We start from the raw sequence: 57,671 nt of genomic DNA, 5'->3' as shown, positions 1-57,671 counted from the left end.
GCGGCAGTACGTCCGGCTGTGGGTCAAGGCCAACGTGGTGGGCATGCTCCACCCCGTGCGGGAAGACCATCCCTACGCCTACGGCCACGGACTCTACATGAGTCAGCAGCTGTTGCCGTTCCCCGACCTCGCGCCGGGCCAGCGCCACGCCTACGACTTGAAGCTGGCCAACGACACAGACCGCCCCATGACCGTCGTCTTCGAGCGTCGACCGAACAACACTGTGCTGAAAATGCCCGCGCGGGTGACGCTCAAGCCCCGCGAGCGCACGGCGATACGAGTGAGCTACCGCTACTTCCGACGCCACACGGAGAGCCGCCACGTCGACATCGTTCCCATCGTCAACGGCAAGCCCGGCAGGCCTCTGACGGTGAGGTGGAACGTCGGGCGCAAATTCAAGCTCGACCTTTGACTTTCCAAAAGAGCCGCTTTCACCGTGCGAAAGCAGTCTTTTCGCGCGCTGAAAGCAGCCCTTTTACAAGCTGAAAGCAGCCCTTCTATAAGTAGAAAGGGAACCTTTTATCCTTCCTTTTTACCTTTTTACTTTTTTACCTTTTTACCTTTCGTCCTCCTTTTTTACCTTTTTACTTTTCCTTTTCACCGTTTCAGCACTCCACGGACGGCGAACCAAAGGTGGAAGGCCAGCGTGGGCAGCACGCCGTAGTGCCGGCACATGATGCGGAACCGCTCCACGAGCGACGCCCGATGGTTTTTCACGCTCATGCCGCCGGCCAGATAGTGGGCCACGACGGCGTTCACGTTGCGCAGAGGCAGCCGGCGGGCCTCCGCCTCCTTCATGATGCGGATGCACCAGTCGACATCCGCCGACAAGCGGTAGCGCAGATTGTAGGGCGTCAGCTTGGCCAAGTCCGTGCGGGCATAGAACGCCTGGTGGCAGACCAGCATGCCCCGACGGAACGAACGCCATGTCAGTAGGGCGGGCGGGGCCAGCCGTCGGTGGCGCAGGAAGCGTCCCGCGTCGTCCACCACATCCGTGTCGCCATACAGGACGCCCGGCAACGTCTCGCCTTCGCCCACGCTGTTGGCGATGGTTTCCAAGGTGTCGGCCGACGGGAACGTGTCGCCGGCATTCAGGAACACCAGATAGTCGCCGCCGGCGCGGGCCATGGCCTTGTTCATGGCGTCGTAGAGGCCGCCGTCGGGTTCGGAAACGAAGACCACCTCGTGGCGACAGTCGGCCTCGGCGGCCACCTCCTGTTGATAGGAGCGTATCAAGTCGACGGTGCCGTCGGTCGACGCGCCGTCCATCAGCAGGTGTTCCACCTGGGGCCACGACTGTCTGCGCACGCTCTCCAGCGTCCGGCCGACGAGCGCGGCGGCCTGATAGGTGCATGTGATGACTGTAAACGAAATCATAGATGGAAGCGTTTGAAGGCCAAAGCCTGGTTGTAGACTTCGATGTAGCGCATGGCCACGCTCTGCTGCGAGTAGTTGCGGGCCACCTTGGCCAGCGCGCGGTGGCTGATGTCTTCGTAGTCGGACTCGAAAAGCACCCAGTTCATGCCGCAGGCCAGGTCGTCCACGTCGCGGAACCGCGCCACATAGCCGTTCTTCAGATGGTCGATTTCCTCGGGAATGCCCCCCACCTTGAAGCCCACGCAGGGCACTCCGCACGCCATGGCCTCCATGATGGTGTTGGGAAGGTTGTCCGACAACGACGGCAACACGAAGGTGTCCACCGCGTTGTAGACGTCGACGATGGTCTTCTCGTCGCTCACGTAGCCCAGCGGAAAGGCCGGCAGGGGCAGCAGCCGGGCCACTTCCTCAGAGTGTCCGCCGAGGATGGCGATGGCCGTGTCTTGCTTCCGCTCGGGCTGCCGGTCGGCCCACAGCTTCACGGCGTCGATGAAATAGTCCATTCCCTTGCGTTTGTCGGTCACGCGTTGCGACACGAAGAGGATGATTTTCTTGCCCTCCGGCAGCCCCACACGGTGGCGGGCTTCGGCCTGGTCGCGGCGGCAGAAGACATGGGTGTCGATCGGATTGGGGATCGAAGTGACGTGCTGGCCCGTCAGCAGCGCACTCTGCTTGGCCTGCGATTCCAGCCAACGGCTGCAGGAGACAAAGAAGATGTTGCCGCCCTTGAGCATGTTGCGTTTCTTTCGCCATACGCTTGCCGCCAGGTCGCCGTCTCCTCCTCCGCCTGGAAGCAGGTAGCAATGCTTGCACGATGACTGGAAATAGTTGCACTGATGGGAGTAGTGGCAGATGGCCGTGGCCGGCCAGATGTCGTGCATGGTCCATACGACGGGCTTTCCACTGGCCAGTATCTTCCGAATGCCCCGCAGCGAGAGCATGCCCTGGTTGATCCAGGAGAGATGTATCACGTCGGCCTCCTTGAATTCGGGCAGCGTCGTGATGTCGGCGCCGGCGTTGGCGATGTCGATTTCAAAGAGATGTTGCTTTGAGAAGTGCAGTCTGAGATAGATGCAGAGGCGTTCCCACAGAAAATTGAAACGCAGGCGGAGCGACCGGGGCAGCCCCACGACTGTGATGTCGTCGGTCTCCTTGTCGCGCACCAACATCTTTGCTTTCACTCCGTTGTTGTTGAGTGCGTCCTTCAAGCGGTTCGCCGCCACGGCGGCCCCGCCCGTTTTCTCACTTGTGTTGACTATCAGAACTCTCATCTTGTGGGTCGAATTTAGATCATGGACAGGTGGCCGAAGGATTCGGAAGCCGTGGCGTCGGGCTTCACGTGGGCATGCTGCGCCGCACGCCTCGAACCCTGGTCGGCCGAACAGGGATTAAATGTTGCAAATATAGCCATTTTTCGGGAAATTATCGGTCGACGGCATAAAATAAAGTGACGAACGGAAGATTGCCCGAAAGCAAACAGGGACGCGGGCGGCAAGCACCCACGTCCCTGTTGAATCTTCAAATATGTGGATGGCGAAGCCGTTTCCACACGAAAGAAGGGGATTCTTATTGTAGCAGATGGACATCCAAGGACAACATGACATTGTCCAAAGACACCTCGTTCACGGCCTCCAGATTCAGTTTCAGATGGAGGAAATGACCTTTCTTGCTGGCTTCGGTCACTTTAAAGCGTGGATTTGAGAGATAGATGTCGAGGTTGGTTCCATGCCCGGAAGAGGGCTTCCATACCCTGACGATGGAACTTCCGTTGCCCTGTTTCACCTCTTGTGACGACAATTCTATGAGGTTTCCGCCGCGGCGAATGCTCTTTTGGGCTTTGTCTATCCAAGATTTTACGTCGTATTGACGTACTTGTGAAAGCTTGTCGCCGTCATTTGAATCTCTAAACTTCTGACCAAAGTAAGTGCCCAAGTCCGAACTATTGGCCAACACCAGGTCGTTCTTGAGGTCGGTGAGGGGCTTGAAGCCTTTCAAAGTTAGACTGAATCGCGCAACTTCCGTCTCCTTTTTATTGCTATCCATCAACTTCAGCGTAACATCAATGGAGTTGTCGCTGTCATTTTTCGCCTTGTGCTCCACCTGGGGAATGAACTTCTTCTCGTCGTATTGCAGCAAAGAAGCATAGAAAACGGGGAGGTTTTCATACACGCCGTGCATGTAGAGCGACTTTGCCGCTGCGGTGTTGACCGTCACTTGACGCTGATAATAGGAGTCTTTGTTGAACGACAATGACAATGACCTGTCGCTGCCACCGCTCGTATTGCCCAGAATATTGTTGTAAGAGATGGAGAATGAAATGGTTCCCTCTCCGCTGCTTGAGGGCTTGTACTCGATTTTCTTCACCTCAATCTTGTTCAAATCATCCTGCGTAAACGTATAGATACGCGCTTCGCTGGCGTCGGAAGCCGTGAAGTCAACAAACTGCGACAGGTATTTTGCCGTGAACTTCGCCGTGTTTTTCAGGCGGTAAAGTTCGTCGAAGTCAAATTCCTTCTGATAGTCCACGCCGCTTTTCCACGCCGCTTTCACATATCTGGCTATCCACTCGTCGGTGGGTTGCTGGGCAAAACCCGTGAATGCGACGGTCTTCTCGAACGCGTCGCCGGCTGCGCTGCCCGCTACCTTCACGACAAACGCCCCTGCCTTCTCGTCACGGCTCACTTCATTGACGCCGGTGACGTTGATTTCCCGGCCGCCGATGGTCTTCGCGCCGCTTGTGGACTTTGCCTTTTCCAACGCCTGTTGGACGGTCAGGCTCTTGTCCAGACCAAAATAGGTGATGATTTCCTCATCCTTCACCTCCTTGGATTGCGCTTGTGGCGGCGTGGGTTCCTCTTTTTTTGGGGGGGTGGTGGGCTTGTTCTCGTTATTTCCTGAATCGTCCTTGCCGCATGCCGATAGGATGGCACACAAAGCGACGGCTAACAATACTTTTCTCATGTGTCGATATACTTTTGTTTCATTAATAAATAAGGAGTGCTTTCCGTGCGCAGACGGACATCAAACGTTATCCTGTTTTTCATGCACTCTCCTTTTGTCGGCTGCAAAGTTAAGAAAAAAAATCCATTTAGCCTACTTCTTCTACCATATAGCTGCCTTTTTAATGGTATGCCGTTGTTCTTTCATCTTACGAAAGCAGCCCTTCCAATGGCATAAAGCAGTCCTTTTAGGGGCATGTCGTTGCCCTTTTATGGCCCGTCGCTCATCTTTCGACCGCTTTCCGATAAGCCATGAAACGACAAAAAGGCCGCTGTGTGCGCACACAAAAGGTTGACTTAAGTCAAGAATGCGGCGTTTTTTAAAGATAAAAGCACCAATTGTTTGCGGACACAGTTGAGATGTACTACCTTTGCAACATCAAAAGGTTAATAGATTGTTTAGGTTAGTAGTAATAGATTTAATAGATTTAGGTTTTTAGTTATTAGGTTTTAAGGTAATTTGATAGATTGTTTAACAGGAACAATGAGGACCGTGAGGTTATCATTCGTTTAAGAAAAAGGATTTTTAGTTAAACATAGGCTAAACGCCGGAGCTCGTGTTGGGTTCCGGCGTTTACATTTCTCGGCGAGGCGCGGCCCTTCGCCGTCCTCGAAGACGCCTTGTGGCGCGCCGTTGAAACTATCATCGCAAAACATAATACATTTGGCAAATTATATTTATCTTTGCAGGTGCCATCAACTGATTGTCAACAACCGATGAACGACACCCAGACCCCGCGACAACGTCACGCAACTATGGCGGCCATCCACGGCAAGGACACGAAGCCGGAGCGTGTCGTGCGCAAGTGGTTGTGGAGACATGGCTATCGCTATCGGCTCAATCATCCGCGACTCCCGGGAAAACCGGACATTGTGATGAGGAAATACAGGACTTGCATCTTTGTGAACGGATGTTTCTGGCACGGTCATGAAGGATGCAAATACTACACCATACCGAAGACCCATACGGAGTTTTGGACAAAAAAGATAAGCCGGAACAAGGAAAGAGACCATGAAGTGTGCCGCAAACTCGCCTCGATGGGCTGGCACAGCATTACCATTTGGGAATGTGAGTTGAAATCTTCACGAAAAGAACACACCTTGGAGTCGTTGGCGTTCACGCTCAACAGCATCTTCCTCCAAGACCACAGCATACAGAGATACGAGTTGCCGGAAGACGAAGCGATGATGGCAGCGGAAAGTTTGCCAGACAACGGTGGCGACGGGAAGGGATGGTGACGGATTCGTCGCGCCGTCAGGGTCGAGCGCATGGCCGAGATGATTGGGAAGGCCTGCGGCAGACACGGAATCGTCATTTCCGATTACAACTATCGGGCCGTCGCCTCGTTGTCGGACAGGCTGATGTTTCTGGACAAGGGCAGGAAGTGGCAAGTGGAGGACATGGAGGAACTACGAAATACGTATCATCTGTAGGGTGGAGGCAGGCCGTGTCCGCCCAGTGCACGCCGCCCCTTCAGCGTTCATAGTGGAGGATGACGTTGCCGTCGACGGCTTGTTGCGCCACGAGCCGGGCCGTGTCGGGCAGCCGGGGGGCCTTGACGCCGTCGCCGATGCAGGCGGGCGACGTCTCGACTTGAATCTCGTCCCACAGCCCACGTTCGATGAACTGCCGCAGAACGATGGAACCTCCTTCCACGAAGAGGCTTTGCCTGCGGGTCTCGTAGAGCGAACGAAGCACGTCGTCAATGCTCGATTGGCGGATGAAACCATCGGGAATGCCGTCCTGACGATGGCTCAGGACGATGCGCTCGGGTGCCGGTCCGGCCCATTCCCTGACGTTCAACTGCGGATGGTCGGTGTCGAGTGTGTTCCTGCCGATGAGGATGGCATCGTATTCGGTGCGCAGTTTGTGAACCAACATCTTGGTGAAAGGCGTGGATATGGGCAGCGGTTGTCCGTGGCGGGCGATGAAGCCGTCGGCCGTCTGCGCCCATTTCAGCATGATGTAGGGGCGTTGTCGGGTGTTGAAGGTGATGAAGCGGCGGTTGAGGGCGAGGCATTCCGCTTCGAGTATGCCCACGACGACTTCGATACCGGCGTCGCGCAGCCGCTGAATGCCGCGCCCTTGTACTTGGGCGAATGGGTCGACGCAGCCGCAGACACAGCGGCGAACGCCCTTGTGGACAATCAAGTCGGCGCAAGGGGGCGTCTTCCCGTAGTGCGAACAGGGTTCCAGGCTCACGTAGATGGTGGCTTCGCGGAGCAGACACTCGTCTTCGGGCCTGACATCGGCAAAGGCGTTGACCTCGGCATGGCCCTCGCCGCAGCGCACGTGATAGCCTTCGCCGATGATGCGGCCGTCCCGCGACACGATGACGGCCCCCACCATGGGGTTGGGTTTGGCGTTGCGCTGCCCGTTGCGGGCCAGCTGCAGACAGCGGTGCATGTATCTCTGATGGAGGAGCAGTTGCGCTTCGGCACCGCCGGCATAGATGTCGTTTTCCATAAAACAGGGATTTTGATGGGCTTGTGGATTGCAAATGTAGTCAAAATAAGTGAAACATGTGCGGATTGCAGAGGATTCTTTGCGCAGCGGAAGCACCGTTTTCGCACCGTGAAAGGGCGTCGAAAACTAAATAATCATTAAAAACTTGTTTTGTTCGGATATAATCTCTACCTTTGCAAAAGCATTAAAAGAAAGATGATAGGATACGGAATTCCGACAACTCAGGGCTGTCGGAATTCTTTATTTTATTGTCCCAAAGGAAAACATTCATTAATTTAAAGCAAAAGAAATTATGGCTTACATGTCACAAGAGGGCTACGAGAAGCTCGTGGCTCAACTCAGACAGCTCGAATCTGTGGAGCGCCCAAAGGCATCAGCCGCGATTGCTGAGGCTCGGGACAAGGGAGACTTAAGTGAAAACTCTGAATATGACGCGGCAAAGGAGGCGCAGGCTCATCTTGAAGACAAAATCAACAAGCTCAAGGTGGCCATCGCCGAGGCCAAGATTGTGGACATGTCGCGCCTCTCGACCGACGCCGTGCAGATCATGTCGACCGTGCAGATGACCAACATGGGCAACAAAGCCAGGATGACCTACACCATCGTGAGCGAGAGCGAGGCCAACCTGAAGGAAGGAAAGATAGCCATCACCACGCCGATCGCCCAGGGATTGCTGAACAAGAAGGTGGGCGACGTGGCTGAAATCAAGATACCGAGCGGCTCCATCAAGCTGCGCATCGACAAGATTACGATAGAATGATCGTTCCAAGTGAACATCTTTAATGGAGGAAAGCCAATATGAGTACGATTTTCAGTAAGATAGCTGCCGGTGAAATACCCAGCTACAAGTGTGCCGAGAGTGAGAAGTTCTACGCTTTTCTGGACATCAACCCCGTGACGAAGGGCCACACGCTGGTGATTCCCCGCAAGGAGGTGGACTACATCTTCGACATGGACGACGCCGACCTGGCCGAATTCGAGGTGTTTGCCAAGCGAGTGGCGCGTGCGTTGCGGCAAGTGGTGCCCTGTACGAAGGTGGCTCAGGTGGTGTTGGGCCTTGAAGTGCCCCACGCCCACATCCATCTGCTGCCGATGAACAGCGAGGCCGATGTCGATTTCAGGCGCCACGTGGAGGTCGGCAGCGAAGAACAGCAGGAGCTGGCCGCACGGATATTGGCGGCTTTCGAGGCAATCGGCTGACCCCGCGGCTTGGCGTTCCGCAAGTTGCGCCGCCTTTCCCTCGATTTATGTACTTGCGGATGTTCGGTTGCAGACGAAAAACAGACGCACGAGGCTGTTCCGAAAGAGCACTTGTCAAGATTCGCTCACGGAAAACGGCCTCGTCTTTTTGTCTTCGTGCGTGAGGTTCGGCCGAAAAAGGCGTCTGCAACATTGAACCCAAATTGCCCATTGGGATTTAAAATCCGAACCTTTATCCCAAATCGTTCAATGACCATTGTCCATTGATTGCTTTTGGGATAAAAGACCAAGGCCTTCGGCCTAGCTTCTTGTCGGCACGTGTCAGGCAGGGTAGCTCGCTTCGTTCGCAACACTGCCCTCTAAAAAGACCAACCGCCAAGGCGGTAGTTGGTGTTGTGCCCACAGCCATCTTACATTATGCGTCAAGGGTGATGAAGCCTACCATATAAATAAGACCAACCGCCATGCGGTTGCAGGCGCAGAACAGGCGGTAGCAGGCACAATGCACCATGATTGTGTCCCTATGAACCAATTGGGTATCAAGAAATTCCTGTCGCAGGCCGTGTAGGAAGTGAAGCCGGAGGCTTCATCGCTCAGTAACCCCTGGTCATCTCTGCAAAGCGGAGTGACCAGGGGATAAAAAATCAGGCGGAAATCGACCCTGGAAGGGTCGCCCAAAGACAGCCGTGATGATGGTGGTCGACCCCTCCAGGGTCGACAGACGGGTGGCGGACACACCTCCCCCGGTCATCCTTCGGCATGACCGGGGGTTACGGAGAGGTGAAGCCGCCGGCTTCAACACCCACAGGAAAGCCTTGGGTACCGTCATGTGAGCCTGCGCTCCCGCTATCAAGGGGCAGCCGCCCGCAACCACCGCTATTCTTTTGCCTGCTTAAAGCACCGCCGTTGCCTGCTTAAAGCACTGTTGTTGCACGCTGAAAGTACTGTCGTTGTCTGCTGAATGTACCGCCGTTGTCCGTTGAAAAGGCTGCTTTGACTTTCCAAAAGCAGCCCTATCAGCGGCTGAAAGCAGCCTTTTTGCATGGTCAAAGCACAGCTTTTGCGCGCTCAAAGGATAGCTTTTGAAAACCCGAAGGGCAGTCGTTGAAAAATGAAAGGGAAACGCTTCGGACTTGCCGGCTCGAAAGGAGCCGTGTCCGAAGCGTTTCATGTTACTTCTTTTCGTAGGGAATGACAAGTTTGAAGCCTTGTCCGCGCAGTACGGCGTCATGTTCCCGAACCTCTTCCACGAATAGTTTGTATTGACCTTCTTTCAGTCCGCTGTTAGAAAACTCATCGGGATAGGTCATGGAGAGCGTCACGTTTACATGGCTTCCGACTACGGGATTGACGATGGCGGGAGTAATCTTCAGCACTCTTTTGGCGGTGTAGGGGCGTGCGCCGCTGCAGAACCATACGCCTATGCCGGGTCTTCGCACGGCCATGATGGTGTTCATGTGGGTATAGATACTGCGCGAAGTGGTGCTGTAGACGCCTACGCGGTCGGCCGTTCCTTCGCAGCGGACGACAACCTTCAGAGTCTTCTCCTTCTTGTCCTGCGCGATGACGCGTATTTTTGCCTCTCCCTCGTAGTGAGCCTGTATTTCGAGAATGCCTGTTTTGGCGTTCCACTTGGCATTCATGATTTTATCCGGGTCTTCTATTTGCAGCTCTGCGAAGTCTCCGCCACCATTCAGACTGACGAACTTGCTTTCGTCGCGCGGGAAAAGACGTATCTCGGACTGGCTGATACTCAGTTCGGGCACAACGACGTTGATGTCGACGCGGCGCTTGAAGTCTCCCGAAATGATGGTGGCATAGGTTTGTCCCTCCAGTATTCCGCTGATACGCAGCGTGTCTTTACTGATGGCTACGCCGGCAATTTTCGAGTCGGCCACGTTGGCGGTATATTTTCCTGTGCCTCCCCGCAGGATGATCGTGCGGGTGGAAAGTTTGTTCAGAGCCACTTCCTTCAAGTCGTCGGCACCCACTTGGATATCTTTGGCTTCGGAATTGTCGTCGCTACAGGCCACAAACGCGGTGCCGCAACAGAGCAGCAATAGGTAAAAAAGTATTCTTTTCATCGTTAGTCTACATTCAATTTATATTCTATCTCCCATTTACGGTCGGGCGTTTCCTCGATTTCTATTTGCAAAAAGTGCATTCCTTTGTCCGGGAAAACGATGTTGCCGTCGGTGGGTGTGACGGGCTTACCGTCTATCCGGTAAGTGATTTTGGCGTTGGGGTCGGCCAAGTCGTGATAATACAGGCGCAGCGTTCTTGGGCAAGTTCCAACCTCGCGGATGGTGTAGAGGTAGGGAATGCGCCCTTCTTCATCGACGCCCATGTTCATCCGTTGCGTCTGTTGGGTAATCGGTTTGGAAGGTTTCGATGCGTCGGCACCCTTGACAGACTGCACGCTGAACGTGTAGGACGTGCCCGGCTGAAGATGTTCCGCAACGTATGAAGTCGCTTTTGTGACAGCCAGCTCTTTACCGTTCATAATGATTCGGTAGCCGGCATCCTTTTCGGTGATGGCATTCCACGATAATTCCATTTCGCGTTGCTGCGGTCTGACCACGACATTGGATGGCGCTTCGAGCGTTACCGTCGGTTTTCCCTCTTTGGTTTGTACGAACGAGATGTCGTCGATGAGGATGTAGCCGTCTGATTCCGCCGACTTGTAATCATATTCGAGGTAGAAACCAATGCCCGCTCTGTCAACTCCGGAGGGCGCTTTAAACGTGATGGTCTTCTGTTGCCATGTGTTGGAGAACCCCGAAGCCTTGTCGTTATCGCGTGTTTCTTTCCTTATCGTCTTGTAACCTTTATACCAGTCTACCGTTACAACGATGTTAGGGTTCTTGGCTTGCCCCTTATACCAATAGGTGAGCCGGTATTCTCCGTCCGCGTTGATCAGGATATGATTCGTGTTGAAGTCATTGTCGCGCGAATAGAATGAGCCGCCGTTGGGGTATAGCTTCAGGGCGAATACACCGCCGTGGGCATCTTTCACTCTCGAAAAGCCTAATGACGAGTTGATATACCAATAAAGCGGTTTCTGATAGGGGTCAAAGGCTTCGGGATTTTCTTCCTCCTCCTCGCCCTCTTCTTCATCGTCGTTCGACGGAGGAGCGGCGGGTTTGGCGTATTCCTCAAATCCACCGTTAGGCAACAGCTCTTGATTCAGTTGCGCTTTGCCCAGGAAGGGCAGCAGCAACAATAATATCGTGAAATAGATTCTATGTGTCATACTGTGTGATGTTTATTGATTGGAACGTTTAATGTCGTCGAGCGTCAGCCCATAGCGTTTGCCGATAGCTGCCGCCACGTTTCTGAGAGAGCCTGTGGCCGACTCCGGAGCGAGTAACCGTTGCTTATCCCAAAGTCCGTTGCCTGTGGTCAGCTGGTCGATGTACGACTTTACTTCGTCGTAGGACAGGTGTGGCTTGCCCGAAGCCTGCAAGGTGAATTGCAAACCATAGAGCGCGCCGCATCCTTGCGACAGAAACACCAGCGCGTTTTGTTGTTCTTCATCGAGATTGCTCAACGTGATGTCGCTCACCAGCAGGTTCATGGCTCTTGCGGCCGCCACTTTCGACAGTTCGGCTCTAATCAGTTGCAGTTGTGTTACAACCTCTTCATAACGAAACTCCGTAAGGGCCAGCCGTCCTCGTGCGAAAGCGTTGTAGATGTCGATACGACTTTTGCGCAAAACAGACAAGCCGCCGGCCTGAACGAACGGAAGCCAATACTGGTAATAGCCGTAAGCCAGATCCCAATGGTGCTCAAGTTCGGTGTAATTGCGGCCGGGTAGCAGTGCCGTACGCTCGTGTTCGCGGCGCAATCGGCTGTCGTTGTAGAGGCTGTCGTTGAGGTGTACGTTGAGAATCTTGTCTAAATAGATACCTCCCCACACGATGCCGTTGAACAGTTCGGCCACCACCAGTCCTTTCTCATCGGCGAAGGCAATGTTGACATCACCGATATTCAGGCCCACATAGCCGCCTTCTCCGGGCTTAGCCCTATGGTTGCGGTGGGTTCCGGGACTCGGTTTCGACAATCCGCTCAACACGCCCGTCGTCGTGAAGATATCCTCTACATCCTTCAGAACGCGTGTCCTGTCGGCCTTGTGCAAGGATGAGGCGGCCAGTTCTTCCCGTGGTTTCAGGCCGAACTCGCCGTTGTTGAAATAATCCTGCACCTTGGTCATGTTGGCCGGATACATGATCGAAGCGATTTTGAGATAGCTATTGTAGATATAGTCGAGCGGATCGCGCAGCAGACTGCATTCCAAATAGTCTACGCTGTTGCTGCCGTTGCGCTTGAACCGATAGCTGGGATCGGGAATCTGCGGCTCTATGTAGGCAGACTCCACGGTCTCTCCTTCCCACTGGCTGCATGAAGTGAGGCCCGTGGGAAGCAAGATCAGTGCTATATAAATTAAAGTTTTCGTTCTCATTTTATATCTGTTAAGGGAGAATAATATAAGCGCAGAAGGGTGCTTTGATCTTGTCAAGCCCTTCCTCGTTCTGAAATTCATTCGCGCTCAGGGGCTTCACGATGGTGAATCCGTCTTCGGAAACGGCCGAGATGGTGGCCTTTACCGATGAGTTCTGCGGTCCTACACCATTGACACAAAGGTACATGGGGTAGCCCGACTTGGCCGTGAAGGTGAGCGTATAATCCTTTGCGTTGTTGAGAAAGGCGTGAGCCGTTTCGTCGTTCTTGTTGCTGGTAATCGTGCGCAGCTGCTTTTCAGTGTCGATATAGCGGATGACGTAGCGCGACTCTATATCCTTTGCCGGCACGAGGCTGCCCTCGATGTTCACTTCCTTGAACGAACAGGTGAGTGTTACCTTATAAGTTCTCACGTTCTCGGTAATCTCTACGCCCGGATAAACATAGTCTGAAACGGGCGCGTCGGGGTCTCCCAGCTGCACGACTTGGTCTTCATACGAGATTTTCGGCTTCTCGATACCGGGAAACGGGAATAGTTTTTCGTAGTCTTCGTCGATATAGTCCTCGCTGCTGCGGGAGCAACCCACGGCCAGCAGGGCCACGAAGAGAACGGCATATTTGCTTAGTTTCATATTCATTGTCTTTTATTTCTTTATTCTAAACGATTCGTTGTGTCCTGTGTGGTGTCATTCCACGGGCGCGTCGTAAATCTCTGCCTTCAGTCCCGTGGGCTCGCCTTTGGGATGCAGGTGTTTGCTGACGAGGCGGGTGTGGCGCAGCAGCGGGTCGTAGACCGACACCAGTTCGGCCACAAAGCGATTGCCTTCACGCAGGAAGTCGAAGAATATCATGTTGCTGTCGTAGCGCAGGCCGGCTCTAAAGGTGATTCCGTGTTCCGTTCCGCTGTAACCCGAACCCAAACCGGTCATTTCCTTCGCGGGGTAATCGGGTATAGGATTCTTTTTTTGCGTAAAAAGGAAGAGATAATATCGCTTCTCCTTGATTTCTTTTAGTAAGGCCTGATTGGTTTCCACATTGCGTTTGACGTAGATGTCGCTGCGGAAATAGGTGCGTCCTCCACGGTGAATGAGCAGTTGCGGATTGATCATCTGTTCAAAGAAATCCCGGTTTTCGTAGGCTTTCCGTACGGTAGCGGTAGTTTCTTCGGCACTTTTCAGTTTAGTGAACACGATGTATTCGCGGGCCGGTTGCAGATAGGCGGCGGTGCGAAACACCAGATCTCCGTCTTCATTTTTGCCCATATAGAGGAAGTCTGAAGCACCGGCAAAGCGGTCGTTTACGAGCCTGTGCAGATAATTATAGGTGATAAAACTCAACTGTGTGTAGCTGTTGCGGCTGACAAGGTACTCGCTTTTCTGCGCTTCCGTCGTCGTTTGGTCGGTAAAGTCGGCCCGCATCTCCACGGTATTATCGGCATTGAACTTCATGGTGAAGCAGTCGCCGCCGTAGCCGTAGCGTCCTCTGAATCCGTTTTGGGATATGAGTTCCGACGGATTGGAGAACAACAGTGAGTCGGTTTGGGGGAAATAGAGGACGCGCCAGCCGTGAGAAGCACTTACGAGTTCGTTTTTCAGGGCAGCAATACTTTCGCTGCTGCGCTGTGAAGGAGACTTGTCGAACGCGTCGTCGTCGGACGAGCAGGCCGTCAATAGTGCGACGGCGAGCACGAAGCCGTATCGGAATAGATTTCTATAGTTCATTTTCAATGCTGTTTTACGTAAGAATAGATTCTGCGAACACTGACCACCTGCATCTGTTTGAGGTTGATGTGCCAGCTTTTCTGTACATATTCGTCGACGAAAGTTTGCTTTTCCGTAAACTCCTTATAGGCTTGTTCTGCTTCCTTGGCATAACGTTGATTTACCTCGGGGTCGATGTCCGTGTCGGGTGTTTGGGCCGTAACAGAGGCATCGTACAGCTCTTTGGGCGTGGCAGTAAGCGTTGCGCTGATGATTTCGGCAAAGTCGTCTTCGGCCGAAAGGAACGAGAGCATCGTGTAAAAGCCTCGTTTGTTGGCGTAGGCATCCAGTCCGAACTTCTCTTTTCCTGTGCGGGCGTAGCCCAACGGTGCGGCAATCTGCTCGGTGGAACCCGTGTAGCGGTGGCCGCTGATGGTGAGAAACTTGTCGCGGTCGTAGGGAATGAGTTCCATAAGACGCTTGGCCAGCTGGTGATGGACGCTGCGCATGAGCACGAACAGTTTGTCGGCGTCGCTCGGTTTGAAGTCGTTCACATTGTAGAGACACATTTCTGCCGCCGTCAGTCGGGGATTGTAGAGACGCTCTACGCCGTTTTCATCGGGGTTGCCGCCACCATAGAGATAGAGTTTAATGGGCAGGCGACCGAGCAGAAAGTCATTGCCTCCGACTTCTTTCAGCCGATAGGTTTCCAGTCCCAGCTCTTTAACGGCTTCGAGTACGGCACGTACGTTCTCTAATTTGGGCGGATAGATGAACGTGCCTGTCGAACCGGCGTTCTTTTCCCAGCGATAGATTACTTCGATACCGTAGGGTTTTGTGATGTTGTCGAGTATCCACTTATCCAGCTCAGTGGTCTCTATCTGCTTTTTGCCATCGTCGATCACGCTCCTGTCGCTTAGCTTTTCTTCGCTGCATCCCATGAGGATGAGGGGCATGAGGAAGGCAAGGTATATCTTTTTCAGTTTCATTTGATTACTTCATTTTGTCTGTTTGAGGATTCATGAGAATTTATCTGATGGGCTCGTTTCGCTCCCGTGGGTTGGCAGCAAGGCCTCTCTGTATGGCCTCGGCCGGTATCTGGAGCACCTTGCGGGGATCTTCTTTCTCCAGCGGGAAGTAATAGGAGCTCTTCGACGAGCGCTTAACACCCAGATGGAAACGTCGGATGTCGAACCATCGGAGACCTTCCTGATAGAATTCTTTCTGTCGGAAATCAAGGAATAGCTTCACTAAGGCCAGTTGTTTCAGCGTCAGTCCGTAAAAAGGTGTGTAGATATTGTAGTTCGCGCTGTTTGTAGAGGTGTACACAAATCTTTCCACCGAGGGGATGAAACCGAACTTTCCTTGCATGTATTGTAGGAAATCATCGATAGCTCGGTTGTAGTTTCTCAACATGGCATGTGCTTCCATTCGGTTCAGGAGCACCTCGTCTACCGTGAAAAGTACGTTTGTCACGTAGAGACCGCGGGGTTTGGAGCCCGTACTCTCCGCGTTGGAAAGCTCGTCGAACTTGGCCAGATAGCGGCCTGTAGTGACGGGAGCGGCTGAAGATGTGAAGATATAGGTGCCGATGAAGTTCATTTTTTCATAGTTGCGTCCGCCCTCTATGCCTTTTTGAGCAAAGATTTTGTCTACCGTTCCGAATGTGGAACCGTACTTTTCGATGGGCGTTGTGCGAGCCAGACGCGACTCTGTGGTCGTCAGAAGCAGGTTGGCGGGTTCGGTCGCGGTGGCATATCGGCGATAAAGACTCTTATGATTAAACTCCAACTCGTCAGCGTATCGTTTCCACGAACGGAGCTGTGTCTTCGGATCACCGCCTAAAACGTAGTCCGCATAGGCTATGACCGATTTCCAATCGCCTTTCATCAGATAGAAGCGAGAGGCGAAAGCATAGGCCGCTTTCTTGTTGAAATGGAACTTGGGATGTTTGTAATACGTGTCCGAAACTAAGGAAATACCTAACTTCAAGTCCTTTTCAATCTTATCGTAGACTTCCTGTACCGTGCCCCGCTGGTAGTCAACCAAGGCATGTTTCTCAGGTTTTGTGATGTAGGGGATACCCGGATCGGTCGCTTTTCCGCCGTAAGGTTCCGACCAAATATTGACCAACATGAAATGCAGGTAGGCCCTTAGCAGGAACGCCTCTCCGTACAAGGCTTTCACCCGTTCGTTCTTGGGATAACGACTTAGCAGTTCCAACGCCTTGTTGGCCTGCGCGATGCCTTTGTAACAGGCGTTCCAGTAGTTCAACGGCGTGTCAAGATCTTCCTGATCGTAGTCTTCCCAAAAGAACATGGCTTCGTTTAGCCGTGAGTGTATGCCGTTGACACGTTCCTCAACGTTGTCAGTGCGAGGTTCCAGAAACGGGATATAGCTTGCCTCGGGATAGGCTCCTGTAAGCAGTTCGGCTATCTTTTCCTCGGAATCGATATCGACATCCAGTTCCGAATCAGGGCTCTTGTCAAGGTAATCGTTACAGCCGACGAATAGAAAAGCGGCGACCGCAAACAATAATAAGGATATATTTACTTTCATATTTATTCTTGTTAGAAACCAATGTTCAACGTTACTGTATACTGTTTTGGGGTAGGCAGCGACACTCCTCCTGACTTATAATACTCCGGATCTTGCCCTTTGAGCTTCTTGTCCGAATAAATCAGGAAAGGATTGGTGACGTTCAGACGCAGATTCATGGAGTGTATTCTTACTTTCTTCAGGAAGTTGTCGGGCACGTCGTAGCCTAACGAGATGTTCTTCATGCGTACAAAACTTCCGTCCGCTACCATCTGTTGCGAGTAGTTGTAGGTGTTGTAGGCACGTTCGATGTTCTCTTTGCCTACTTTTTCTATCAGTTCCTGCGAAGGAAGCACCGGTACGTCGGTCTTGTATTCATCGCCCGGATTGAGCCAACGGTTGTAATAGGATTTGGAGAAGACGTTCAGGTCGCCGAACTCCGGATCGAACGTGGGGTTCAATCGTATCTTATTGCCCGCCTGCATGGTCAGGAAGAACGAGAGTTCCCAGCCCTTGTATTTCAGAGTATTCGACAAACCACCGATGACGCGCGGTTCGATGGGGCCATGATACAGCAGATATGATTTGGCATATTGTGTATCGAGGAAGTCGGCGCCGGCTATGTTTGACAGTTCACCTTGGCTGCCCGGATAGCGTCCGAAGTTAAACGTGGGCAGGCCGTTGTTATTTAATCCTTGGAAATTGAATGAGAAGAGCGAGCCTCGCGGATAGCCTACGATATTGCCACGTCCTCTTCCCGCCACCATGTCAAAGGCGTTGGGCGTGTTCAGCAGACGTGTAATCTCCTGATCCATGGCACTCAGCGTGAGACTTGTCGTCCAGTTAAAACGATCCGTTACGATGTTTTTAGTGTGCACACCCAGCTCGATGCCGCGTGTCCGCATGTCGCCGAAGTTGGCATATTTATAGTATTGACCGCCCACACCCGAGGTGCGCACGAGGTCTATCAAGTCGAACGTGTTACGTTGGTATACGTCAAGCGTCGTACTGATGCGATTGTTGAACAATCCCAGTTCCAAACCGATGTTCAGCTCATACATCTTTTCCCACGTCAGGTCTCTGTTTTCCAAGTGCAGGATATCGAGTTTGTTCTCACGGTCGTTGAAGTAATGACGGTTCACAATGCCACTTTTATAAATAGAGTTGGCATTGATGGCCTCTTCATTCATCTTGGCCGTGAGGCCGTAACTGGCACGCAGGGCCAGTCGGGAGACGGTTGGATAGTTCTTCATGAAGGCCTCTCGGTCGATATTCCACTTAGCTCCCACGTTCCATGTAGGCAGCCACAACGCGCGTGCTCCTTTGCCCGAAGTGTTGGAGCCTTCGCAGTTGAATACCGCGTTGAATACGTATCTGCCCGCATAGCCATAGGTTCCGTTCACCGAGAAGGTGACGCCTCGGTCGTTGCGCTTATGGTAATTGAAGTAATTGGTGCCTTCGTTCGCGAGCTTTTCGAATATCAGGGGATTGGTATATACCTGATTTCCCCGATCATATTGAATGCCATAGCCTTGGAAAGGATTGACCGTGCGCTCGGCCGAACGTACTTCCGTGAAAGCGAAAGCCTTCAAATCGTGTTGTCCCATGCGCTTGTCGAAATCGAAAGCGATGCGAGCCAAGAGACTTTTCAATGATGCTTCGGTCTTGTTCAAGAGGCCTCCATGCGTCAGTCCCACTTTGGGTTGAAGCAGCGGATTATCCTTGTCGTGTACAAGATAGATATTCTGTTGGGCGACAAAAGGATTCTCGTTGGCGCGGAAAGCCTGCACGACATTGGAGCCTTCTCTCACTTCGTGGGTCGTACTCGTGTAGGCCTGACGTGTGGAGAGTAAGGCTTTGAGCGCGATGTCTTCATTCAGTCTGTACGTAGCTTCACCTTGTATCTTGAAATCCAGCACATCGATGTTCATCTTGTTGTTGGCATATTCGTTGAAGATATTGAATGGCGCCCAGTTGTTACGGTAGTATTCAAGGCTTCCGTCTTCGTTATAGGGGCGCAGGGTACGGCTTGTACCGAGCGCGTAGGAGAAAGGATTGATGTCGAAATCACGTTCGAATACGCCTAAGGTGTTGTTTTTGCGCTGCGGCATGGTGCCCGGTGCTTTCTGCGAACGGATGTTCCCTTGTGCCGAAAGTGTTGTGGTGAACTTGTCATTTATATAAAAGGTGTTCTTTACATTGGCCGTGAGTCGGCTTACTTTATCGGCAATGGTCCAACCGCCGTCGTGATAAAAGCCGATTGAAGCGTAAGTGGCCGTATGCTTGCCACCACCCGATAGCGTGATCATGTGGTTGGTGATGGGCTTCATCGTGAAAAGAAGATTGAACCAATTGGTGTTGGCGTATTCGCGCTTGCGTAAGAAATCGGCTCTTGCCTCCGGCGTATTGGGCAGGTAGTAGGTGCCCGTGGCGGGATTGATTGTGCTTACACCTTTATATAATTGGTAATAGATTCCGCTGCGTCTTCCATACAGTGAGTTGCCGATACCGAAGTAACCTTTGTCGTTCATCTCCTGATAGAGCGACATGGTTTCCTGAGAATTGAGCAAGTCAAAGTCGCCGTAGCGCGGTTTCAGACGCACGGTGTTCTCGGTAGAGTAGGTTACGCGCAGAGGAGATTCGCGTCGGCCTGACTTCGTGGTGATAACAATGACGCCGTTCAAGGCCCGCGCGCCGTATACAGAAGTGGCCGAAGCGTCTTTCAACACCTGTATGTCCTGAATGTCGGCAGGGTTGAGGCCCGACACGGCCGAACTGATAAGGGTTACCGCGTCGCCCGATGCCAGTTGGTCAAGACTGAGGTGTACGAGGTCTTCATATACGGCTCCGTCAATTACCCACAGCGGTTGTACGTTGCCGATGATAGAAGCTCCGCCTCGGATATTGATGCGGGGAGCCGAGCCGAACGTGCCTGATACGTTCTGAATCGACAGTCCCGGTACGCGTCCTTCGAGCATTCGCGATACGTCGGCAATACCTTCGAGCTTGATGTCGTCCATCTTGACCGACGTAGCCGCACCAGTATACACCCTGTTGCGGATGTTCTGATAACCTGTCACCACGACTTCGTCTACTTGTCGGCTGTCGTCTTTCAGTACGATGTTCAAAGGGCGGTTGCCTATTTTCACCCGCTGGGTGAGCATGCCGATGTAACTTGCCTGCAAGGTTTGGCCTGCCGTGGCCTTGATGGTGAAATGTCCGTCCACGTCGGTCACGGCTTTCACCTTGGTTTCCACCACCTGCACGTATGCGCCGATGAGCGCTTCGCCCTGTTCGTTGCGTATCGTTCCAGTTACGGTTCCGGCAGTTTGTGCCGCCACCGTGAGCGTCATGAACAGCAACAGGAGGGCGGATAGCGTCTTCTTGATATTTATCTGTCTGTACATTCTTTATCTATAATGAGGATTTTACTTATTTTTCAAGTGCGTGTTGCCATCTTTAGAGGTGCAGCTGCACACCTCCGTAAATGCCGAAGGGGTGACCGGCCCTCAGTCCTGCGGGATGACGAGACACCAAATACTTTTTGTTGGCCAGGTTGATGGCGTTCACCGTCAGCGTGATATGCCTGTTGACGTGCGCCTTCAGCGAAGCGTCCAGAATGAGATGGGCCGGTATCTTCTCGCGCTCGGCTATCTTTCCTTGTCCCGGCAGCGTGCGCATGTCGCCGTTGTAGCGTGCTCCGAAGTTGGCTTCCACCCACTTGTGCTCTATGCCGAGCTGCGCGTTGAAGGCGTGCTTGTAGATGTATGGAATCTCGTCGCCGTAGAAAACGTGGCCCCAGGCCGCGCTTTCAAAGTCGTTCTTCATCTTCGTATGGGTGTAGGTGTACGAGAGTTGAACGGGCAGTTGCACGCCCAGCCTTTTGGGAAGGGGCAGCCAGTGGAGCATCAGTTCCATACCGTTGACGGCAGCCTTGCCCACATTGAACTGCTCAAGTGTGCCTTGTCCTCCCTGTGCGGCCAAATCGCTTCCCAGCATATTGGCGTAGTCGTTGTTGAAAACGATGGCTTCGCATTTCAGCGTCTGTGTCGTCAGACGCAGTCCGGCCTCCACGTTGACGCTGCTTTCGGCCTTCTGGTTGAGCGAGGCGCTGGGCGGTGCGAAGCCCTTGTGCAGTCCGCCGAAGGCCGAGAGCACGGGCAGCACCTTCACGTTGAAGCCCACTCCGGGCAGCAACGCCCGTGCGTGGTTGGGCGTTTCGATGCGAACCATGCCCGTCCGGCGCGGGTCGGCCTTGGTGTAGTCGCGCTTCAGCAGGTCAACGTCTTCATAGCGCATGCCCGCCGTGAGCGTCAGGATTCCCTTCGACCACTTTCCGAGCCAGTAACCCGACCACGCGTGGGCCGTCGTGACGCGGTTGGCGTTGCTTCCGGGCAGCCCCGCGAGAAACAGGTGCATGCGTCCGTCCTGCATCGAATAGCCGTCGTCCTGCTGAAAGCGGTCCTCGCTGTCGGCGTGGTAGCGCAGCCCCAGTTCGGCCGTCAGGTAGCCGCCGCCCACCATGGCACGGTATTCGGCCTTCGACTGCACGCCCCGCGAGCGGTAGACGCGGTGGTTGGCGCGCAGCATGAGGGCCTCGCCCACGTAGTCACGCTTGCCCGTCACGATGTCGAAATAGGCCTGGTTGGTCTCCGGGTCGGCCAGCACGGCTTCGATGGAGCGGCGTTCGGCCTTGGTGAAACCGGCCCTCACCTCGTTCAACTTGTACCAGTTGCGGAAGAAATAGTTGTAGTAGAGGTTCGTGGTCACCTTCAGTCTGTCGGTCTTGAGCAGATAGGTGCCCACCCATTGGGTGTGGCGGGTCGTGAGATTGTCCTTCTGCGCGCCCGCGTAGCGGAAGTAGGGGCGTGCGGCGAAGTCGCTTTCCGACAGTCCCAGATAGGTTTCGTCGGACTTCTCGTCGGCATATCCGAACTTCAACTCGAAGACGTGGTTCATCCCCTCTTCTCGGTTGGTCTGTGCTGATAGCTTGGCAATCAGGTCGTTGCGTTTGAATCCCGTGCGCTCGTTAGGCTCGTCCTTGCGAAAACCATCCGACTGATAGCGCAGATACTCCACGAGGAAGCCCAGGTGTTTGAAGCTGTTGCCCACGCTGGCATACGACTTGAAGGTGTTGTAGCTGCCGTAGGAGGTGTTCAGCTTAGCACTGAACTTCGAAGGGATGGGCGTCGACACCATGTTGATGGCACCTCCGGTGGTGAACGGGCCGTATTGCACCTGGCTACTGCCCTTCAACACCTCGATGGCATACATGCGCGCGGCGTTCGGGAAGTAGTAGGCTGCCGGGGCGGCATAGGGCGCCGGGGCAGCCGGCACGCCGTCCTCCATCAGCGATATGCGTTCGCTGCGCTCGGCTTTGGTGCCGCGCAAGCTGATGTTGGGCCGCAGTCCGAAGCCATCCTCTTCGTAGACGTTCACGCCCGGGACGCTCTTGAGCATGCGGTTGATGTCGGTGTAGCCGAACTTCCCTATCTCTTCGGGCGAGATGTAGTAAGCCGATCCTGTACGGTTGCGGGCCTCGAACTTGCTGCCCAGCATTTGGTTGGAGCGCACGACGACCTCCGTTATCCTGTGAACCGAGTCGGTCATGGCGCTTGTTGTTTTGCTTTGCGTGCCTGGCTGCGTCTGGGCATACGTCCCTAATGGTGTCAGTGACAGAAGCAGAGGCATCATTTTTAGATTATAATGCATATAAATTAAGTTTCAAACTTATGTCGCTTCTTTCATCATCGGGGCTTTTCGGTCGTCTCGATTGTCATAAACCAAAAGCGTTTATCATAAAGCGAATAAGTCGTTCCATAAAATTCGCCTGCAAAGGTCGTGGTTTTGGCGTGGCCACGCAATAACCATTTTTAGGTATTTTTACACATTTTATCGTCTGAAAGAGGCCTTTTCTCGCCTCGAACGGCCGCTTTTCGCTCCTTCGTCGGGCTTCGGGCATGCCGCAACGGGCGCGCAGGGTGACGGCGAAAGGGCGACACCCGTTTTTCATCGCTGTGCTTTCACGTTGCAAAAGCTGCCCTTTCATCGGCCGAAAGCAGTCCTTTCACACGCTGAAAAGGCAGCTTTTGCAATGCGGAAGCAGTGCTTTTGAAAAACATCCGCCGAACGCTACCCCGTCGAAACCGCGCCGTCGTTTCGTTTCGCCCATGCGACGCCCCTGCGCCATGGGCTTCCGCAAGCACTGAAAACAATCTTTGCATTTTTTTCAAGACATATTTGGTCAATTCCAAGGAATCTTTTACTTTTGTAAAAGTATGGATGGCAGCCCGTCAAAGATGACGAGCGACTTCGACTTCTTGACGCGGAGGCAACCTTGCCTAATGCCAACGAACAACGAAAAATGACGAAAGACCGTTGTCTTCATTGCCCGTTCAGGTACGGAAGGCAAACGTAATTAACTTAATGACAACCTTTTCTTATGAGTGCAAACAAACGGTTTTGGCAAACTGCGGTGATGCTGGCGCCCATGTTATGGGCCGCGAGTGTCTTACCGACAGGACATGCTCAGAATGCAGTAACCGTATCGGGAACCGGCCAACAAAAGATGAAGAGCGACCGGCGAACGGTGAGGGGACAAGTGAAAAACGAACAAGGTGAGCCTTTGATTGGTGTGACGGTCTATGACGGAAGCGGCAAGGCAAGCGGAGTGACTAACTTGGACGGAATGTATGAGATAAGCATTCCCAACACGCGTGTCACGATCCGCTTTTCTTATGTCGGTATGGAAACGGCCGATGTAACGGTCGAATCGGGAACGGCCGACGTGACACGCAATTTGTCGATGCGGTCGAACACAACGATTAAGGACGTGGTCGTAACAGGTATCTTCCGGAAAAACAAGAATGCCTTTACGGGGGCGGTTTCTACCATCACCAATAAGGAGCTGAAGGAGTTTGGTAACAAAAACCTGCTCACTTCTATTGCCAACATCGACCCTTCGTTCAATATGTTGGTGAACAATCAGTTCGGTTCTGATCCTAACCACCTGCCCGACGTGCAGATCCGAGGCACCGCCAACCTGCCCACTATCACCAACTTGCAGGACAATACGCGCACCGACCTCAATACGCCGCTGATCATTATGGACGGCTTTGAGATTAGTCTTACCCGTATGATGGACCTGAACGAGGATGAGGTTGAATCGATTACGTTGCTGAAAGACGGTTCGGCCACCGCTATCTACGGTTCGCGCGGAGCCAATGGCGTGATAGTCATTCAGCGCAAGAGTCCCAAGGCTGGTCATCTGCGGTTTACATACACCGGAAGTCTTAACATCGAAGCTCCCGATCTGACCGACTATCATCTGCTCAACGCGGCCGATAAGTTGGAACTGGAACGTCGTTCGGGCTATTACGATAGTACCGATCCTACGCGCGACTTCAGATTGAAGCGTAGATATTCCAAACTGTTGCGTGAGGTGGCACGTGGCGTTGATACCGACTGGCTGTCGAAACCATTGCGCACGGGCGTGGGACAGCGCCATAATATTCGATTAGAAGGTGGCGATGAGAGTTTCCGCTATGCGGCTTCTCTACAATATAATAAGGTGGCGGGTGTCATGAAAGGCTCGGGACGCAATAGTTTCAATGGCGGCATCACTCTGTCTTATCGTCATTCGGGGTTGCTTTTTACCAACGACCTCAATATCGGACACACGCATTCGGACAATTCGCCATACGGTTCGTTCTCTGATTACACCAAGCTCAATCCCTATTGGAAGCCATACGATGATAACGGAAACCTGATAAAGATGTTCGATACAAACGTAGACTTCTACGGCAGTTCGAGCAATCTCCCGTCTAATCCGCTCTACAACGCGCTGCTTAATCAGAAGGATAGTCAGCAATATACCGACATCACGGACAACTTCTCTATTGAGTGGCGACCGTTTGATGGCTTTATTACCCGTGGACGAGTGGGCTTTACATGGACAAATCGTGAGAGCGATTATTTCAGACCGGCCAAACATACGATGTTTGAAGCCGACGAATACCAGACCGATGAGGGCAGTTTGCGCAAAGGTCGCTACCAGTATGGCACGGGAAAGGTTACCAATTACGAGATCGCGCTTACCGCGAGCTACTCCAAACTCTTAGCGGAGAAGCATCTGGTGTATGCCGCTGCCAACTGGAATGTTACGTCGAACTTCTCGCGTAACTATAATTTCGTCGTGGAAGGATTTACCGATGAGAAGCTCGATTTCCCATCAAACGCCCTGCAATATCAGAAAGGTGGTAAGCCTTCGGGCGGTGAAGCGCGCACCAGAGCCGTGGGATTGGTGATGAACGCCAACTACTCTTACGACAACCGCTACTATACGGACGTGGCCTATCGTGTCGATGGCTCTTCGCAGTTCGGTAAGAACCGCCGCTTTGCGCCATTCTATTCGGCGGGTATCGGTTGGAACGTGCATAATGAGACGTTTATGAAGGATGTGCATTTCATCAATCGTCTGAAACTACGGGCCTCTTACGGTCAGACCGGTTCGCAGAAGTTTAGTGCCTATCAGGCTGTGGCCACCTATAACTATTATCTCAACGACCGCTATAACCGATGGACGGGCGCCTATCAGAAGGCTTTGGAGAACCCCGAACTCGAATGGCAGAAGACCAATAAGTGGAATGCGGGCATGGAATTGAACCTCTTCGGCAATCGTCTGAACTTCGTTGCGGATGTTTATCTCGACCGAACTTCCAACCTGTTGTCATCTCTCAATCTGCCTTTGTCTAACGGATTCACGTCGTATATTGAGAATATCGGTAAGGTAGAGAATAAAGGTTTTGAAATCAAAGCTACCGCTTTCTTGCTGCGCGATGAGCAAAAGCGCCTCTCTTGGTCGCTTACCGGTTCTATCGCTCATAACGAAGACAAGGTTGTGAAACTGTCGCAGGCTATGAAAGACGAGTATGCCAAGCGATTGCTCACGGGCGGCATTGCCCCCAACAGCGTGATACGTGAGGGCGAATCGCAGTATACCATCTATGCCGTTCCCTCATTGGGAATCGATCCGAGTACCGGTTACGAGCTTTATCGGAAGAAAAACGGCGAGATAACTTATGCCTGGGACGCGGCCGATCGCGTTGCCTGCGGCGTGAACCAGCCTAAATATCGTGGCGTATTGAGCAGTATGGTGCGTTGGAAGGACTTTACAGCCAACGTCTCCTTCGGCTATCGCTTCGGTGGACAGATCTATAATTCGACGCTGGTTTCGCGCATTGAGAATGCCGATAAGCATTACAATGTGGACGAAAGGGTGTTTAAGGATCGCTGGCAGAAGCCTGACGATCACACTTTCTTCAAAGGATTGACCAACCAGACGCCCACCTACGCCACCTCGCGCTTTGTGCAGAACGAGCGTACGCTGAGCTGCCAGAACATTCATCTTAGTTACCTGTTCAGTAACAATCCATGGCTCAGGCGGTATTTTGGTGTTCAGGCCCTCACGTTGAGCGGCGACCTGAGCGACCTTTTCTATCTTTCCAGTGTGAAACAGGAACGCGGACTTTCTTATCCTTATTCACGTCGGTTCTCGTTCACTTTATCAGTTAATTTCTAACGATTAAACTCCGAAACAATGAAATACGGCAAGAATATCATCGCTGGCCTGCTCCTTATGGGCATGACAGCGTCCTGCAACGACTTTCTAAACGTGCTTCCATCTACCGAAAAGGAAAGCAATGAGATGTTTAGTACCGTCGAAGGTTGCAGGAGTGTATTGATAGGAAGTTACATCCGCATGAAACAAAACAGCCTTTATGGGCAGGAACTCACATGCGGAAGCATTGAAAATCTGGCACAACACTGGACTTATACGTCGGGTTCGATAGGCGAATATCTGCAAAAATACGACTATAAGGCCGACGTAGTGGAAACTGTGATGGAGAATAATTACAACAATCTCTATAAGGTTGTGGCCGATGTAGACGGTTTGCTGGCCGGTATAGAGGCACACCGCAGCATCCTCGACGACCGCAACTACAACCTGTTGCGCGGCGAAGCGTTAGGTCTGCGAGCCTTCTGTCACTTCGATGTGCTACGCCTTTTCGGTCCAATGCCAGGCAATGTGCCCGCAACGAAGATTCTACCTTACGTGAAAGAGGTGAAGAACAAGCCCAACGCATTTGTCAACTACGCGGACTATACGGCTCAGTTGATGCAGGACTTGAACGACGCTGAGGCTGCTTTGGCCAAGGTAGATCCCATCCGTGAGCAATCAATCGAGGCCTTGAACCAAGCTTCGAGCAGCGAGGACGACTTCTGGGGAGCACGCCAAATGCGCATGAATTACTATGCGGTTTGCGCCCTGAAGGCCCGTGTTTATCTGTGGATGGGTAACAAGGAACAGGCCTTGAAATACGCCAAAATGGTGATGGAAGCGAAGTCGACGGATGGAAAAGTCATGTTCCGGCTGGGCACACGAGACGATTGTGCCCGTGGAGATCGCACATTCTCAAGTGAGCACATCTTCAATCTGAAGGCCAATAACCTTTCTGAATCCATCGGTTCAGGCCGCACTTATCAGAAGCCGAAGAAAGAACTCAACGCCCAACTCTACGAAAACGGAACGTCAGATATCCGCTTTGTCAACATGTGGGAGGAGGTTAATATCAGCTATTACAATCGTCCGTTCTACTTCTTGAAGTACGTTCAGACCGATAAAATGCCTTCGTTGGCGAAGAATGTAATACCACTCATCCGTCTTTCCGAGATGTATCTCATCGCCATGGAATGCAGTCCGTTGGCCGAAGCCGAAACTTACTATAAGGCATTGTGTGCCGCACGTGACGTGACTCCGGCTGCAATGACCGGCGAAAGCGAGCGTGTTAAACTGCTGACGCAGGAATATCACAAGGAATTTTACGGCGAAGGCCAGACTTTCTATGCCTGCAAACGAATGGCGATAACCGATAATCTGTGGACGTCCGTGCCCGGTTCGGTTGAGACTTATGTAGTTCCTCTTCCGAAGAAAGAGGCTGTTTATGTAAACTAAAAAGTGGAGATTATGAAGAAAACAATCTATATGGCATTGTTGTTCGCCCTTGCGCTGACAAGCTGTAAGGAAGATGAACGCCTGATTTTCAATGATAAGGCGCGGGTGGAATTGGTCAGTGAGGACAAGAATGCGCCGGCCGACTACTCTTACTCGTTCGTGTGGGGAAGTGATACACGGGTGCGTGACACCGTGTTTATTCCCGTGAGAGTCATTGGCGGAACGGCCAATAAGGATCGGCAGGTGATGTTTGAACAGGTGACCGAGTATAAAATCACCTACACCTACGACAAGTTGGGCAAGGTGCAAGACTCTACCGTGACCGAACTACCTAACAAAGCGGTTGCCGGCGTGCATTATGTAGCTTTCACCGATGCCGACATCCAGCCGCTGATGGTGGTCAAGGCCGGACGTATCAGAGACAATATCGGCATTGTAGTGCTGCGTGACGCCTCGTTGAAAGCCGACAAAGTGAGGTTGCGTCTGCGCCTGAAGGAGAATGCCGACTTCGGTTTCGGAGAGCGTCGTCTGCTGGAACGCACCGTTATTATCTCGGATAAGATAGAGCAACCGTCCACTTGGAACTACACCACAAAATACTACTTGGGCAATTATAGCATATCCAAGCACAAGCTCATGGTACAGGTCGTAGGAGACAAAGTGGACGACGCGTGGGTCAAGAAGATCAACGGGGAGAAGTCGGTTGCCATTTACTGGCGCGGTAAATTCATCGAAGCGTTGGAGGCATTTAATAACGATGCGGCCAATCAGGCTTCGGGAGCGGCACCATTGCGCGAAGATCCGACAGACAAGAACAGTCCGCTGGTGACCTTCCCCACAGGTATATAATTTCTTTTCTACAATCATCTTGAATGATGGGCACTGCCCATCGCCAATCTATAAACAAGAAATCTATGAAACGTATAAATATTTTTCTCGGCGGACTTGCTGCACTTTTACTGAGCAGTTGCTTCTCGGATAAAAGCAATTATGATTATCTGCAGCCCGTCGACATCCGTGTAGAAGGGGTGGACGAAGCCTATACGGTGAGTCCTACGGGTGACAGATTACAAATCAACCCGAAGATTTATCCCGATAACCGACAATATGATTGCTTCTGGACAGTGGTTCCCGCATCGGCATCTTGGGGCGATAAGCCCGACACGATCTCACGTAATCGCAATCTGGATTATGCTGTCAACATGAACGTAGGTAGCTACAAGATGCGCTTTTGCGCAAAAGATCAAGAGACAGGAGTATTCGCTTACGAGGAATACAACCTCTATGTAACCACCGATATGGCAACGGGCTGGTGGGTGTTGAAGAGCGAAGGCGACAGCGCCGACGTCGATTTCTTTGCCGAAAAGAAAACAAAACTCGACGTGATACAGGCTGCCAATGGCCGCCACTTGCAGGGAACGGCCGTAGATCTGTACTTCAACTTCTCCTATTGGCGCTTTGACGAAGTGAACAAGAGGGACAAACGAGGCAATGCCGTGTTTGTAGCGAGTAGCAAGGACCTGATGGCCGTAGATTATTTTACGGGCAAAACCATCCTTGATTACGACGGACTGTTCATAGACAAGCCCGCTAAACGCGAGATACACGCTATGTTTGCGGGTCCCTCCGACGTACATGTCTATGTAGACAACACGGTCTACACGCTGTTCTTTTCACGTTACGACATTTACAAGCAGTTTATTCTGAAGTCGCTGGGTGACTATAAACTATCGCCTGTTCGGCACGCAGGCAATTCGCTGCCCCTGCTCTTCAACGAGAAGAGCCGTTCGTTCTGCAGCGTCAGCCGTCAGTCTCCGCGTCTGGATTACTTCGCCGATGGTGTGCCTTCTTCTAAGAATATGGGAATGGATTTATTATTCATGGGCGGCCTCACCACATCCGCCTATACGCCCGGTGGCGTAGCGATGGCGCTCATGAAGAAGACAGACGAGGAAAAGTATTACCTGCTGACGCTGAACGGACAACCCAGTACCATGGATTTGAACCCCATCAGCAAGATGGAGGAAATCGACGCTTCGCTCAACGTTCTCAAAGCAAAATACCGCACGCTGAACCAAAACAATAAGATTCTCTATTATGTAAAAGACAACAAACTCTGCACCTGCAACCTCGAGAATATGGCCGAGGCCGAACAAAATGTCAGCTGGCCGGCAGACGAGAGAGTAACTTACATGGAGTATCTGAAGTATTCGCCCTACGGACAAGACAGTTCGTGGTTCGATTATCTGGCCGTAGGCACCACTCGAAACGGCAGCTATAAGCTCTATCTTTACCCCGTCAGCGCGGGTGCGGTGAGCCCTGCCGTCAAGGTGATGGAAGGAAAGGGTGAGGTGAAACGCGCCAGCTTTATGAGTCAGACATCGAGCGGCACTTATACTTCTACCTTATTCTAAAAGCCAAGAACGATGAAAAGAATATTCTTAGCTATCCTTGGCGCGTGTCTTTGCCTATCGGCTACGGCCGAAGTCGTGATTCGTGGCACCATCAATCCCGAGAATGGAGAGCGGATAAGCCTTTATGCCGCCACGCCGTTTGCCGACAGCCTGTGCGCAACCGTGCAGGCCGACGCCGCAGGTAGGTTTGTCTTGAAGGCCGCTTTGCCGCACAACGGGCTTTATATGCTTTCCGGAAAGGATAACGTGACGCATCCTATCTATCTGAAAGACGGCGAACAGGTAGTCGTGAAGTACTCGCATGAGCGGCTGAACGTACTCAGTGGATTAAGTCCCGAAGGCCAACGCTTCGCCGCTTGGGCTAATAAGAGCACGGCCGTTCAGCTGCATGCGTATCTGTTCAACTACATTCCCGGTGGCCAAACGGTGGCCCCTGCTGTGTTCGTTCGTGAATTTAGGGCGTTGAAACAGGCTGCCGTCGCCATGAAGCAGCAGCTCAAAGGCAACTCTGCGGCCGTCACTTTGCTGCGGCAGAAGATAGATACCGATTTGGCGTTCTATGCTTTATCCTATCGCAAAAATCATATTGCTGACATAGAAAAGGGCTTTATCACCGCTGCCGACCTCGACGCCTACAAGCGATTGTTTAGCCGTGCCGACCTGTTGCGTCTGCCTTACGCCGCCGATATGCTCGTGGCGTATGTCGATTATCTGGCAGAACAGCAGAACATTGCGCCCACCGATTATGCTGCCCGCCAGTCTTTGCTGGCCTCTCAGCCCCTCCGCGAGACTTATCTTTATCAGGTCGCAAGTCGGCTGCAATACTATGAGAAGTACGAAGCGCTGCGCCGTTCGGTGGAGAAAAGCCCGTTGTCCGATGCTCTCGTGCAGGCGTTCCGCCCCATCGAAGCGCAGTTGGCATGGTCGAAACCGGGCAGTATGGCGATCGATTTTGAAGGAAAGCGCCCCGATGGCACTCCGCTCAAGTTGAGCCAGCTGCGTGGCAAGGTGGTTGTAGTTGACGTATGGGCCACTTGGTGTGCGCCGTGCATCCGGATGATTCCCTATTTCAAGCAACTCGAAAAGGAACTCGACACTCCCGAAGTCACCTTTCTCAGCGTCTGTGTAGGCACGTGGGTAGAGAACGACCGCTGGAAACAACTCATCCAAAAGCATGAACTTACGGGCAATCTCATCTTTATTGATAGTTGGACGAAAGGTTTTGCGATTGATTATCATGTCACGGGCGTACCGCGGTTTATGATTGTCGACAGCGAAGGCCGTATGGTATCGTTCGCTGCCCCTGCGCCTAAGTATCCCGAACTAAAGGCCATGATTCTAAAAACGCTGGGTCGCTCCGCTGCCTCTTGATAATGAAACATCATTCCGGTCGCCCCTGTCTGCTATTCCAAGCGGGCAGGGGCGACTGTTTTATTCAAACTATTGCAGTATCGGATGTATCTTCCGGAGATATTCAAAGACATCGTCGGCTCTTTTGAACTTGCCTTTCGACCGCTTTTCCACTATTTTTAGAAATGCGTCGTCATAGATGTTATGCAACGTCTGTCCAGAGAAATTGGAAACTGGACCAACAAAGACAATGCCGTCAATCCAGTCTTTCATTAGATTGTCCGGCCTGTAGGGCGAGCCTGCTTGCCTGTGGCATAAAAATAAAAGGAACGCGATTCTTTTCACCTGACGGTTCTTTTGACGTGGGTTCGGTCAGAAGTTGATACCCATGGTCAGGTTGAAGCAGCCGTTGCGGGTCTCGTCGAAGTTGTCCTTGCCCACGTTTGCCAGTCCAATGTCGTAGCTGGCTTCCAAATACAACAGCTGGAACGAGGCGCCCACGCCCAGTTTCAAGCCTCCGTCGAAGCGGTTGAAGGTGTCGTCGTAGTCGCTGTCGAAACTGTTGTAGGCCGCCCGATGGTTGTAGTCCTTGATCTTGCCGCCCACGCCGCAGGCCACATAGCCGCCCGCAAACGGCTCAATCGTGATGTCGCGGTCGGCGCGGTACTTGTATTTCAGCACCAGCGGCAGTTCAAGATAGTTGAGCGAATAGGTGAACTTCTCGTTGTTGTACACGCTCTTGCCGCCTTTCTCCGTGTAGTATAGCCCCGACTCCAGGAAGAGCGGCGCACGGTTGGAGACCTGCGTGCCGACGGCGAGCCCGACGGCGAGCCCCGTCGATGACTTGTTGGAGTCGAACAGGGGCGCGTCGGAGTTGACGGTGGAGACGCCGAAGCCCACCCTGAAGCCGCCGTAGGTGTTGCCGTCGTGGCGGTAGGCCTGGTGGCCGTATCGGTGGTGGCCTGTCCGCTTGCCCGGAGGGATGGGGCGTCCGTTGGGATAAAACTGCGCCGCGGCCGGCAGAACGGACAGCGTGCATGCGATGATTGCCAAGATTACTCGATTCTTCATAATGCTCTGTTTTTGAATTTAACCATGGGCAAAGTTATGAAAAGCAAGGATTGGGGCAAAGGGCAATCGCCTACGGAACGATGGGGAAATCCCTAATTCGAATGATTTAACCATCCTACGGTCGGGGAATACACGCGGAAATCGTAACTTTGCACCATGGACAACTTTGCAGCCATCGACTTTGAAACCGCCAACAGCGAGCGTACCAGCGTATGCAGCGTGGGCGTCGTCGTCGTAAGAGACGGCGAGATAGCGGACACTTTCTACTCGCTCATCCAGCCGGAGCCCAACTATTACACGTACTGGTGCACCCGCGTACACGGACTGACGGGCGCAGACACCGACCGCGCGCCCGTCTTTCCCGACGTGTGGGGCCGGATAGCGCCGCTCATCGAGGGGCTTCCACTGGTGGCACACAACAAGGCTTTCGACGAAAGCTGCCTGAAAGCGGTGTTCCACTGCTACCGGATGGACTATCCCGACTACCTTTTCTTCGACACGCTCCGGGCCGCGCGCCACAAGCTTCCCCACCTTGCCAACCACCAACTCGACACCGTGGCGCGGGCCTGCGGCTACGACATGACGCATCATCACCATGCCTTGGCCGACGCCGAGGCCTGCGCGCGCATCGCCATGCAGCTGTTGTAGGCGATGGGGCAGCAGGCGGACTTCGGCAGGCCACGCCGGCAGGGCATGCCTTGCCGATGGGAATCCCACCACGCCACTTTGGCTTTGCAAAAGCAGTGCTTTGACCATGCAAAAAGGCTGCTTTCAGCTCATGAAAGCAGCCCTTTTGAAAAGCGGCCGTTCGGCGGTTGGAAAAGAAAAGCGCCGCTTGTGCGGATAAAAAACGGCGCAAAGTCTTGTCCAATCCCCCTTTTTTACTAATTTTGCCACCACCTAAAACATGCTCATGAAGAAGCTCTTGTCACTGCTCGCCTGTGTCTTGACGGTCGCAACGGCCCTGAAGGCGCAGCAACCGGCCTATAACAGCCGTTTCGTCTACGACAGTCGTGTCCACGACTTCGGCACAATCGAGGAGAAGGCGGGCAGGGTGAGCCACACGTTCACTTTCACCAACAAGGGGCGGAAGCCCGTGGCCATCACCGATGTACAGGCCTGGTGCGGCTGCACGTCGGCCGATTTCACCAGACAGGCGGTCATGCCGGGCGGTCAGGGTAGGGTGACGGTGACCTACAATCCCTACAACCGCCCCGGCAAATTCAGCAAAGAAGTGGTCGTCATGTTGAACGACGGGCGCGAATATACCCGCGTTTGGGTGAAAGGTGACGTGCGGGGATATCTCCATCCCGTCGCCGAAGACCACCCGTATGCCTACGGCGAGGGGCTCTACATGAACTTTGCCGTGCTGCCTTTCCCCAACTTGCCGGTAGGTCGGCCCCACGCGTTCCATCTGCGGTTGGCCAACGACACCGACAGACCGATGAAGATAGACTTGACCAGACAGCCCGACAACACCGTGTTGAAGCTCCCCCGGCGGCTGACGCTCAAGTCCCGCGAGCGGACGACGGTCCGCGTGAGCTACACCGCCTGTCGAACCTACCGCCACCGACGCCATGTCACCATCCGACCCGTGGTGAACGGCAAGCCCGTGAGGCCCCTGCGGGTGACATGGTTGCCCAGCGCCGAATGACCGGGGGCGTGTTCCGAAACCGAAATCACCTATTTTATATACAAACCTATATGACTAAGAAAGAAGTTCTCTTTGGCTTGTGCATGGCGGCGGCCGTTGTCGCGAATGCCCAGAAAGCCGCTCCGGCCCCCATCCTGCCCGTGCCCGAGGCGCGCCAGGTGGCCTGGCAGCAGTTGGAAACCTACGCCTTCGTGCATTTCGGGCCCAACACGTTCAACGACCGGGAGTGGGGTTACGGCGACGCCGACCCGCAACTGTTCAATCCCACGTCGCTCGACTGCGAGCAGTGGGCCCGCACGGTCAAGGCCGCGGGGATGAAGGGAATCATCCTGACGGCCAAACACCACGACGGTTTCTGCCTGTGGCCCACGAAATACACCGACTACAGCCTGCGCAATTCACCTTACAAAGACGGCAAGGGCGACGTGGTGGGCGAGTTGGCGGCGGCCTGCAGGAAGCACGGATTGAAGCTCGGACTCTATCTTTCGCCCTGGGATCGCCATCAGGCGTTCTACGGCACCGACCTCTATCGTGAGTATTTCTACGCGCAGCTCACCGAACTGCTCACCCAGTATGGGCCCCTCTTCGAGGTGTGGTTCGACGGAGCCAACGGCGGCGACGGCTGGTATGGCGGCGCCAGGGAGACGAGGACGATAGACAAGCGCACCTATTACGACTTCCCGAGGGCGTGGAAGATGGTCGACAAGCTGCAACCCGAGGCCGTCATCTTCGGCAACGGAGGGCCAGGTTGCCGCTGGGTGGGCAACGAGCGGGGCTATGCCTTCGCCACCAACTGGTCGTTCATACGCAGCAACGACGTCCATGCCGGCTACACCAAGCACTGGGAATTGCAGCACGGGCATGCCGACGGCGACAAATGGGTGGCCGCGGAGTGCGACGTCTCCATCCGTCCGGGTTGGTTCTACCGCGCTTCCGAGGACGACAAGGTGAAGAGTGTGGACCATCTGGTGGACCTCTACTATCGCAGTGTGGGGCACAACAGCACGCTCCTCGTCAATCTTCCGGTCGACCGCCGCGGCCTCGTCCATCCCACAGACTCCACCCGTCTCGTCGAATTTCACAAGCAGATAGCCGCCGAGTTGCGCACCAACCTCATCCGGAAAGCCAACATGCTGTCGGCCACGAACACGCGCGACGGCTTTGCCGTGGGCAATATGGTGGACGGAAACTACGACACCTACTGGGCGACGGAGGACGGATGCACGACGGCCGACATCACGATACGGTTCGGAAAGGCCGAAAAGGTGAACCGCCTGCGGCTCCAGGAGTACATCCCGCTGGGCCAGCGCGTGCGCAAGTTCCAGGTGGAATACCTGACGAAAGCCGGCTGGCTGCCCGTGGACGCGGGCGAGGAGACCACCACCGTCGGCTACAAGCGGCTGCTCCGCTTCAAGACCGTCCTGACAAAGGCCATCCGCATCCGCGTCACCGACGCCCGCGGCCCGCTCTGCATCAACGAACTGGGTGCCTACTACGCCCCCGGCGCCAAGGATTCCTTCGTGGAGAAGGAGGAGGAATTGAAGGGGTTGGACTGCCGGGAGGTGGCCCGCACCGACAACAGCGTCACCCTGGACTTGGGCAAGACGCAGCAGGTGAAGTCGTTCTTCTATGTTCCCGGCCGTGACAAGGACGCCCGGGGCCTCGTGTCGAACTACGAAATCCTGATCGGGCAGTCCCTGGACGCGATGCAGGTGGTGGCTTCCGGCGAGTTCTCCAACATCCGCAACAACCCCGTCATGCAGTCGGTTTACTTCACGCCGGCCGACGCCCGCTTCGTCACGCTGCGCGCCACCCGCATGGTCGTGACCGGCGAGAAGCTCGGATTCGACAAGATAGCCGTCCGGTAGCCGCCGGCAGCTGTTGTTTTGAAAGGAAATGCAATTGGATTTCCTTGATGCGTGCGCTCACTGCCTGAGCGCACGCATTGCGTTTAATACCGCCAGCACCATCACGCCTACGTCGGCGAAGACGGCGAGGCCCATCGAGGCGAGGCCGCCCGTGGCCAGAACGAGCACGGCTACCTTGACGCCGATGGCGAACCAGGCGTTCTGTCGGGCGATGGCGATGGTGCGCCGGGCGATGCGGATGGCCTTGGCCACCTTCGACGGCTTGTCGTCCATCAGCACCACGTCGGCCGCTTCGATGGCCGCGTCGGAGCCCAGGCTGCCCATGGCAATGCCGATGTCGGCGCGAGCGAGCACCGGCGCGTCGTTGATACCGTCGCCAACGAAGGCCAACCGGCCTTCTGCGGTGGTCTCGTCGAGCAGCTTTTCCACGGCCTTCACCTTGTCGGCAGGCAGCAGTTGGGCGTGGTATTCGTCCAGATGGAGCTGCGCGGCCACGTGTTCGGCCACCTCCCGGCGGTCACCCGTCAGCATGACGGTGCGCGCCACGCCCAAGGCTTTCAGCCGACTGACGGCTTCCTTGGCGTCGGGTTTCACCCTGTCGGCGATGACGACGTGGCCCGCGTATTCGCCGTCGACGGCCACATGCACCACCGTACCGATGTTTTGTTGACATTTAGGACACGCGTGCAGCTTTGCGCCGATGGTCTCCATCAGCTTCTCGTTGCCCACGCAGACGGTCTTCCCGTTCACCTGTGCCCGGATTCCCTGGCCGGCAATCTCCTCGACGTCGTCCACCGAGCAGCCGTCGTGCTCCTGGGGATAGGCCGTTCGCAGGCTGGCGGCGATGGGGTGGGTGGAGTAGCGTTCCACGTGGGCGGCCAGATGGAGCAGCTCCGTGGGGTCGAGGTGGTCGGGATGCACCGCGTCTACGGCAAACTCGCCCCGCGTCAGCGTTCCCGTCTTGTCGAAAACGACGGTGCGGGTCTTGGCCAGCGCGTCCATGAAGTTGCCTCCCTTGATGAGAATGCCATGGCGCGAGGCTCCGCCAATGCCCGCAAAGAAGGTCAGCGGGATGGAGATGACCAGCGCGCAGGGGCACGACACCACGAGGAACGTGAGCGCACGATATAGCCAGATGGGGAAGGCGGTGGCGTAATGGTCGGCGAAGAGCGGCGGCACGAGGGCCAGGACGACGGCCAGCAGCACCACGGCGGGCGTGTAGACATGGGCGAACCGACGGATGAACGTCTCGCTGCGCGACTTGTTTTCGCCTGCGTTTTCCACCAGGTTGATGATTTTCATGGCTGTCGACTCGCCGAAAGTCTTCTCCGTCTTCACCTTGATGAGGCCCGAAATGTTGACACATCCCGAGATGACTTCATCCCCCCGGCCCACGTCGCGCGGCATGCTCTCGCCCGTCAGGGCCACGGTGTTGAGGGCCGAGCTGCCCTCCATGACCGTTCCGTCCAGCGGAATCTTCTCTCCGGGCTTGACGATGATGACCTCACCCACCCGCACTTCGTCGGGACTCACCGTCACCACGTGGCCTTCACGCTCCACGTTGGCCGTGTCGGGACGCAGGTCCATCATCTTCGCGATGGATTCGCGGCTGCGGTCTTCGGCATAGTCTTCGAAGAGTTCGCCCAGCTGGAAGAAGAGCATGACGAAGACAGCTTCGGGCATTTGGTGCTCGGCACCGGGCAGAAAGCCGATGAGCAACGCGCCGACGGTGGCGATACTCATGAGGAAATCCTCGTCGAACGGGTCGCCCTCGGTGATTCCTTCCCAGGCTTCGGCCAGCACGTCGTAGCCGATCAGCACGTAGGGCACGAGATAGACGAGCAGCAGTTGCCACATCTGTAGATGCAAATTACGCTCGGCCAGATAAGCTGCGCCCAGCAGCACGGCCGTCAGAATGATTCTCAAAAGTTTCTTATTCATATTGTCTGAATGTGGGTTTGCGAACGGGCGGCGAAGGTTTGTCTTCCCCTTGCGCCGTCGCAAAGATACATTGTCTTTCGTGCAACCCGGTTGCAAACTTGCATTCAGGTGGCGCCAATGCTGAACGACGTTTAAAAAAACGTGCCACTTCTGTCAGCATAAGTGAATTATTTTAAACTATACTGACAGCCTTGGCACGGCATGGCGCGTCGGGTGGCGCGGCATGCTTGTTGCATGATGTCCAGTGAAGCTGATGAGAGCCGCAAGAAGCTTGAAAATCAGCTCGTTGGAGAGTTTAATTTAAAATATAATCGGAGGTATTTATTATGTTGTTTCCAGTATTGAGATCGAATGATTGGTTTGACAATGCTTTCAATGAGTTCATTGACAACAGGGCATTGAATAGGATGAATGCTACGGCTCCGGCCGTCAATGTGAAGGAAGACGCCCAGCACTACACGATGGAGATAGCCGTTCCGGGTATCAAAAAGGAGTTTTGCAGGGTTGCGATCAACGATGACGGCGACTTGGAGTTGGCCATTGAGAACAAGATGGAGCACAAAGAGGAAAGCAAGGGCGAGAAGAAAGAGCACTATCTGCGCCGCGAGTTCTCCTACTCCAACTATCAACAAATCTACACGCTGCCCGAGGATGTGGACAAGGAGCACATCTCGGCCAAGGTCGACAATGGCGTGCTGACCATCAACATGCCGAAGTTGGCGAAGGAGGAGAAGAAGATTCAGCGCAGCATTACCGTCGGATAGAATTGTAAGCATGGGCCTGTGGCGGTGCCGCAGGCCCTTGTATGAATGAGAAAAGCTTTTGAAAAGAGGACATCGAGCCTCTTTTCAAAAGCTTTTTTTGTTGGGATTGGCGCGAGGTTAGAGCTTCTGCGCCACCTTCAGGATTTGCTCGCCGAGGCCGATGGTGTAGCCTTGGCTCACAAAGACCACGCGGTTGAACGTGTCGGCGATGACGAACATCGGCAGTTGCGTTTCGTTTTTCAGTTTCATCTGCGTAGCGATCTGGTGCTTGATCTTGCCGTCTTGGTCGATACCGAAGATGGTGTTCTTGGGCAACTGGCCAAATTCGGCCTTGTTGAACTTCCGCGCCGCCGCCTCATTCTCAAAGAGAAGCACGAAAGGCCGGCCCCATTGGTCGAGCTTGTCGCGCAGCTTGGCGATGTCGTGCAGGGCGTGGTTGGTGGGTTCCTGGCCCACACCGAGCACGCCGACGACGAAGTAGCCGCGGCCCGTCTGCGAGAGAATGCTCACTTCCTTGCCGTCTTTCATCAGCTTGGACTCGCTGTCGAAGTTGCCGATTACCTTGACCCCGTCGGTCGTTTCGCGTATCTTCAGGTCGACGTGGGTGGTCTTTCCCGCTTCAATATGGAAGATGGAGTTGCGTGTCAGCGCGCTGCCGTCGGCCAGCCGCTGTCCCGTGACGAGCAGGTAGGTGCCTTCGTCCAACTGGGTGCCGTCCTTGAAGACGCCGGCCCATGAGGTGCCGCCGCCCATGTCGACCTGTCCTTCGTCGAAGTTGAGCAGTTGCGTGCGGCCGTCGACAATCTTGCTGATGGTGAAATAACTGTAATACTTGGGGTTGTCCAGCAGCGGCGTGGGCTGATAGTCGAGCACGAGCGTGCCGGTGCGGGCTACCGACGGTGTGGTCTGGTTGAAGTTGACGTCCATCCATTGTCCGTTGTGGCGGTACTGCACCTTTTGGGTGACCACATCCTTCTGCGCTTCGATGTCGAGACTGCGGGCCATGTCGACAAAGAAGATGTCGCGCGAGCGCGCGTCGGTCAGCCGTGATTTCCAGACGCCCATCGGTGTCTGCGGAATGCGCATGGCGCGCGTGTCGGGATTCAGCTTGACATGCGTGCGAATCCAGTCCACCAGCAACGCCGGGTCTTGTTGGAAACGCTGCCGTTCGGCCGCGCTGAAGGCGTCGTAGAGCGCTTGCTTGAAGGGTGTGATGATGAGTTCGTTCTCCACGCGCGGGCCGAGTTGGTTGCTCTTGGCATTCATGTTGTCGTCGAGAATGTCGCGTTGCATGTCGCGCAGGTCCTTGTTGCTCAGCGTGGAGAGAAGTTTCAACGCCCTTTCCTGCCGATTGGTGTTCTGCTCTACGAAGTCTTTGATGACCCGCCAGTTGCCCCGTGCCTTTATAATATAAGGTGTAGCGTCGGGATGGGCATAACCTTTCATGCTCTCCTCGCTGGGGAAGGTGGCGATGTAGGCGTTGCGGATGGAGTCTTCGAAGGCGAAGCGGCGGTCGTTTTCCTGGCGTTGTGCCGGCGTGACCGTGGGCAGGTTGGCCTTTTCAGACGGCGGGACGATGTCGATTTCCTGGCCTGTCAGGCGTGTGGACTGGTCGTAATCGAGTTTGATGATGATGCGTTTGTCCTTGCCGAACGAAGCCTTGGCATAGCCGAAGCGGCCGTTCTTCGACGCCCAGACGAGCATGTCGCCCTCGCCCGCCGTGAGAAAGGTCTCTCCCTTGGCGTCGGTGTATTTGGAAGCGGCCGTGTAGAACTCGGCGTAATTGTAGATTTTGAAGTCCACGCGCGCGTCGTTCACGGGCTTGCCGTTGCGGTCCACCACCTTGAAGTCGGTCCGTGCCGAACTGCCGTAGTTGTCGATCAGGTTGATTTCGGTGAAGTTGCCCGTCCGGAGCATGACCTCCTCCGGCCCGCGATAGTCGCCGAAGGCGCGGGTGTGCATCAGCATGGCCCTCGAAGCAGGCGCGTTGAACCAGCCAAGGTTCAGCACAGGCTCGGGTTCGCAGGCTCCCAGGAAGTACCACTTGCCGTCGGCCCACGCTTCCACCCATGCGTGGTTGTCGTCGGTGTGGGCCCATCGTGGCGTATAGACCTGTCGGGCGGGAATGCCGATGGAGCGGAGGGCGGCCACGGTGAACGTGCTCTCTTCGCCGCAGCGGCCCCGGCCCGTGCGAATGCTTTGCAGCGGCGACGACGTGCGGGCGTCTGACGGCTCGTAGGTGACGCGTTCGTGGCACCAGTGGTTCACTTCAAGAATGGCGTCTTTCATCGACAGTCCCTTCACGCGCTGCTTCAGTTCCTTGAAAAACAAGGCACGCGAGTCGTCGAGCGGTTCGTTGTTGACCCGCATGGGCACGACGAAGTGGCGGAAGAGCAGTTCGGGCACGGTCGTTCCCCATGCCATCTCGCGTCGGGTCTGCAAGGCGGTGCGCACATTGTTGAGGTGATAGGCCGTAGGATAGTCGGTGGCGTCGGCCACGGGCATGTAGGCATAGAGAAAGCGCAGTGCCTCCTGCTCCTCGGGGGTGGCCTTGAGCCCGTTGACGTTGTAGAACTGCGAGCCGATGAGCTTCATCTTTTGTTGGAAAGCGGTCTCGGTTTTCTGTCGGTAGGCCGCGTCGGTGATGAAATGCTGCGCCTGTGACGCGATTGTCACAGCGAAAAGCAGCAGAGAAAGAAATGTTTTTTTCATAACAATTGGTTAATAGTGTTTTTTACGCGTTGGCGGGTGGTGAGCATGACGTTGGCCTCTTCGGCCCCCTTCGTGCCCATGTAAACGGATGGATTGAAGTATTTCATGAGGCTGGGTTGCGGTTCGCGGGCCGAGAAATGGAAGTTGCTGACGCCCGTCTCGCGGCGGATGATGGCGATGTTCCGCTCGTTGACGCCGCAACCGGCCATGATTTTCAGGCGTTGGCCGGCCCTTTCGTTCAGTTGGCGCAGCAACGCGACACCTTGGTCGGCCGTGGGTTGCTGTCCCGAAGTGAGGATGCGGTCGAAGCCCAGGGCCGCGATTTCTTCCAAGGCCTCCAGCGGTTGGCGGCAACGGTCGAACGCCCGGTGGAACGTGGCGTGCATCCGGCCGACATGTTGCATCAGCATGGCGTTGGCTTCGCGGTCGATGAGTCCGTCCGGCGTCAGGCAGCCGAAGACCACTCCGTCCACGCCAAGCTCCCGGCACAGGTCGATGTCCATGGCCATGCGCTCCAGTTCGAGCGGCGAATACAGGAAGTCGCCCCCCCGGTTGCGGATGATGACGTGCAGGCGGGTGGCTTTGAGCAGCCGTCGCGCCATCTTGATTTCGCCGTAGGAGGGCGTCGTGCCGCCTTCGGGTATGCCGGCACACAGCTCCACGCGGTCGGCGCCGCCCAGTTGAGCCTCGACGCAGCTCTCGACACTGTTGGCGCAGACCTCGATTTCAAATTCGTTGCGGTTCATAAGGAAAGATTTTGAGTTTAAGACCATTGATATTGCAAAGCTACTAAATTTATTCCAATACGGAATGATTTGGCCGTAAAACTCTTCAAGGATTGAAAGAGTTGGCAGACGAGATGGTTTTGTCGGCCTGTCTGTACGTGAAACGCCACGATATCTCCGCTCCATGGGTTGGCGTTGCCCATGGGGGTCCGCAGAATCCACGTCTTTTGCAAGTTCTGAAATAACTTTACAAAAGGCTCAAAATGCAGGCGTTGTTTCAAAACAATTACGCTTCGGCCGTGAAAAAACGATTCTACGACGGTTTCCCTATTTGTTTTATAATCAGATGATTACATGCGGACGTTCCGCTTCTTGCCCCCTTTCGTCTCGTCAAAGCACAGCTTTTACGCGCTCATTGCAGCCCTTTTGGCAACTCAAAGAACGGCGATGACGGGCTGAAAACGTGGCAATGGCAAGGTGAAGGCGCAGCGACGAGCAGCCAAAGCATGAGATTCACGCCCGCATGGGGCTGCTTGCGTCGTTGGAATGATGCGAAAGAAGGGGGAAAACGCGCTGTTTCGACCGTTTTCCCGAACGCTTTTTTAGTAAAGTTTTTATACAGAATGTGGATAAATCTTATAGAGTTCGGTCGGAAAGAAAAGCGATTTGGGCGGCAGCTTCACAAGGTTTATGAAGCGATTCGCAAAGAGATGACGGAAGTTTGGCCTCCCTTCACCATGGAATCGAAAAGAAATTCGTACTTTTGCAGCGGATTATCAACCCGTTGTCGAATGAAAGCAGTCAAGCCAAAGAAGCATTTGGGTCAGCATTTCCTGACCGACTTGGACATCGCCCGTCGCATCGCCGACACGGTGGATGCCTGTCCCGACATCCCCGTCTTGGAAATCGGACCCGGCATGGGGGTGCTCACGCAGTATCTGGTGACGAAAGGCCGCCCCGTGAAAGCTGTGGAGATAGACGCCGAAAGCGTGGCTTATCTGCACGAAGCGTTCCCCAAGTTGCGTGAGAATATCATCGGAGAAGACTTTCTCCGCATGGATTTGAATCGGATATTCGACGGCCAACCCTTTGTCCTGACGGGCAATTACCCGTATGACATCTCCAGTCAGATATTCTTCAAAATGCTCGATTACAAGGATTTGATACCTTGTTGCACGGGTATGATTCAGCGTGAGGTGGCCCAGCGCATAGCCGGCGTGCCGGGCAACAAGGCCTACGGCATTCTGTCGGTGCTCATCCAGGCGTGGTATGACGTGGAATATCTCTTCACGGTGGACGAAAACGTGTTCAATCCGCCGCCCAAGGTGAAGAGCGCCGTCATCCGGATGACCCGCAATGGCGTGACGGATTTGGGGTGCAACGAGCGGCTTTTCAAGCGATTGGTCAAGACCGTGTTCAACCAAAGGCGCAAAATGCTGCGCGTGTCGGTCAAGCAAATGTTCGCGGCCGACAAGCCCGGAGCCGACTTCTTCGCCCTGGAGGTCATGACGAAGCGGCCCGAACAGCTCACGGTGGCCCAGTTCGTGGAGCTGACCAACATCGTGGAGGAGGCGCTCGACAGGCTGAACAAATAAACACTTGTTTTATTTTGCGGTTCCCCGGAAAAGCATTAATTTTGCACCCGTCATGCGCCTGTGGCGGAATTGGTAGACGCGCCAGACTTAGGATCTGGTGGTTCACGCTGTGCAGGTTCGAGTCCTGTCAGGCGCACGCATGCAAAATCCAAACGAATTGGCGTACCAATTGTTTGGATTTTTGCGTTCATGAAACTGCCAATATCTTGCCGACATGATTCGTTGTCAGTCACATTGTCATCTTTTAAACACGGAAAACATGAATTGACACAATATACAATTATCACTGTTCGTTATCCCGATGAAAAGTTGTTGACTTTGTGCTTCCAAACTATTTGACAACATAAACGACATGGAGGACAACAAGTCTAAGTGATGTCTGACGAGTAAAAACTTAGATGTTGACGAAAAGCCTTGTTACGGTTTGAAGAATTTAAAGAAGAAATGAAAAGAGAAGAGATACAGTCATTGTTTTTACAGTTTGAACAAGCCTCATGTGTACTTAATGATGTGGAATGTTGGAGTGCGAGAGATTTGTGCTCGTTGTTGGGGTATAAACTTTGGCAAAACTTCATTAAAGTAGTGACAAAGGCCAAAGAAGCATGTTCCAATGTAGGGCAGAACATAGAAGACCATTTTATCGACGTCAATAAAATGGTTGTTATAGGTTCTGGTGCCGAACGTCAAATAGATGATATCATGCTTACACGTTATGCTTGCTATCTTGTTGCCCAGAATGGCGACCCACGTAAGCCGCAGATAGCATTTGCCCAGACCTATTTTGCAGTACAAACACGTCGCGCAGAACTTATAGAGCAACGACTTATTGACATGGAGCGAGTGAAGGCACGTGCAAAGCTACAAGAAACGGAACGTAAACTTTCAGGAGTATTATATGAGCGTGGAATCAACGATAGAAGCTTTGCTGTGATACGTTCTAAGGGCGACCAAGCGCTATTCCGATTGAATACCGCTATGTTGAAGCGGCGTATGGGAATACCAGAAAAGCGTCCTTTGGCAGACTTTCTTCCTACTATCAGTATAAAAGCAAAGGATTTTGCAGCTGAAATGACAAGTGTGAATGTTCAGACCAAAGATTTGCATGGAGAAACAAGCATCGCAAAAGAGCATGTTGATAATAATGCGGCTGTCCGTCAAATGCTTATGGAACGGGGTATAGTGCCTGAGAACCTTCCCCCAGCTGAGGATGTCAAGGTGGTGGAACGCAGATTGGCAAGCGAACAAAGGAAAGCATTGAAGAATAAGAAAAAGAAAGAATAAATAAATAGGAATGTGATAGAGAGATTTGTTTCTGAATAGTCTAACCATCCTGCAAGGAACGATGAGATTGCGACTGCTGTGCGTTTTGCTTTTCATGGTGGGTGCCGACCGATGTCGGTGTCAGGATTCCGTGTCTTTACATAAGGTTGATTCCGTTTCTTATGACGTTGATTCCATGCGGACTCGACATGCCGCACACGACACCCTCGGCCTTCAGAACGACACGGCGTGGGCGGACGGGCATGACGAGACCGCAAAGCGGCTGTCGCCGATCGACATCGCGCTCCGGCAGGAGGCCTCCTGGGCCGGCATTCCGTGGGTGGCGGCGGGCTTGGCCATCCAGAGAGACCGGAAAAGCGTGCGTAGCCTGCGCAACAAATTCCAGTACAACTTCCACAATACCACGGACAATTATTCACAATACGCGCCCTTCGGCCTGACCACGGCACTCAAGTTGGCCGGCGTCAAGGGACGCAGCGGGATGGGACGCTATGCCGTCAGTTCGGCACTGTCGTTTGCCGTGATGGCGACGCTGGTCAACAGCATGAAATATTCAGCCAGGGAACTGCGCCCCGACGGCACGACGCGCAACTCCTTTCCGTCCGGCCACACGGCGACAGCCTTTGCGGCGGCCACCATCCTGCACAAGGAATACGGACTCACACGCAGTCCGTGGTACAGTCTGATAGGCTATACGCTGGCCACGGCTACGGGTTGCATGCGCGTTCTCAACAATCGGCATTGGGTGAGCGACACCTTTGCCGGGGCGGGACTGGGCATTTTGTCCACGGAACTGGGCTATACGATGGCCGACCTGTTGTTCAAGAACCGAGGGCTTCAGCTGCCTTATCGACTCAATTCCACAGATTTGATACGCCACCCGTCGTTCTTCAACGTGCAGATGGGCCTGGGGGTGGGGAGCCAGTCGCTTGACTTGACCAAGGACAATCCCGACCTTCAGGAGTATTACGAAGATGTGAACGTGAGGAAACTGCGGCTTTCCAAGGCTACGGTCGTGGGCGTGGAAGGAGCTTGGTTCTTCAACCCTTATGTTGGAATCGGCGGCCGGATGCGCGGCGCCTGTCGAAAGGTGAGGAACTGGAATGACTTCACCCAAAGTCCCTTTACCGACTTGGCGCTCTTCGCTCCGCAGCTGAAAGGCTTCATGGACAGCTACACCTTGCACGTGATGTCCGACCAATTGTCGGAGTTCAGCGTCAGCGGCGGAGCCTATTTCAGCTATCCCTTCAGCGCGAGCATGGCTCTCGGAACCAAGTTGTTGATAGGAAGAAACTACCTGCGGGGCCTTGACATCAATGCGGAAGTGAAGGGACGACAGCGCGACATCGACGTTTCGGTCGAGGCAGATGGCCACCGGCGCATCCTGGCTTACGAGGTGCTGGGCGACGTTTCGGCCAACGGGAAGCCCTATTCGGCCACCTGGAACTTTCTGAGCGTGGAGGGAAATCGCACCTTCTGCTTCGGCACGGGCCTGTCGCTGACCTTCGCCCATCGGTCGATGATGGCCTGGAAGATGTTTGTGGACTACGATTTCACGCGCCGAAGCTACACGGTCAGGCATACGCCGGCCGCTTTCATCCGCGAGGCGGCACGCAAACTCACCTTCGAGGGCGAGCCTGTGGCGCATCCCGACAAGTATATCCAGACCAACATCTATAAACAAAGAAAGAGCATTTCGAGCCTCGTGGTCGGCGGCGCCTTTGTGATTACTTTGTAAGCTCGGGCTTCGTGGCCATCTCGATAGCCTTGGTGCACTGCACACTACCGCCTTGGCGGTTGGCCTTTTTAGAGGCCAGGCTGCCTTCGTTTTTTTGCCGTCCCGCCGTTTGTTTTGGCGTTTCCCGAGCCTCGGAAAGTCTGCCGCCGTTTGTTTTGGCGTTTCCCGAGCCTCGGAAAGTCCGCCGCCGTTTGTTTTGGCGTTTCCCGGGCCGCGGAAAGTCCGCCGCCGTTTGTTTTGACGTTTCCCGGGCCGCGGAAAGTCCGCCGCCATTTGTTTTGACGTTTCCCGGGCCGCGGAAAGTCCGCCGCCGTTTGTTTTGACGTTTCCCGGGCCGCGGAATTTTACAAATATTTTGTTTTGACGTTTTCCCAGCCTCGGAATTTTACAAAAGTTTTGTTTTGGTGTTTTCCGAGCTTCGGAATTTTACAAAAGTTTTGTTTTGACGTTTTCCGAGCTTCGGGGGGGTTACAAAAGTTTTGTTTTGACGTTTTCCGAACCTTGGAATTTAACACACGTTATGTTTTGACGTTTTCCGAACCTCGGAATTTTACAAATGTTTTGTTTTGGCGTTTCCCGAGCCACGATTTTCCGTCTCTGCGAATGGCGTGAGCCGTAGTGGCGTGAGGAATCACGCTACCGCCTTGGCGGTAGTGCGCACTGCGCCGAGGCTATGCCCTATGAACCGACCTGACACAGTTTACTTTACACGCTCTCTTCCACCCACTGCTCGTTGTAGACAAGCGTTTGTGGGTTGCCGCTCCGAGCTTGCAGATAGGCGTAATCGCCCTGCGTGGCAAAGACGTGGGTCGGGGCAAAGCCCGATTTCTCGAACTGCGCGTCGACATTGGTGGTTAACACGAAGTGGTCTTTTTCCGCCACAAGTTGTCGCAATTTATGGTATAGTTTTGTGCCTTGCCCAATATGCCCACCGCTCTTCTTCGGTAGGGAAAGGGTGGAATGAGGACGAATAGAGGTCGGTAATGCCGTAACATCCTAGTGCTCGGCAATCTTTCACGTTCTCATTTTCTGATTGAAATGTTTTCTTTTCCATTGTTATTCGTTTTTTATCAGTTGTTGCTGTTTCTGTTTGACAATGCAAAGGTAGCGTATAAGAACTGCCGCCACAAGAAGGCACGCAAAGCTTTGATAGTTACCCAAAAGTAGGAAATGCGCGAAAAGACCTTGGTCGCAACTTTTATTTAACAAACATTAAAGCAATGCCTTTGTAAATAAAAAAGCGTATCTTTGCAGAAATTGCATAATTACTACGATTCTTTTTCTTATGGACGACGAGATAATTGACAACGAGCTGGAAAGCAAAGAGGAAGAAACCGCTGCCGAAACCCACAGCGACTACAAACCAGCCAACAGGTTTGACGCTTCGGCCGTACACCACCTGAGCGGCATGTACCAGAACTGGTTTCTGGACTATGCCTCCTACGTGATATTGGAACGCGCCGTGCCCCATATCGAGGATGGACTGAAACCCGTGCAGCGGCGCATTCTTCACTCGATGAAGCGCATGGACGACGGCCGATACAATAAGGTGGCCAACATCGTGGGGCACACGATGCAGTTTCATCCCCACGGCGACGCCTCCATCGGCGACGCGCTCGTGCAGATGGGACAGAAAGACCTGCTCATCGACTGCCAAGGCAACTGGGGCAACATCCTCACGGGCGACCGGGCAGCCGCTCCCCGCTACATCGAGGCCCGGCTGTCGAAGTTCGCGCTCGACGTGGTTTTCAATCCCAAGACCACCGACTGGCAGCTGTCCTACGACGGGCGCAACAAGGAACCCATCACGTTGCCGGCCAAATTCCCACTGCTTTTGGCCCAAGGAGCGGAAGGTATCGCCGTGGGACTGAGCAGCAAGATATTGCCCAACAACCTCAACGAGATTTGTGAAGCCGCCATCCATTACCTGCGGGGCGAGGACTTCCAACTCTACCCCGACTTCCCCACGGGCGGAAGTATCGACGCCAGCAAGTATAACGACGGACAGCGGGGCGGCGTGTTGAAGGTGAGGGCCAAGATAGAGAAACTCGACAACAAGACGCTCGTCATCAAGGAGATACCATTCAGCAAGACCACGGCCACGCTGATCGACTCGATTACCAAGGCGGTGGAGAAAGGAAAAATCAAAGCCAAGAAGATAGAAGACAACACCGCGGCCGAAGTGGAGATTCTGGTACACCTGGCTCCGGGCGTTTCGTCGGACAAGACGATAGACGCGCTCTACGCGTTCAGCGACTGCGAAATCAACATTTCGCCCAACTGCTGCGTCATAGAGGACAACAAACCCTGCTTCCTGGCGGTGGGCGACGTGTTGCGTCACAGCGTGGATTGCACGATGGGCCTGCTACGCAAGGAATTGCAGATAAGAAAAGACGAACTGCTGGAGCAACTTTTCTTCGCTTCGCTCGAACGTATCTTCATCGAAGAACGCATTTATAAGGATAAGAAATTCGAGGAGGCCAAGGACATGGACACCGTCGTGAAGCATATCGACAGTAGGCTGGAACCTTACAAGCCCGACTTCATCCGGGAGGTGACGCGCGACGACATTCTGCGGCTCATGGAAATCAAGATGCAACGCATCCTGAAATTCAGCAAGGACAAGGCCGACGAGCTGATAGCCCGCATGAATGCGGAAATCAAGGAGATAGACAACGACCTGGCGCACATGACGGATGTCACCATCCACTGGTTTGAATTCATTCAGAACAAGTATGGCAAGGACCATCCGCGTCGGACGGAAATCAGGTCGTTCGACACGATTGAGGCCACCAAGGTGGTGGAGGCCAACGAGAAACTCTACATCAACCGCCAGGAAGGATTCATCGGCACGGGATTGAAAAAGGACGAGTTTGTCTGCAACTGCTCCGACATCGACGACGTGATCATCTTCTACCGCAATGGTGTTTTCAAGGTCATCAAGGTGGCCGACAAGATATTCGTGGGCAAGAACATCATCCATCTGCAGGTGTTCAAGCGCAACGACCGCCGGACGATTTACAATGTGGTGTATCGCGACGGCAAGCAGGGCTTCTACTACATCAAGCGTTTCAACGTGTCGGCCATCACCCGCGACCGCGAATACGACTTGACGAAGGGAACGCCTGGCTCCAAGGTTGTCTACTTCACGGCCAATCCGAACGGCGAAGCCGAAGTCATCAAGGTGACTTTGGAGAACGATCCGCAGAAGAAACGGCAAAGTATCTTCATGGATCGCGACTTCAGCACCGTCAATATCAAGGGACGCAGCGCCCAAGGCGTGATTCTGACGAAGCGTCCCATCCACCGCATCGGTCTGAAGAGCCATGGACACAGCACGCTGGGAGGCCGCAAGGTGTGGTTCGACCCCGACGTGAACCGCATCAATTACGACGAACACGGCCGTTTCCTCGGCGAGTTCTACGACGAAGACCAGATTCTCGTCATTCTGCCGGGTGGCGATTTCTACGTGACCAACTTCGATGCGAACAATCATTATGAGGACAACATGATGCGCATAGAGAAGTGGGATGAGCACAAGGTGTGGACGGCCGTCCTCTACGACGCCGACAACAACGGACTGCCCTACATCAAACGATTCACGCTGGACGCTACGAAGCGCCACCAAAACTTCATCGGCGAGAACCCCAATTCGGTACTGTTGCTGCTGACCGACACACCCTATCCACGCATCAGGGTAATCTATGGAGGAGTCGACGCGGTGAGACCTGCGGAGGAAATCGACGCCGAGCAGTTCATCGGGCAAAAGAGTTTCAAGGCCAAAGGCAAGCGGTTGACGAATTGGGAACTGGCCAAGGTGGAGGAATTGGAGCCGCTGCGCTTCCCCGAACCGGAACAGGACGACGACACTCAGCCTGAAGAGAGCGAGCCGGAGAACCTCGACCCCGACAAGGGCAAGAGCGAACAGCAGGTGATTGACGAAATGACGGGGCAGCTGAACCTGTTCTCCGAAGAAGATCTTAAATAACACTTTTCAAGCCATGTGTATCCGAAACATCATCGGTGTCCTGTTGTTGGCAGCCTGCGCGGTGGAAGCCTGGGGACAAACCGTCGTCCACGACACCATCTACATCGTGGAGCCGAACCCCAAGCAGTCCGTCACGGCCCGCATGTTGGGCTTCGGACGCAGCAATATCCTGGACACTTATCTCTCGCCCGAGATATATACCGGGCCCGAAATAAGCTATCTGTCACACACCACTTATCGAAAGGAAGGCCGGCACTGGTCGACACAGGTCGTCAATCGCGGCAGCCTCACCTATGCCGACAACCGCTCGGGGGATGGCCGGGAGATGGCCGGGGCCTACAACTTCGGCTATGGGCGTCACTACAACTGGGACTTGCAGCGCGGTGACGTCAACGTCAAGGCCGGTCTGATGGCCGAAATGACATTGGGATTCATCTACAACACCCGCAACAGCAACAATCCGGCACAGGCCAGGGCGGCCATACATCTGTCGCCCAATGCCTCGGTTCAATACAAGCTGCGCCTTGGCAGCCGCCGCTATCTGTTAAGGTATGAGCTGAATGTGCCGCTCGTCGGACTGATGTTCTCACCCAACTATGGCCAGTCGTATTATGAAATTTTCTCAAAGGGCGACTATGACCACAATATCGTGGGCATTTGGCCCGGCAATATGCCCTCTTTGAGCCACTTGTTGACCATCGATTTCAGCCTTGGAAGCCATCTTTTCCGCGTCGGTTACTTGGGCGATTTTCAGCAGGCGCGGGTCAACCATCTGAAACAGCACGTCTATTCCAGGGCCATCGTGCTGGGAGTGGTGCTTTAAAAAAAGGAGTTTCCATGAGAAGAATTAGGAAGACGCTTGGCATTGCCCTCTGCATGTTGCTGCCGTTGCTCGGCAGTTGTGTGGACGTGGAGCAGTATGCCGACAATCCGAGAGGCAACTTCGAGGCCTTGTGGCGCATCATCGACGAGCGTTACAGCTTTTTCGACTACAAGGCGGAGCAATATGGACTCGACTGGGATGATGTCTACAAACGCTACAGCCCGCAAATCAGCGATGACATGACGCAGGCCCAGCTGTTTGAAGTGCTGGGCAACATGCTGAAGGAATTGCGCGACGGTCATGTAAACCTATATTCAAGTTTCGACATAGCCCGCAACTGGAGTTTCCACGAGAACTATCCGAGCAACATTTCCGACACTTTGATAAGAAAATACCTGGGAACGGACTACAAGATAGCAGGGGGCATGAAGTATCGGGTGTTGGACGACAATGTGGGCTACCTGCGTTGTACTACGTTTCAGCGCGAGTTCGGCAACAGCAGCATCACGAACATCCTGAACGAGTTTCTGGCTTGCAACGCGCTGATTGTCGACATCCGCGACAACAGCGGCGGCATGCTGACCAGTGCGGAAGAACTGGCGGCGCACTTCACCAACGAGAAGAAGCTGGTGGGGTATATGCAGCATAAGACGGGCAAGGGACATCATGACTTCTCGCCCATGAAGGCCCAATGGTTGAAGCCCGCCAAGGGGCTGCGGTGGCAGAAGAAGGTTGTCGTGTTGACCAACCGGCAGGTCTACAGTGCTGCCAATGAATTTGTAAAATACATGAAGTGCTGCGGAGCCACCATCGTGGGCGACCATACGGGCGGCGGCGCAGGCATGCCTTTCTCCAGTGAACTGCCCAACGGGTGGGGCGTCCGTTTCTCCGCCTGCCCCATGTATGACAAAGACAAGCAGTCCACTGAATTTGGAATCGCGCCCGACTATAAGGTCGACATGACGCCCGAGGACTTCTACCGAGGCTTTGACACCATTATAGAAAAGGGCAGGAAGGTTGCTGTAGGCAAATAGGCCTTCCCGTCCGCGCCCGTCGCGAATCCTATGGGACGCCCGTGTCAGGCCTTGCGGCCTATCTGTAGGAAAGAGGTGATGAGAAAGATGAGCGTGCTGACCAGAAACGCGATGATGAAAAACGCGCGATAGCCTACAAGTTCTTCCAGAAAACCGGTGAAAAGGCTTGGAATCATCAGCGCAAGTGGCAGTATGGAACGGCTGATGGTGTAGCGTGAAGGACAGGACTCGTTGTGTTCTTTCGTGAAATACAGCTCGCCGTCCCAAGTGTGTATCAGTTGGATGATGAAATAAAAAGTGCCGAATCCCAGGCAGAATTGCGCAAAGGCGATGCACAGGCTGGTGACAATCAGACTGTCGGGCAGTGTGTAGCTGAGGAAAATGTAGGTTGCCGACGGGACGATCGTCGTCGCATTGAGTTCCCACAGCCCTGGTGAGTTTTGATGACGCTTGAGATAAATGCAACAAACCATGCCGCCGGTCGCCAATGCAAGGACGCCCAACGTGCCTTGCGCAAAGCCATATTCCTGTGGCGAAAGACCCAAGCCGCCGTTGTGGGCGGCGTCAATGAGAAACAACATCCCCACTTTTGATAGAAAACCGTCGGCCATGCGATAGAGAACGAGCAGGCCGAGGAGGTAGCCCGACGGGCCGCGAAGAAACGATTTCACGGTGGCGAGCGTTTGGTTCCACAGGATGGCGGGTGCCGTCGCATGGAACCGCGATTCGCCTTGTCGGCTGTTGGGAAGGATGAAGTGGTTCCATAGCCACAACGCCAGCATGACACCAGCCAGACTGTAGAAAGTGATGCTCCATGAATAGCTGATACTGTTGCGGTAGATGACCTGCAGATTGCCCGCCAGCATGATGAGCAGTCCTTGGCCGAGCATGCTTGCCAGCTGGCGGAGTATGGCCCGACAGCCCAGAAACAAGTCTGTTCGACGGCAAGGAATGGCGTCGGAATAGAGGCCGTCGGTCATATTCTCATGAGTGGCGGCGGCAAAGGCCGTGGCCCAGAAGAAGAAAAGCGAGCCTTGCAGCCAGAGGGGAGAAGGAATCGTGAAGGCCACCCCGCCCAGTCCGGCCCCCATGAGCAGTTGCATGGCCGACACCCACCAGCGTTTGGAATAAGCCAGTTGCAGGAAAGGGGCCCACAGCGGCCTGAGGATCCATGGCAGATAAAGCCATGCCGTGTAGAACGTGATTGCGGCATTGCCAAGCCCCATCTGCTTGTAGAAGACCAGCGCGACGAGGGTGATGGCCATGTAGGGCAGTCCTTCTGCAAAATAAAGAGAAGGAATCCAATACTTGTGTCGGAGCTTGGCGAGCATGTGCTGGAAAGAAAGAGCGTTTGATGGTTTGTGACAGGTGCCCTTAGGCATAGGTCTTGTTGATGGTGGCGCCTGGATAATAGTGCAGCAGGATTTCGTCGTAGTGATATCCTTTTTCACCCATCACGGCGGCGCCGATTTGGCAGAGCCCCACACCGTGTCCCCAGCCCGCTCCGGTCAGCCGGAAATGTTGCGGAATGCCGTCGATGACGCCCGACTTGTCGATGACGAAGGCGCTGCTGTACAGGTGTGTTTGGCTCAGGGCACGCCTGATTTCCAGTTCCTTTCCGATGACGAGCGTTTTCTTGGTTCCGACGACCTTCAGCCGGCAGAGCCTGCCGCTTGTTCCGCGTTCGACGGGAATGAGGTCGACAACCTGGCCGAAGTCAATGCCCAGCCTGGAACGAAGCAGCTGTGTGATTTCCTGTTGGCTGTAGTCGACCGTCCAACGATAGAAATCGCTCGTTTCCTGGTCGTAGTCGTTGAGCACCTGACTCAATATCTTTCGGTCGGTCGTGTTGCAGAAAGCTTCGGGCGAAGTGCGGATCCATTGTTCGGCATTGGCTTCGACGGTCAGGTCGGGGAGCGGTTGCCCGTCTGGAATGTTGTCGCGCAGTTTTGTCAGGTAAGGCTTTCGAATGTTTTCCCAGCAGTATTGAAATTCTTCCACCATGCCCCCGCAGCTCTTGGAGAAGCGGGCGTCGCAGATTTCGCTGCCAAAGGTCAGGATCTGGCCCCTCGTTGCGGCGATGGCCTGTGCCACTTGCGGCGAAGTCTCTTTGGTCGTGCCCTGGTATCGTTGGCAGTGGTCGTCGGCGCAGACGTCGAAAAGAGTGTGGTCTTCGCGGTCGTACCAACGAATCAGGCTGTCGGCTGTCTGCGTGAAGGACGGTGGAAGCGTCTCGCCGCCGCTTGCGGACGACCGCTTGACCATTTGGGCCAGCAGCCAACTGCGGGAGATCACCGCGTGGGCCTTGAGCAGTTCAAGGCTGGAGGTGGCGCTCATTTCGCTGGAAATGACGCTCTCCAGGTAGTCTTCGACTGGAAGTTCGTTGACGGCGATGATTTTTCCCTGGCCGACGATGAGGCGAAGGCAGCCCTTGAAAGTCTGTGTCTCCTGGCGCTGCCAGTGGAAGTTGACGCCGATGGTTACGCCATAGAGCGAGAAGGAAGAGTCGGGAGTCTGTGGTTGAAAGACAAGTTCGTGATAGGTTTGCCCGTTCCACAGGATATTTCCTTCGGAAAACGAGGCCTCGTGGCTGCCGACAGCCTGCAATCCATCGATGGAAAAAACATGGTTGAGAGAAAAACGGATGGATTGTCCTGACATGATGCCCACTGAAACGGTGGGCTCGTCGGTGAAGAAAGCAGAAGTGGGAAACGACCGTTGGGTATTGTCGGCATTCATGGTCTTTTGCATAGTGATGAGAATTAGCTGGTTTCACGTGCAAATATAATACAAATTGGGCATAACTTGTCGCTTTTATCGTGTTTTTTACTAACTTTGCACCAAATATATGTATAATGGAAGTAAATAGGAAATCGCTTCTGGGACTTACATTGTCGGAGTTGAAAGCCGTTGCAAAAGAGCTGGGAATGCCGACTTTTGCAGGCAGTCAACTGGCAGAATGGATTTACACGCGTCACGTCAGGCACATCGATGAAATGACGAATGTCTCCAAAGCCAACCGACAGAAACTGGAAGAGCACTATACGATTGGATGCGCCGGTCCCATTGACGCGCAGCGTTCCAAGGATGGTACGATTAAATATCTATTTCCGACGACCCAAGGCAAATTTGTAGAAACGGTGTACATCCCTGATAAAGACAGGGCGACACTTTGCGTGTCGTGCCAGGTGGGGTGCAAGATGAACTGTCTGTTTTGCCAGACCGGCAAGCAGGGGTTTGAAGGAAGCCTCTCGGCGCAGGATATCCTGAACCAGATTTATTCCTTGCCAGAGGTCGACAGCTTGACGAACATCGTCTTCATGGGGCAGGGAGAGCCTATGGACAACCTGGAGGAAGTGTTGCGGGCAACCCAAATACTGACGGCCGACTACGGATGGGCATGGAGTCCCAAGCGGATAACCGTGAGCAGTGTGGGCGTGAAAGGCAAATTGCAGCGTTTCCTGGACGAGAGCGACTGCCATGTGGCTATCAGCTTGCATTCGCCCATTGCCGAGCAGCGTGCGCAACTCATGCCGGCGGAGCGTGGCATGGGGATAGAGGAGGTCGTTGCGTTGCTGAAGAATTATGATTTCAGCCATCAGCGCAGACTCTCCTTTGAATACATCGTCTTCGGCGGCGTGAACGACAGCATGACCCATGCCCGTGAACTCGTCAAGTTGCTGCATGGATTGGAATGCCGCGTCAACCTGATACGCTTTCACCAGATTCCAGGCGTGTCGCTTCATGGGGCGGATGAACATACAATGGAAAACTTCCGCGACTATCTGACAAGTCATGGCATTTTCACGACCATACGTGCCAGCAGGGGACAGGACATTTTTGCAGCGTGTGGGTTGCTCTCGACTTCGAAGATCATAGACGAGATACGCCACGGGAATTAAGGCACGCCTCTTATCAATAAAATATAACCACGATGGAAAATAGAAAAATTCGCGTAGCCATTACGCATGGCGACACAAATGGAATAGGATATGAACTTATCTTCAAGACATTCGGAGAACCGGAGATGTTGGAGTTGTGTACTCCGATCGTCTATGGCTCCCCCAAGATAGCCGCTTATCATCGCAAGGCCTTGGACATACAGGGTAACTTCACGATAATCAACAGCGCGGAAGAAGCTTGTGACGGCAAATTGAACCTGTTGCCTTGCTTTGATGAGGAAGTGAAGGTGGAGTTTGGAATGCCGACGGAGGAAAGCGGGCGCGCAGCCTTGAAGGCCATGGACAGTGCCATGACAGATTTCAGGGCTGGCGCGTTCGAAGTCTTGGTGTCGGCTCCCCTGTGCAATGGCAACATTCAAGGCGATGGATTTAAATTCCCCGGTCACCGTGAATATATAGAAACGAGCTTGGAAAATGGCAAGAAAGGGTTGCTCGTTTATGTGAACGACCAAATCCGTACCATACAGTTGACACAGCAGGTGGCGCTTCAAGATGTGTCGAAAGCGATTACGGCAGAGCGGCTGGAAGAGAAGGCTGTTCTGTTTTCCAAAATATTGAAGAGCGACTTCAATATTTCCAACCCGAGGTTGGCCGTGCTGGCATTGAATCCGATGGGCAAAAACGGCACCTGGGAGCGTGAGGATAAAGAAATTCTGCAGCCTGCGATTCAGCAGTTGTTTGATAACAAGCGCGTAAACGTGTTCGGCCCATATCCTGCGGATGTCTTCTTTAAGAAAGGATACTACAAGGAGTTTGACGGTGTGATAGGTATGTATCATGACCAGATAGCGGTTCCCATGGGGATTCTTTCGGAAACGCCGTCTGTGAAGCTGTTGGCTGGCTTGCCTTTGGTATGTACGACCATCCAGGTTGATGATTGTTTTGAAACTGCGGGGAAGAACCTGTGTGAAGCGGATGCTTTCCGTCAGGCGATTTATCTGGCTATCGACGCGTTCCGAAACAGGAAACGCTATGAAGAGCCGTTGGCAAATCCG

The 57,671-nt window shown here is 53.9% G+C and carries 45 protein-coding genes and 1 tRNA gene (2 of these 46 only partly in view); 23 read left to right on the top strand and 23 right to left on the bottom strand.

The genetic code is table 11. From position 1 onward, the window contains the following. On the top strand, positions 1-412 hold the 3' portion of the coding sequence (locus K334_RS0108220; RefSeq protein WP_027444812.1) for a DUF1573 domain-containing protein. It extends 347 nt beyond the left edge of the window; the window shows 412 of its 759 coding nt (coding positions 348-759); its start codon lies beyond the left edge, outside the window; its stop codon occupies positions 410-412. A 185-nt stretch (positions 413-597) separates the two neighbouring features. Here the strand turns inward: K334_RS0108220 and K334_RS0108215 are convergent, their stop codons facing one another. The 4 genes from K334_RS0108215 to K334_RS0108205 all read right to left on the bottom strand — a co-directional run bounded on the left by K334_RS0108215 (position 598) and on the right by K334_RS0108205 (position 4,338). Next, positions 598-1,377: a glycosyltransferase family 2 protein gene (locus tag K334_RS0108215; RefSeq protein ID WP_025881214.1), complete on the bottom strand. Its 780-nt coding sequence runs from the start codon at positions 1,375-1,377 to the stop codon at positions 598-600. Next, on the bottom strand, positions 1,374-2,648 hold the full coding sequence (locus K334_RS0108210; RefSeq protein ID WP_027444811.1) for a glycosyltransferase family 4 protein: 1,275 nt from the start codon (positions 2,646-2,648) through the stop codon (positions 1,374-1,376). The genes K334_RS0108215 and K334_RS0108210 overlap by 4 nt, the downstream gene beginning before the upstream one ends. 14 nt (positions 2,649-2,662) lie before the next feature. Then, entirely contained in the window at positions 2,663-2,788 is a 126-nt protein-coding gene (locus K334_RS15390) for a hypothetical protein (RefSeq protein WP_262499382.1), read from the bottom strand. A 155-nt stretch (positions 2,789-2,943) separates the two neighbouring features. After that, positions 2,944-4,338, bottom strand: coding sequence for a hypothetical protein (locus tag K334_RS0108205; RefSeq protein ID WP_025881216.1), 1,395 nt, complete (start codon positions 4,336-4,338; stop codon positions 2,944-2,946). Positions 4,339-5,093: 755 nt separating this feature from the next. On the opposite strand from K334_RS0108205, the gene K334_RS0108200 reads away from it, so the two are divergent. Together K334_RS0108200 and K334_RS14810 are read left to right on the top strand one after the other, a co-directional pair. After that, positions 5,094-5,615, top strand: coding sequence for a very short patch repair endonuclease (locus K334_RS0108200; protein ID WP_025881218.1), 522 nt, complete (start codon positions 5,094-5,096; stop codon positions 5,613-5,615). Positions 5,616-5,645: 30 nt separating this feature from the next. Beyond that, complete coding sequence (locus tag K334_RS14810; protein WP_154655576.1) at positions 5,646-5,810, top strand: hypothetical protein; 165 nt, start codon at positions 5,646-5,648, stop codon at positions 5,808-5,810. Between the two features lie 40 nt (positions 5,811-5,850). Here K334_RS14810 and ribD read toward each other — a convergent pair whose 3' ends face one another. Further along, positions 5,851-6,843, bottom strand: coding sequence for a bifunctional diaminohydroxyphosphoribosylaminopyrimidine deaminase/5-amino-6-(5-phosphoribosylamino)uracil reductase RibD (ribD, locus tag K334_RS0108190; RefSeq protein WP_025881219.1), 993 nt, complete (start codon positions 6,841-6,843; stop codon positions 5,851-5,853). A 292-nt stretch (positions 6,844-7,135) separates the two neighbouring features. On the opposite strand from ribD, the gene greA reads away from it, so the two are divergent. Beyond that, on the top strand, positions 7,136-7,603 hold the full coding sequence (gene greA, locus K334_RS0108185; protein WP_021590085.1) for a transcription elongation factor GreA: 468 nt from the start codon (positions 7,136-7,138) through the stop codon (positions 7,601-7,603). 38 nt (positions 7,604-7,641) lie between these two features. Beyond that, a complete protein-coding gene (locus tag K334_RS0108180; protein WP_021589988.1) occupies positions 7,642-8,043 on the top strand; it encodes an HIT family protein in 402 nt (133 codons plus the stop codon). Between the two features lie 892 nt (positions 8,044-8,935). Here the strand turns inward: K334_RS0108180 and K334_RS13755 are convergent. The 11 genes from K334_RS13755 to K334_RS15170 all read right to left on the bottom strand — a co-directional run bounded on the left by K334_RS13755 (position 8,936) and on the right by K334_RS15170 (position 22,791). After that, a complete protein-coding gene (locus K334_RS13755; protein WP_025881221.1) occupies positions 8,936-9,214 on the bottom strand; it encodes a hypothetical protein in 279 nt (92 codons plus the stop codon). 1 nt (position 9,215) lies between these two features. Next, the gene (locus K334_RS0108170; protein ID WP_025881223.1) at positions 9,216-10,127 is read right to left on the bottom strand and encodes a hypothetical protein; all 912 of its coding nucleotides are present in this window, start codon (positions 10,125-10,127) and stop codon (positions 9,216-9,218) included. Between the two features lie 2 nt (positions 10,128-10,129). Beyond that, complete coding sequence (locus K334_RS0108165; protein ID WP_025881225.1) at positions 10,130-11,296, bottom strand: fibronectin type III domain-containing protein; 1,167 nt, start codon at positions 11,294-11,296, stop codon at positions 10,130-10,132. A gap of 12 nt (positions 11,297-11,308) precedes the next feature. Beyond that, positions 11,309-12,505, bottom strand: a complete 1,197-nt coding sequence (locus K334_RS0108160) for a DUF4856 domain-containing protein (protein ID WP_025881227.1) — start codon at positions 12,503-12,505, stop codon at positions 11,309-11,311. Positions 12,506-12,515: 10 nt separating this feature from the next. After that, positions 12,516-13,142 (bottom strand): hypothetical protein, encoded by a 627-nt coding sequence (locus K334_RS0108155; protein WP_021590150.1) that lies wholly within the window; start codon positions 13,140-13,142, stop codon positions 12,516-12,518. Positions 13,143-13,190: 48 nt separating this feature from the next. Then, positions 13,191-14,225: a DUF4302 domain-containing protein gene (locus K334_RS0108150; protein ID WP_025881228.1), complete on the bottom strand. Its 1,035-nt coding sequence runs from the start codon at positions 14,223-14,225 to the stop codon at positions 13,191-13,193. A 2-nt stretch (positions 14,226-14,227) separates the two neighbouring features. Then, positions 14,228-15,193, bottom strand: a complete 966-nt coding sequence (locus K334_RS0108145) for a putative zinc-binding metallopeptidase (RefSeq protein WP_025881229.1) — start codon at positions 15,191-15,193, stop codon at positions 14,228-14,230. A gap of 40 nt (positions 15,194-15,233) precedes the next feature. Then, the gene (locus K334_RS0108140) at positions 15,234-16,763 is read right to left on the bottom strand and encodes a RagB/SusD family nutrient uptake outer membrane protein (RefSeq protein ID WP_025881230.1); all 1,530 of its coding nucleotides are present in this window, start codon (positions 16,761-16,763) and stop codon (positions 15,234-15,236) included. Positions 16,764-16,774: 11 nt separating this feature from the next. Next, positions 16,775-20,149, bottom strand: coding sequence for a SusC/RagA family TonB-linked outer membrane protein (locus K334_RS0108135; RefSeq protein WP_025881232.1), 3,375 nt, complete (start codon positions 20,147-20,149; stop codon positions 16,775-16,777). A gap of 52 nt (positions 20,150-20,201) precedes the next feature. Beyond that, complete coding sequence (locus K334_RS0108130) at positions 20,202-22,454, bottom strand: TonB-dependent receptor family protein (protein WP_027444808.1); 2,253 nt, start codon at positions 22,452-22,454, stop codon at positions 20,202-20,204. Between the two features lie 64 nt (positions 22,455-22,518). Continuing rightward, positions 22,519-22,791: a hypothetical protein gene (locus K334_RS15170; RefSeq protein ID WP_027444807.1), complete on the bottom strand. Its 273-nt coding sequence runs from the start codon at positions 22,789-22,791 to the stop codon at positions 22,519-22,521. A 519-nt stretch (positions 22,792-23,310) separates the two neighbouring features. On the opposite strand from K334_RS15170, the gene K334_RS13750 reads away from it, so the two are divergent. The 5 genes from K334_RS13750 to K334_RS14220 all read left to right on the top strand — a co-directional run bounded on the left by K334_RS13750 (position 23,311) and on the right by K334_RS14220 (position 31,541). Beyond that, complete coding sequence (locus tag K334_RS13750; protein ID WP_248623511.1) at positions 23,311-26,322, top strand: SusC/RagA family TonB-linked outer membrane protein; 3,012 nt, start codon at positions 23,311-23,313, stop codon at positions 26,320-26,322. An 18-nt stretch (positions 26,323-26,340) separates the two neighbouring features. Further along, positions 26,341-27,756: a RagB/SusD family nutrient uptake outer membrane protein gene (locus K334_RS0108115; RefSeq protein ID WP_021590084.1), complete on the top strand. Its 1,416-nt coding sequence runs from the start codon at positions 26,341-26,343 to the stop codon at positions 27,754-27,756. A gap of 12 nt (positions 27,757-27,768) precedes the next feature. Continuing rightward, on the top strand, positions 27,769-28,605 hold the full coding sequence (locus tag K334_RS0108110; RefSeq protein ID WP_027444806.1) for a DUF4843 domain-containing protein: 837 nt from the start codon (positions 27,769-27,771) through the stop codon (positions 28,603-28,605). Positions 28,606-28,670: 65 nt separating this feature from the next. Then, positions 28,671-30,170, top strand: a complete 1,500-nt coding sequence (locus tag K334_RS0108105; RefSeq protein WP_036890164.1) for a PKD-like family lipoprotein — start codon at positions 28,671-28,673, stop codon at positions 30,168-30,170. Between the two features lie 12 nt (positions 30,171-30,182). Then, positions 30,183-31,541 (top strand): TlpA family protein disulfide reductase, encoded by a 1,359-nt coding sequence (locus K334_RS14220; protein WP_081658061.1) that lies wholly within the window; start codon positions 30,183-30,185, stop codon positions 31,539-31,541. 351 nt (positions 31,542-31,892) lie between these two features. Here the strand turns inward: K334_RS14220 and K334_RS0108090 are convergent, their stop codons facing one another. Beyond that, on the bottom strand, positions 31,893-32,591 hold the full coding sequence (locus K334_RS0108090; protein WP_027444803.1) for a porin family protein: 699 nt from the start codon (positions 32,589-32,591) through the stop codon (positions 31,893-31,895). A gap of 156 nt (positions 32,592-32,747) precedes the next feature. Here K334_RS0108090 and K334_RS0108085 point away from each other — a divergent pair, with 156 nt between their 5' ends. From K334_RS0108085 to K334_RS0108070, 3 genes are all read left to right on the top strand, one after another. Beyond that, a complete protein-coding gene (locus K334_RS0108085; protein ID WP_025881247.1) occupies positions 32,748-33,239 on the top strand; it encodes an exonuclease domain-containing protein in 492 nt (163 codons plus the stop codon). Between the two features lie 265 nt (positions 33,240-33,504). After that, on the top strand, positions 33,505-34,245 hold the full coding sequence (locus K334_RS0108075; RefSeq protein WP_161625380.1) for a DUF1573 domain-containing protein: 741 nt from the start codon (positions 33,505-33,507) through the stop codon (positions 34,243-34,245). A 50-nt stretch (positions 34,246-34,295) separates the two neighbouring features. Continuing rightward, positions 34,296-36,113: an alpha-L-fucosidase gene (locus tag K334_RS0108070; protein ID WP_025881249.1), complete on the top strand. Its 1,818-nt coding sequence runs from the start codon at positions 34,296-34,298 to the stop codon at positions 36,111-36,113. Positions 36,114-36,170: 57 nt separating this feature from the next. Here K334_RS0108070 and K334_RS0108065 read toward each other — a convergent pair whose 3' ends face one another. After that, on the bottom strand, positions 36,171-38,054 hold the full coding sequence (locus K334_RS0108065) for a heavy metal translocating P-type ATPase (RefSeq protein WP_027444802.1): 1,884 nt from the start codon (positions 38,052-38,054) through the stop codon (positions 36,171-36,173). Between the two features lie 326 nt (positions 38,055-38,380). Between K334_RS0108065 and K334_RS0108060 the strand changes: the two genes are divergently transcribed. Beyond that, entirely contained in the window at positions 38,381-38,818 is a 438-nt protein-coding gene (locus K334_RS0108060; RefSeq protein ID WP_021589993.1) for an Hsp20/alpha crystallin family protein, read from the top strand. Between the two features lie 117 nt (positions 38,819-38,935). On the opposite strand, the gene K334_RS0108055 is transcribed toward K334_RS0108060, so the two are convergent. Further along, positions 38,936-41,530, bottom strand: a complete 2,595-nt coding sequence (locus K334_RS0108055) for a transglutaminase-like domain-containing protein (RefSeq protein ID WP_027444801.1) — start codon at positions 41,528-41,530, stop codon at positions 38,936-38,938. After that, on the bottom strand, positions 41,527-42,276 hold the full coding sequence (locus K334_RS0108050; RefSeq protein ID WP_025881260.1) for a copper homeostasis protein CutC: 750 nt from the start codon (positions 42,274-42,276) through the stop codon (positions 41,527-41,529). Before K334_RS0108050 ends, K334_RS0108055 begins: the two co-directional genes overlap by 4 nt. A gap of 770 nt (positions 42,277-43,046) precedes the next feature. Here K334_RS0108050 and rsmA point away from each other — a divergent pair. From rsmA to K334_RS13740, 4 genes are all read left to right on the top strand, one after another. Continuing rightward, positions 43,047-43,850, top strand: coding sequence for a 16S rRNA (adenine(1518)-N(6)/adenine(1519)-N(6))-dimethyltransferase RsmA (rsmA, locus tag K334_RS0108040; RefSeq protein WP_021589998.1), 804 nt, complete (start codon positions 43,047-43,049; stop codon positions 43,848-43,850). Between the two features lie 54 nt (positions 43,851-43,904). Next, a tRNA-Leu gene (locus tag K334_RS0108035) sits at positions 43,905-43,986 on the top strand. A gap of 308 nt (positions 43,987-44,294) precedes the next feature. Beyond that, a complete protein-coding gene (gene dinD / locus K334_RS0108030) occupies positions 44,295-45,131 on the top strand; it encodes a DNA damage-inducible protein D (protein WP_025881262.1) in 837 nt (278 codons plus the stop codon). A 175-nt stretch (positions 45,132-45,306) separates the two neighbouring features. Continuing rightward, a complete protein-coding gene (locus K334_RS13740; RefSeq protein WP_081658060.1) occupies positions 45,307-46,869 on the top strand; it encodes a phosphatase PAP2 family protein in 1,563 nt (520 codons plus the stop codon). A 705-nt stretch (positions 46,870-47,574) separates the two neighbouring features. Here K334_RS13740 and K334_RS15260 read toward each other — a convergent pair. Next, positions 47,575-47,730, bottom strand: a complete 156-nt coding sequence (locus K334_RS15260) for a hypothetical protein (protein ID WP_238318903.1) — start codon at positions 47,728-47,730, stop codon at positions 47,575-47,577. A 424-nt stretch (positions 47,731-48,154) separates the two neighbouring features. Between K334_RS15260 and K334_RS0108010 the strand changes: the two genes are divergently transcribed. The 3 genes from K334_RS0108010 to K334_RS0108000 are packed head-to-tail and all read left to right on the top strand — an operon-like array spanning position 48,155 to position 52,714. Continuing rightward, positions 48,155-50,857: a DNA gyrase/topoisomerase IV subunit A gene (locus tag K334_RS0108010; protein WP_027444800.1), complete on the top strand. Its 2,703-nt coding sequence runs from the start codon at positions 48,155-48,157 to the stop codon at positions 50,855-50,857. Positions 50,858-50,870: 13 nt separating this feature from the next. Then, entirely contained in the window at positions 50,871-51,680 is an 810-nt protein-coding gene (locus K334_RS0108005; protein WP_081658059.1) for a DUF3316 domain-containing protein, read from the top strand. A gap of 14 nt (positions 51,681-51,694) precedes the next feature. Beyond that, complete coding sequence (locus K334_RS0108000; RefSeq protein WP_021590149.1) at positions 51,695-52,714, top strand: S41 family peptidase; 1,020 nt, start codon at positions 51,695-51,697, stop codon at positions 52,712-52,714. Positions 52,715-52,758: 44 nt separating this feature from the next. On the opposite strand, the gene K334_RS0107995 is transcribed toward K334_RS0108000, so the two are convergent. Together K334_RS0107995 and K334_RS0107990 are read right to left on the bottom strand one after the other, a co-directional pair. After that, complete coding sequence (locus tag K334_RS0107995; protein ID WP_027444798.1) at positions 52,759-54,045, bottom strand: MFS transporter; 1,287 nt, start codon at positions 54,043-54,045, stop codon at positions 52,759-52,761. A 43-nt stretch (positions 54,046-54,088) separates the two neighbouring features. Beyond that, on the bottom strand, positions 54,089-55,453 hold the full coding sequence (locus K334_RS0107990) for a SpoIID/LytB domain-containing protein (RefSeq protein WP_051218704.1): 1,365 nt from the start codon (positions 55,451-55,453) through the stop codon (positions 54,089-54,091). 116 nt (positions 55,454-55,569) lie between these two features. Here K334_RS0107990 and rlmN point away from each other — a divergent pair, with 116 nt between their 5' ends. Together rlmN and K334_RS13735 are read left to right on the top strand one after the other, a co-directional pair. Continuing rightward, on the top strand, positions 55,570-56,616 hold the full coding sequence (rlmN, locus tag K334_RS0107985) for a dual-specificity RNA methyltransferase RlmN (protein ID WP_025879940.1): 1,047 nt from the start codon (positions 55,570-55,572) through the stop codon (positions 56,614-56,616). A gap of 32 nt (positions 56,617-56,648) precedes the next feature. Continuing rightward, positions 56,649-57,671 carry the 5' portion of a PdxA family dehydrogenase gene (locus K334_RS13735; protein ID WP_025879941.1) on the top strand. Its footprint extends 150 nt past the window's final position, so the window shows 1,023 of its 1,173 coding nt (coding positions 1-1,023); the start codon lies at positions 56,649-56,651; the stop codon falls past the right edge of the window.

The sequence above is a fragment of the Segatella baroniae DSM 16972 = JCM 13447 genome (genome assembly GCF_000426585.1).
Taxonomy (GTDB): domain Bacteria; phylum Bacteroidota; class Bacteroidia; order Bacteroidales; family Bacteroidaceae; genus Prevotella; species Prevotella baroniae.
The sequence above is the reverse complement of the archived record's forward strand: the minus strand, read 5'-3'. Positions and strand labels throughout refer to the sequence as shown.

Bases quoted from the DNA above. Each gene is read 5' to 3' on its own strand.
- K334_RS0108165 (WP_025881225.1), bottom strand. From the start codon at position 11,296: ATGACACATAGAATCTATTTCACGATATTATTGTTGCTGCTGCCCTTC.
- K334_RS0108005 (WP_081658059.1), top strand. From the start codon at position 50,871: ATGTGTATCCGAAACATCATCGGTGTCCTGTTGTTGGCAGCCTGCGCG.
- K334_RS0108160 (WP_025881227.1), bottom strand. From the start codon at position 12,505: ATGAGAACGAAAACTTTAATTTATATAGCACTGATCTTGCTTCCCACG.
- K334_RS0108050 (WP_025881260.1), bottom strand. From the start codon at position 42,276: ATGAACCGCAACGAATTTGAAATCGAGGTCTGCGCCAACAGTGTCGAG.
- K334_RS15390 (WP_262499382.1), bottom strand. From the start codon at position 2,788: ATGGCTATATTTGCAACATTTAATCCCTGTTCGGCCGACCAGGGTTCG.
- K334_RS0108060 (WP_021589993.1), top strand. From the start codon at position 38,381: ATGTTGTTTCCAGTATTGAGATCGAATGATTGGTTTGACAATGCTTTC.
- greA (WP_021590085.1), top strand. From the start codon at position 7,136: ATGGCTTACATGTCACAAGAGGGCTACGAGAAGCTCGTGGCTCAACTC.
- K334_RS0108130 (WP_027444808.1), bottom strand. From the start codon at position 22,454: ATGCATTATAATCTAAAAATGATGCCTCTGCTTCTGTCACTGACACCA.
- K334_RS0108155 (WP_021590150.1), bottom strand. From the start codon at position 13,142: ATGAATATGAAACTAAGCAAATATGCCGTTCTCTTCGTGGCCCTGCTG.
- K334_RS0107995 (WP_027444798.1), bottom strand. From the start codon at position 54,045: ATGCTCGCCAAGCTCCGACACAAGTATTGGATTCCTTCTCTTTATTTT.
- K334_RS0108180 (WP_021589988.1), top strand. From the start codon at position 7,642: ATGAGTACGATTTTCAGTAAGATAGCTGCCGGTGAAATACCCAGCTAC.
- K334_RS0108065 (WP_027444802.1), bottom strand. From the start codon at position 38,054: ATGAATAAGAAACTTTTGAGAATCATTCTGACGGCCGTGCTGCTGGGC.
- K334_RS0108075 (WP_161625380.1), top strand. From the start codon at position 33,505: ATGAAGAAGCTCTTGTCACTGCTCGCCTGTGTCTTGACGGTCGCAACG.
- K334_RS0108215 (WP_025881214.1), bottom strand. From the start codon at position 1,377: ATGATTTCGTTTACAGTCATCACATGCACCTATCAGGCCGCCGCGCTC.
- K334_RS0108000 (WP_021590149.1), top strand. From the start codon at position 51,695: ATGAGAAGAATTAGGAAGACGCTTGGCATTGCCCTCTGCATGTTGCTG.
- K334_RS0108145 (WP_025881229.1), bottom strand. From the start codon at position 15,193: ATGAAACTGAAAAAGATATACCTTGCCTTCCTCATGCCCCTCATCCTC.
- K334_RS13755 (WP_025881221.1), bottom strand. From the start codon at position 9,214: ATGAAACGCTTCGGACACGGCTCCTTTCGAGCCGGCAAGTCCGAAGCG.
- K334_RS0108210 (WP_027444811.1), bottom strand. From the start codon at position 2,648: ATGAGAGTTCTGATAGTCAACACAAGTGAGAAAACGGGCGGGGCCGCC.
- K334_RS13750 (WP_248623511.1), top strand. From the start codon at position 23,311: ATGAAGAGCGACCGGCGAACGGTGAGGGGACAAGTGAAAAACGAACAA.
- K334_RS14220 (WP_081658061.1), top strand. From the start codon at position 30,183: ATGAAAAGAATATTCTTAGCTATCCTTGGCGCGTGTCTTTGCCTATCG.
- dinD (WP_025881262.1), top strand. From the start codon at position 44,295: ATGAAAAGAGAAGAGATACAGTCATTGTTTTTACAGTTTGAACAAGCC.
- K334_RS0108010 (WP_027444800.1), top strand. From the start codon at position 48,155: ATGGACGACGAGATAATTGACAACGAGCTGGAAAGCAAAGAGGAAGAA.
- K334_RS0108085 (WP_025881247.1), top strand. From the start codon at position 32,748: ATGGACAACTTTGCAGCCATCGACTTTGAAACCGCCAACAGCGAGCGT.
- K334_RS13740 (WP_081658060.1), top strand. From the start codon at position 45,307: ATGCGGACTCGACATGCCGCACACGACACCCTCGGCCTTCAGAACGAC.
- K334_RS0108140 (WP_025881230.1), bottom strand. From the start codon at position 16,763: ATGAAAGTAAATATATCCTTATTATTGTTTGCGGTCGCCGCTTTTCTA.
- K334_RS0108135 (WP_025881232.1), bottom strand. From the start codon at position 20,149: ATGTACAGACAGATAAATATCAAGAAGACGCTATCCGCCCTCCTGTTG.
- K334_RS0108170 (WP_025881223.1), bottom strand. From the start codon at position 10,127: ATGAAAAGAATACTTTTTTACCTATTGCTGCTCTGTTGCGGCACCGCG.
- rsmA (WP_021589998.1), top strand. From the start codon at position 43,047: ATGAAAGCAGTCAAGCCAAAGAAGCATTTGGGTCAGCATTTCCTGACC.
- K334_RS0108070 (WP_025881249.1), top strand. From the start codon at position 34,296: ATGACTAAGAAAGAAGTTCTCTTTGGCTTGTGCATGGCGGCGGCCGTT.
- K334_RS0108200 (WP_025881218.1), top strand. From the start codon at position 5,094: ATGAACGACACCCAGACCCCGCGACAACGTCACGCAACTATGGCGGCC.
- K334_RS15170 (WP_027444807.1), bottom strand. From the start codon at position 22,791: ATGAAAGGGCAGCTTTTGCAACGTGAAAGCACAGCGATGAAAAACGGG.
- K334_RS0108090 (WP_027444803.1), bottom strand. From the start codon at position 32,591: ATGAAGAATCGAGTAATCTTGGCAATCATCGCATGCACGCTGTCCGTT.
- K334_RS0107990 (WP_051218704.1), bottom strand. From the start codon at position 55,453: ATGAATGCCGACAATACCCAACGGTCGTTTCCCACTTCTGCTTTCTTC.
- ribD (WP_025881219.1), bottom strand. From the start codon at position 6,843: ATGGAAAACGACATCTATGCCGGCGGTGCCGAAGCGCAACTGCTCCTC.
- K334_RS0108150 (WP_025881228.1), bottom strand. From the start codon at position 14,225: ATGAACTATAGAAATCTATTCCGATACGGCTTCGTGCTCGCCGTCGCA.
- K334_RS0108055 (WP_027444801.1), bottom strand. From the start codon at position 41,530: ATGAAAAAAACATTTCTTTCTCTGCTGCTTTTCGCTGTGACAATCGCG.
- K334_RS14810 (WP_154655576.1), top strand. From the start codon at position 5,646: ATGGCCGAGATGATTGGGAAGGCCTGCGGCAGACACGGAATCGTCATT.
- K334_RS0108105 (WP_036890164.1), top strand. From the start codon at position 28,671: ATGAAACGTATAAATATTTTTCTCGGCGGACTTGCTGCACTTTTACTG.
- K334_RS0108115 (WP_021590084.1), top strand. From the start codon at position 26,341: ATGAAATACGGCAAGAATATCATCGCTGGCCTGCTCCTTATGGGCATG.
- K334_RS0108110 (WP_027444806.1), top strand. From the start codon at position 27,769: ATGAAGAAAACAATCTATATGGCATTGTTGTTCGCCCTTGCGCTGACA.
- K334_RS0108205 (WP_025881216.1), bottom strand. From the start codon at position 4,338: ATGAGAAAAGTATTGTTAGCCGTCGCTTTGTGTGCCATCCTATCGGCA.
- rlmN (WP_025879940.1), top strand. From the start codon at position 55,570: ATGGAAGTAAATAGGAAATCGCTTCTGGGACTTACATTGTCGGAGTTG.